Origin of the sequence: Streptomyces sp. NBC_00461, from assembly GCF_036013935.1 — a bacterium.
Taxonomy (GTDB): Bacteria; Actinomycetota; Actinomycetes; order Streptomycetales; family Streptomycetaceae; genus Streptomyces.
On record NZ_CP107902.1, the window covers coordinates 2,498,028 to 2,554,856 of the forward strand.

The window sequence follows — 56,829 nt, forward strand, 5'->3', positions numbered from 1 at the left end:
CTTCACCGCGGCACCCGTGGAATACCCCGCACTGCCCGAAGGCCGCCTGCTGCTGCAGACGCTGCGCTCGCACGACCAGTACAACACCACGATCTACGGCCTCGACGACCGCTACCGCGGCATCAAGAACGGCCGCCGGGTCGTCCTGGTCCACCCCGAGGACGCGCGGGCGCTCAAGGTCGCCGAGGGGTCGTACGTCGACCTGGTCAGCGAGTGGAAGGACGGCGTCGAGCGCAGGGCGGCCGGCTTCCGGGTCGTGCACTACCCCACGGCACGCGGCTGCGCGGCCGCGTACTACCCGGAGACCAACGTGCTGGTCCCGCTGGACTCCACCGCCGACATCAGCAACACCCCGGCCAGCAAGTCCGTCGTCGTACGTCTGGAACAATCACCAACCCACTGAGCGTTTGCTCAGGCAGGTTGGACGAGCGATCAGGACGAACGGAGCCGGGCCCATGGGCGAGCAGCAGTACGTGAAGTTCCCGCAGGAGGTCATCGACGAGTACGCCGCACTCGGCGTCGACCTCCCCGCCCTGTTCTCCGCCGGGCACCTCGGCACACGCATGGGCGTGGAGATCATCGAAGCCTCGGCGGACCGCGTCGTCGGCACCATGCCCGTCGAGGGCAACACCCAGCCCTACGGACTGCTGCACGGCGGCGCCTCGGCGGTCCTCGCCGAAACCCTCGGCTCCGTCGGCTCGATGCTGCACGGCGGCAGCTCCAAGCTCGCGGTGGGCGTCGACCTGAACTGCACCCACCACCGCGGCGCGCGATCCGGCCTCGTGACCGGCGTGGCCACACCGGTCCACCGCGGGCGCACCACGGCGACGTACGAGATCGTGATCAGCGACGAGGAAGGACGGCGCGTGTGCAGTGCACGGCTGACCTGCCTGCTGCGTGACGTACAGCAGCCCGCCGCGGACTGACGACCGGCGACTTCCCCCCACCGGGCACTGTCCGGCCGCGTCCACCGCGCCTACCGTTTCCCCATGAGGCCCCGGACATGAGCGGCATCGGCCCCGTCGAACCCGCCGGCCCCGTCGAGGCACACACCGGCGACGCCCCCGCCACCCCCCAGGACGCACCGCCACCCGACGTCATCGGCACCGACTCCCCCCGCCTGACCGACCGTTGGCACGCACTGCTCCCGCGCACCCGCGCCACCGCACTGGCAGCGGCCGCGGCCACCCTGGCCGCGGCCGTATGGCTCCTGACCGCCCAACTACCGGCCACACCGCCCGAAGAACCGACCGCACCCTGGCCCTCGACCACAACGGCCTTCCACTACAAGGGAGTTGCCGACACTCCCGGCACCACCACCAGGGACTTCCGCTTCGACGTCTCCGTACACGACGGACCCCCCGTCACCATCTCCGACATCACCGCCACCCCCGCCGGCCTGCACACCCGCACCACACCCCCGACAACCTTCACCGTGCGCGCCGGAACCACCCACCGCATCACCGTGCGGATCACCGTGACCGACTGCGGCGGGCTTCCCCTCAACGTCAACCTGCCTTTCCTCGACGTAACGCTGCGTAACACGCAGGCAATACAGCACTACAGTTTCATCTTCGGCGGCAGCTACTCGCGCGACCTCTCCGACCTCCTCCACACGGCCTGCGACGCCACCCGGGCGCTCTCCTCGCCCCGCGTCCAACCGGAAGTGCGGGTTCTCACGATGTGGACCCGACACGTTTCCGCCAAACCGGCCGAGAGCGAACTTCCCCAAGGCTCACCTTCCGGCACGTCATAACAAGAAAGTCACAAGCCAGCCCACAACGATGCCCTCACCTGACAGACAGGCTTAGAGTCACGCCCAGTCACCGCGCCGCCGGGCGCGTCTGCAGAACGGCCCAGCTCCACCCCAGTACGGCCCGGCGAGACACACGGCAGCCCAGCAGGACTGCCGGCGCCAGGGAGAGGATTCATCGTGCGACACCGTTCTTTGGTCATACTCACCTCCGTGCTCACCACAGGCGCCCTCACGCTGACCGCCTGCGGCTCGCGCAACGACGACAAGGGTGGGGACAGCGGCAGCAAGAAGACCGAGGTCATCATTGGCGTCGACGCACCGCTGACCGGCCAGAACTCGGCGACCGGCCTCGGCATCCAGGGCGGCGTCCAGGTCGCCGTCGACGACGCCAACAAAAACAACCTCGTGCCCGGCGTGACGTTCAAGGTCCAGGCCCTCGACGACAAGGCCATCCCCGCCAGCGGTCAGCAGAACGCCACCCAGCTCGTCAACAACGACAAGGTGCTCGGCGTCGTCGGCCCGCTGAACTCCGGCGTCGCCACCCAGATGCAGCAGGTCTTCGCCACCGCCAACCTGGTCGAGATCTCGCCGTCCAACACCGCCCCCGAGCTCACCCAGGGCAAGAACTGGCAGACGAAGAAGGCCCGCCCCTTCAAGACCTACTTCCGTACCGCCACCACCGACGCCCTCCAGGGCGGCTTCGCGGCCGACTACGCGTACAACACGCTGAAGAAGAAGAGCGTCTTCGTCGTCGACGACAAGCAGACCTACGGCGCCGGCCTGGCCAAGCTGTTCACCGCCGGCTTCACCAAGGCGGGCGGCAAGGTCGCCGGCACCGACCACGTCAACACCGGCGACACCGACTTCTCCGCCCTCGTCACCAAGATCAAGAACTCCAAGGCCGACCTGGTCTACTACGGCGGCCAGTACGACGAGTCCGAGAAGCTCACCAAGCAGCTCAAGGACGGCGGCGCCAAGGTCCCGCTCTTCGGCGGCGACGGCATGTTCAGCGACACCTACATCCAGACCGCCGGCAAGACCTCCGAAGGTGACCTCGCCACCTCCGTCGGCCAGCCCGTCGACACCCTCGCCTCCGCCCAGGACTTCATCAAGAAGTACAAGGCAGCCGGCCTCAAGGGCGACTACGGCACCTACGGCGGCTACTCCTACGACGCCGCCACCGCCATCATCAAGGCCATCGCCAACGTCGTGAAGGACGGCAAGGTCCCCTCCGACGCCCGCGCCAAGATCGTCGACGAGGTCAGCAAGACCAAGTTCGACGGCGTCGCCGGCCCCGTCGCCTTCGACCAGTACGGCGACACCACCAACAAGCAGCTGACCGTCTACCAGGTCACCAACGGCAAGTGGAAGGCCGTCAAGAGCGGCACGTTCAACGGCTGACCAAACCAGCCGAACTGCCGCTAGCACCACCCCAGGGCCGCGCGGCCGACCACACGTCACCCGCGCGGCCCGTTCCACGCCCCCTGCTCACTCCCCACCACATGGAGGCCATGCGGTGCACACCCTGCCGCAGCAGCTGGCCAACGGGCTGTTCCTCGGCTCGATGTACGGGCTGATCGCCATCGGATACACGATGGTGTACGGCATCGTCCAGCTCATCAACTTCGCCCATGGCGAGATCTTCATGACCGGCGGCTTCGGCGCGCTCACGGTCTATCTCTACGTCCTGCCCGACGGCACATCCATGTGGATAGCCCTCCCGGCGATGCTCATAGGCGGCGGACTCGTCTCCGTCCTCATCGCCGTCGGGGCGGAACGCTTCGCCTACCGACCACTCCGCGGCGCCCCACGCCTGGCTCCCCTCATCACCGCGATCGGCCTCTCCCTCGCACTCCAGCAGGCCGTCTTCAACTGGTACCCGGACGCCAAGACCGACCGCAACTTCCCGCAGATCGACGCCGGCCCCTGGAACATCGGCTCCATCGGCATCAGCAGCGGCTCCCTCTTCGTCATCATCGCCGCCCCCCTCTGCATGGCGGCCCTCGCCTTCTTCGTCCGCCTCTCCCGCACCGGCCGCGCCATGCAGGCCACCGCGCAGGACCCGGACACCGCACAGCTGATGGGCATCGACACCAACCGCATCATCGTCATCGCCTTCGCCATCGGCGGATTCTTCGCCGCCGTCGCCGCCATCGCCTACGGCCTGCGCTACGGACAGATCAAGTACGACATGGGCTTCCAGATGGGCCTCAAAGCCTTCACCGCAGCCGTACTCGGCGGCATCGGCAACATCTACGGCGCCATGATCGGCGGCCTCGTCCTCGGCCTCGCCGAAACCATGGCCACCTCCTACATCGACGACATCCCCGGCATGCAGCAACTCGGCGGCGGCGGCTGGTCCTCCGTCTGGGCCTTCGTCCTCCTCATCCTCGTCCTGCTGTTCAGGCCACAAGGCCTCGTCGGCGAACGCGTAGCGGACAGGGCGTGACCACCATGACAACCACCAAGACCAGCCCCACCACGCCGGACACCCCGCGCGGCCTCATCCCCCTGCCCCACCCCGCCGCCCGCGTCCTCATCGCCGCAGGCGCCATCGGCACCATCGCCAGCACCTACATGTCCTGGACCTGGACCTCCGACTTCCCCGGGGACCTCACCTACTACGGCTCCCCCGCCGGACTCCAGATCCTCGACCTCGTCGCCGGCGTCCTCACCCTCCTCTTCGCCCTCACCCGCTGGAACATACGCGGCCTCACCTGGCTCAACCCGGCCGGCGCCACCGCCCCCGTGTTCCTCGCCGCCGCGGCCGCCTTCACCGTCAGCTGGTTCAGCGCACTCGCCATCGCCATCGACCTCGGCGGGCTCGTCAACCTCGACCCCGGCGCCTACATAGCCGCGGCCGCCTCCCTGGTCGCCCTCCTCGGCGCCCTCGCCCTGCCCAGCCCCGGCAACACCGCCAAAGCCTGGGTCAGCAAGCCCGACAACATCCCCCCGGCAGGCAAACTCCCCGCCTGGGGCGAACGCCTCGTCATCACCGCCGCCACCGGCATCGGCCTCATCGCCTTCGCCTACGGCATCGGCGTCGACCCCGACGCCAGCGAAACCTTCATCGGCTTCCTGCTGCTCGTCATCTTCGGCTCCTGGGCCGTGATCGCCGCCGGACTCGCCGACCGGTTCTCCGCCATCAACGCCCGGCACAAAGGTTTCGCCACCTCCATGGCCTTCCTCGCCGCCGCGATCTTCCCCTTCGTCGAGAACAACGAACACAACGCCAACCTCGGCGTGAACATCCTCGTCGTCGCCACCGTCGCCCTCGGCCTCAACATCGTCGTCGGCCTCACCGGACTCCTCGACCTCGGATACGTCGCCTTCCTCGGCGTCGGCGCCTACGCCGCAGCCCTCGTCTCCGGCTCCGAGTTCTCCCGCTTCTCCGGCGTCCAATTCCCCTTCTGGGCCGCCATGCTCACCGGCATGGCCGCATCGCTCATCTTCGGCGTCCTCATCGGCGCCCCCACCCTGCGACTGCGCGGCGACTACCTCGCCATCGTCACCCTCGGCTTCGGAGAAATCTTCCGCATCACCGTCAACAACCTCGACGGCTCCTCCGGGCCCAACATCACCAACGGCCCCAACGGCATCTCGATGATCCCCGACCTGGAGATCTTCGGCTTCAACCTCGGCAGCAGCCACACCATCGGCTCCATCACCGTCGGCCGATTCGCCAACTACCTGCTCCTGATGCTCGTCATCACCGCCATCGTCGTCCTCGTCTTCAACCGCGCCGCCGACTCCCGCATCGGCCGCTCCTGGATCGCCATCCGCGAAGACGAAACCGCCGCCACCGCCATGGGCATCAACGGCTTCCGCGTCAAACTCATCGCCTTCGCCCTCGGCGCCTCACTCGCCGGCCTCGCCGGCACCGTCAGCGCCCACGTCGGCTACAGCGTCAACCCCGCCCCCTACCAGTTCGCCGGCTCCGTACCACCCAACTCCGCATTCCTGCTCGCCGCAGTCGTCCTCGGCGGCATGGGCACCGTCGGCGGACCCATCCTCGGCGCCACCCTGCTCTACCTCCTCCCCGAGAAGCTCAGCTTCCTCAAGGAGTACCAACTCTTCGCCTTCGGCCTGGCCCTCGTCATCCTGATGCGCTTCCGCCCCGAAGGCATCATCGCCAACCGACGCCGCCAGCTCGAATTCCACGAAACAGAACAGGCCGACATCCCCGAACAGAGCCTTCCCGACACCACAGTCGGCGTCACCAAGGCAGGGGCGTAACCACCATGACCACCACCACGGCCACCAGCCCCGTCCTCGAAGCCAGCGGCGTCACCATGCGCTTCGGCGGCCTCACCGCCGTACGCAGCGTCGACCTCACCGTCAACTCCGGTGAAATCGTCGGCCTCATCGGACCCAACGGCGCCGGCAAAACCACCTTCTTCAACTGCCTCACCGGCCTGTACATCCCCACCGAGGGCAAAGTCGCCTACAAAGGCACCGTCCTGCCCCCCAAGCCCCACCTCGTCACCAGCGCCGGCATCGCCCGCACCTTCCAGAACATCCGGCTCTTCGCCAACATGACCGTCCTGGAAAACGTCCTCGTCGGCCGCCACACCCGCACCAAAGAAGGCCTCTGGTCGGCCCTCCTGCGCGGCCCCGGCTTCCGCAAAGCCGAAGCCGCCTCCCGCGAACGCGCCATGGAACTCCTCGAGTTCATCGGCCTCGCCCACAAAGCCGACCACCTCTCCCGCAACCTCCCCTACGGCGAACAACGCAAGCTCGAAATCGCCCGAGCCCTCGCCAGCGACCCCGGCCTGCTCCTCCTCGACGAGCCCACCGCCGGCATGAACCCCCAGGAAACCCGCGCCACCGAGGAACTCGTCTTCGCCATCCGCGACAAGGGCGTCGCCGTCCTCGTCATCGAGCACGACATGCGCTTCATCTTCAACCTGTGCGACCGCGTCGCCTGCCTCGTCCAAGGCGAAAAACTCGTCGAAGGCACCTCCGACGTCGTCCAGGGCGACGAACGCGTCGTCGCCGCCTACCTCGGCACCCCCTTCGAAGGCGCCCCCGGCGACGACGAAATCGCCGAAGTCGAAGCGGCCGAGGCCACCGGAGCACAGGGCACCACCAGCACGGAAGGAAGCGCCCAGTGACCGCACTCCTGGAGGTCGAAGACCTCAAGGTCGCCTACGGCAAGATCGAAGCCGTCAAGGGCATCTCCTTCACCGTCGAAGCCGGCCAGATCGTCACCCTCATCGGCACCAACGGCGCCGGCAAAACCACCACCCTGCGCACCCTCTCGGGCCTCCTCAAACCCCGCTCAGGCAAGATCACCTTCGAGGGCCAGCCCCTCAACGGCATCCCCGCCCACAAGATCGTCGCCCTCGGCCTCGCCCACTCCCCCGAAGGCCGACACATCTTCCCCCGCCTCACCATCACCGAGAACCTCCAACTCGGCGCCTTCCTCCGCAAGGACAAAGAAGGCATCGAAAAAGACATCCAACGCGCCTACGACCTCTTCCCCATCCTCGGAGAACGCCGCAAGCAGGCCGCCGGAACCCTCTCCGGCGGCGAGCAGCAAATGCTCGCCATGGGCCGCGCACTGATGTCCCAGCCCAAACTCCTCATGCTCGACGAACCCTCCATGGGCCTCTCCCCGATCATGATGCAGAAGATCATGTCCACCATCGTCGAGCTGAAATCCCAAGGGACCACCATCCTGCTCGTCGAACAGAACGCCCAGGCCGCCCTCTCGCTCGCCGACCAGGGACACGTCATGGAGGTCGGCAACATCGTCCTCTCCGGCACCGGACAGGACCTCCTGCACGACGAATCGGTACGCAAGGCCTACCTCGGCGAGGACTAGCACCCCTCACCGGACACACACGACCGAGGCCCGCACCCCTGAACCAGGGGCGCGGGCCTCGATCGTCCGTCTGCTGCGCGAGGGTCAGCCCTTCGCGGCCTTCTTCTCGTCCGCGTCCTGAATAACCGCCTCCGCGACCTGCTGCATCGACATCCGACGGTCCATCGACGTCTTCTGGATCCACCGGAACGCGGCCGGCTCCGACAGCCCGTACTCCGTCTGCAGGATCGACTTCGCCCGGTCCACCAACTTGCGCGTCTCCAGCCGGAGCGTGAGGTCGGCGACCTCCTTCTCCAGCTCCTTCAGCTCGGTGAACCGCGAGACAGCCATCTCGATGGCCGGTACGACGTCACTCTTGCTGAACGGCTTCACCAGATACGCCATCGCACCGGCGTCCCTGGCGCGCTCCACGAGGTCGCGCTGCGAGAAAGCGGTGAGCATCAGCACCGGGGCGATGCCCTCCTCGGCGATCTTCTCGGCCGCCGAGATGCCGTCCAGCTTGGGCATCTTCACATCGAGGATCACCAGGTCCGGCTTGTGCTCGCGGGCCAGCTCGATGGCCTGCTCACCGTCACCGGCCTCGCCGACGACGCTGTAGCCCTCCTCCTCCAGCATCTCTTTGAGGTCGAGCCGGATCAGGGCCTCGTCCTCGGCGATGACGACACGGGTCGTCAGCGGAGGCACGTGCGACTTGTCGTCGTCGGGCGCGTCTACGGGCTGGGGCGACTCGGGGGCGGTCACGGGGGCTCCTTGTTGCGGGCCGGGCAGGTGCTGCTGCCTCTGCAGCCTACCTAGCTGCAGCATCTCGTGGTGACCCGGTACACTTCCGAACAGTTCCACGGCCTGCCCGGTTGGAGGAATCTGGTCAGACTCGCGGTGCTCAAACCACCGTGCCTTCGGGCATGTGGGTTCGAATCCCACACCGGGCACAACGGAACCAGAAGCGGAGGACCACGTTCGCGTGGTCCTCCGCTTTTTGCTGCACGGAGTAGCGATCAGTAACGCAGAGTTTCCGCATGAACTTTCACGGCACTGAGGTTCGACAGCGTGCGCTCACGCTTCTCAGGGATGGCAACAAGAACGCAGATGTCGCCAGGACGCTCAACATTCCGCTTGGCACAATCGGCTATTGGAAGCATGCGGATCGCGCCAAGCGCGGGGAGTGCCCCGGGGCGCACAATCCGGCTTGTCCACGATGCGACGGACGCCCTCTGGACCTGGCTGCATATTCCTACTTGCTAGGTCAATACCTCGGAGACGGACACATCAGCCACTATGTGCACCACCGCGTGCCCAGCCTGATGATCTCTTGTGCCGACGCGTGGCCAGGCGTGGCGAACGAGACCGAAGCCGCGATGCGAGCCGTCTTCCCCACGAACAACGTGCATCGCGTACAGCGCATCGGTTGTCAGACCATCAAGGCTTACAACAAGCACCTGACATGCCTGTTTCCCCAGCACGGCCCCGGCAGGAAGCACGAGCGCCTCATTGCCCTCGAACCCTGGCAGCAGGACATCGTCGACGCCCACCCCTGGGAATTCATCCGCGGCCTCATCCACTCCGACGGGTGCCGCATCACGAACTGGACGACTCGCCTCGTGGGCGGCGAACGCAAGCGCTACGAATACCCGCGGTACTTCTTCACCAACAAGTCGGACGACATCCGGAAGCTGTTCACCGACACACTCGACAAGGTGGGCGTCAAATGGACCACCCTGGCCCGGGGCAGCGACCCGTTCAACATCTCCATCGCCCGCAAAGCCTCCGTGGCCCTCATGGACACACACGTAGGCCCCAAGTACTAACCTCAGCCCCCTACTTGGGGCTGTCGTCCTCCCCGATGTGATGCACCCGCACCAGGTTCGTCGAGCCCGAGACCCCGGGGGGCGAGCCCGCCGTGATGACCACGACGTCACCCTTCTGGCAGCGGCCGTACTTCAACAGCAGTTCATCCACCTGGTCGACCATCGCGTCTGTGGAGTCGACGTGTGGGCCCAGGAACGTCTCCACGCCCCACGTCAGCGTCAGCTGGGACCGTGTCGCCGGGTCCGGGGTGAAGGCCAGGAGGGGGATCGGGGACCTGTACCGGGACAGGCGCTTGGCCGTGTCGCCGGACTGGGTGAAGGCGACCAGGAACTTGGCGCCGAGGAAGTCGCCCATTTCCGCCGCCGCGCGGGCCACCGCGCCGCCCTGCGTGCGGGGCTTGTTGCGTTCGGTCAGGGGCGGGAGGCCCTTGGCGAGGATGTCTTCCTCCGCCGCCTCGACGATCTTCGCCATGGTCCGGACGGTCTCGATGGGGTACTTGCCGACGCTGGTCTCGCCGGAGAGCATCACCGCGTCCGTGCCGTCGATGACGGCGTTGGCGACGTCGGAGGCTTCCGCGCGGGTCGGGCGGGAGTTGTCGATCATCGAGTCGAGCATCTGTGTCGCGACGATGACCGGCTTGGCGTTGCGCTTGGCCAGTTTGATCGCGCGCTTCTGGACGATCGGGACGTGTTCCAGGGGCATTTCGACGCCGAGGTCGCCGCGGGCGACCATGATGCCGTCGAAGGCGGCGACGATGTCGTCGATGGCTTCGACGGCCTGGGGCTTCTCGACCTTGGCGATCACGGGGAGGCGGCGGCCTTCTTCGTCCATGATGCGGTGGACGTCCTGGATGTCGCGGCCGCTGCGGACGAAGGAGAGTGCGATGACGTCGCAGCCGGTGCGCAGCGCCCAGCGCAGGTCTGTTTCGTCTTTGTCGGAGAGGGCGGGGACGGAGACGGCGGCTCCGGGGAGGTTGAGGCCTTTGTGGTCGGAGACGATGCCGCCTTCGATGACGGTGGTGTGGATGTGGGGGCCGTCGATGTCGGTGACCTGGAGGCAGACTTTGCCGTCGTCGACGAGGATGCGTTCGCCGGGGGTGACGTCGGTGGCGAGGCCGGGGTGGGTGGTTCCGCAGCCTTGTTGGTTTCCTTCGGCTTCGTCTTCTGTGGTGATGGTGAAGGTGTCGCCGCGTTCAAGGAGTGCGGGTCCTTCGGTGAAGTGGCCGAGTCGGATTTTCGGGCCCTGAAGGTCGGCGAGGATTCCGACGCTGCGGCCGGTTTCGTCGGAGGCCTTTCGTACGTGGTGGTAGCGCTCCTCGTGTTCGGCGTGGGTGCCGTGGCTGAGGTTGAGGCGGGCGACGTCCATTCCGGCTTCGACCAGGGCTTTGATCTGGTCGTAGGAGTCGGTGGCGGGCCCCAGTGTGCAGACGATCTTTGCTCGGCGCATGGTGTGAGCCTAGGCCTTACCGGTGGGTAGAGAATTGGTCGCACATGTCTACTCAACAACCTTTGGGTGAAGGGGTGTTGACGGGTATTGAAGTGTGCTTAGGGGTGCTCTGATGAGCATTTTTTACAGCTGTGGGGGTGCCATGGTGAAGCGGGCGTTCACGGCTGCGAAGATTCGCTGGCGTTGGGGTTCGAGGTCGAGTGGTGCGGCTGTGGTGTCTTCGGCGGCGGCTCCGTAGGCCATGGAGCGCATGCGGCCGGGGGTCTGGGGGTAGGGCTGTGCGTCCTCGGCTCCGATGTCGGCGAGTTCCACGAGTGCTGCGAGTGTGGTGCCGAGTGCTTCGGCGTATTCGCGTGCTCGTTGGACGGCTTCTTTCACGGCTTGCTGGCGGGCTTGTCGGTGGGCGGGCGAGTTGGGGCGCAGGGCCCACCAGGGGCCGTCGACGCGGGTGAGGTCCAAGTCGGCGAGGCGGGTGGTGAGTTCGCCGAGGGCGGTGAAGTCGGTGAGTTCGGCGGTGATGTGGACGCGGCCGTGGTAGGCGTGGATGCGTTCGCCGCGGCCTTTGTCCTTGAGTTCGGGGGTGATGGAGAAGGCGCCGGTTTCGAGGCGTTCGACTGCGTCGCCGTATGTCTTGGTGAGGTCGAGGGCGGTGGTGTTGCGGCGGGTGAGGTCGTCGAGTGCGGCTCGGCGGTCTTTGCCGCGGGAGGCGACGGTGATGCCGATGCGGGCGATTTCGGGGTCGACTTCGAGGCGGGCTTCGCCGCGGACGGCGATGCGGGGGGCGTCGGGGGTGCCGTAGGGGACGGTGGGGGGTGGGTCGTCCGTGGGAGGGGTGGTCATACGTCCCACTCTGGCACTTGTTGGCTGTTTGGGGGCCGTGGGTGGTGCGGTTGGGTCATCAGATCGAAACCTGTGGGGCCTGTTGCGTTTTGCCGTGTCCGGGTCAGAATCTACGCGCGTTGTTGACTATTTCGCGAGGAGATCCAGACATGCCCTTGAACCGTAGGAAGTTCCTGCAGAAGTCCGCCGTGACCGGGGCGGGGGTGGCGCTGGCCGGTGCCGTGGCGGCTCCGTCGGCCGAGGCCGCTCAGGGGCGCAGACCTGCCAGGCGGTACTCGCTCACGGTCATGGGCACCACCGACCTGCACGGGCACGTCTTCAACTGGGATTACTTCAAGGACGCGGAGTACTCCGACAAGGCCGGCAACGCGATGGGCCTGGCGCGTATCTCGACGCTGGTGAACCGGGTGCGGGCGGAGAGGGGGCGCTGCAACACGATGCTGCTGGACGCGGGTGACACGCTGCAGGGCACGCCGCTGACGTACTACTACGCGAAGGTGGATCCGATCACCGCCAAGGGCGGTCCGGTGCATCCCATGGCGCAGGCGATGAACGCGATCGGGTACGACGCGGCGGCGCTGGGCAACCACGAGTTCAACTACGGGCTTGAGACGCTGCGGAAGTTCGAGGACCAGTTGCACTTCCCGCTGCTGGGTGCGAACGCGCTGGACGCGAAGACGCAGAAGCCGGCGTTTCCGCCGTACCTCATCAAGAGGTTCCATGTGCCGGGTCTGCCGCCGGTGAAGGTGGCGGTGCTGGGTCTGACGAATCCGGGTATCGCGATCTGGGACAAGGCGTATGTGCAGGGGAAGTTGACGTTCCCGGGGCTGGAGGAGCAGGCGGCGAAGTGGGTGCCGAAGCTGCGGGCGATGGGTGCGGACGTCGTGGTCGTGTCGGCGCACTCCGGTTCGTCCGGGACGTCGTCGTACGGTGACCAGTTGCCGTATGTCGAGAACTCGGCGGCGCTGGTCGCTCAGCGGGTGCCGGGTATCGACGCGATTCTGGTCGGTCACGCGCATGTGGAGATCCCGGAGCTGAAGGTGACCAACGAGCAGACGGGCAGGACGGTCGTGCTGTCCGAACCGCTGTGTTTCGCGGAGCGGTTGACCCTGTTCGACTTCGAGCTGGTGTTCCGTTCGGGCCGGTGGGAGGTCGAGTCGGTGGCGGCGTCGCTGCTGAACTCGAACACGGTCGAGGACGACCCGAAGATCACCAAGTTGCTGTCGGACGAGCATGCGAAGGTCGTCAGTTACGTCAACCAGGTGGTCGGTTCGGCGACCGAGACGCTGACGACGGTCGAGGCGCGGTACAAGGACGCGCCGATCATCGACCTGATCACCAAGGTCCAGGAGGATGTGGTGAAGGCGGCGCTGGCGGGTACGGAGTACGCGGCGCTGCCGGTGATCGCGCAGGCGTCGCCGTTCTCGCGGACGTCGGAGATCCCGGCGGGCGAGGTGACGATCCGGGATCTGTCGTCTCTGTACGTGTACGACAACACGCTGGTCGCGAAGGTGATGACGGGTGCGCAGCTGCGGGCGTACCTGGAGTACTCGGCGGAGTATTTCGTGCGGACGGCGGCCGGTGCTGCGGTCGACGTGGAGGAGCTGACGAACGCGAACGGACGCCCGGACTACAACTACGACTATGTGTCGGGTCTCGGGTATGAGATCGACATCGCCCAGGCGGCCGGGTCGCGGATCAGGAATCTCACGTACGGCGGGGCCGCGCTGGACGACGGGCAGCAGTTCGTGCTGGCGGTGAACAACTACCGTGCCAATGGCGGTGGTGCGTTCCCGCATGTGGCGTCGGCGAAGGAGCTGTGGTCGGAGTCGACGGAGATCCGGACGCGGATCGCCGAGTGGGTGACGGCGAAGGGTGTGCTGGACCCGAAGGACTTCGCGTCGGCGGACTGGAGGCTGACCCGGGAGGGCACGCCGGTGTTCTGACGGCCGTGTTCCAGAGGCGGTTTTCTAGAGGTTCAGCAGGGTTGCGTCGATGGCGTCGGCGATGGCTTTCGCGCCGGCGTCGTTGACGTGGAGTCCGTCGCCGCTGTTGAACTCGTCGCGGATTCTGGTGGGTTGGCCGGGGTCCGCGACGGCGGTGGCGATGTCGGCGACAGCGTCGAAGGGGTGGTCGTCGCCGAGGAGCCAGGTGTTGACCTGGTGGCGTACGGTCTGGCCCTCCTCGGTGTCGTAGCCGGGGTAGATGGTGCCGGCGTAGGGGCCGATGGTGCTGCCGATGACGGTGAGGCCGGCGGAGTGCAGGCGGTCGGCCAGGGTGGTGAGGCCGGTGATCAGGTCGTCGGTGGTGGGGAGTTGGCCGGGTTCGGGGTCCGCGATGGCGCCGGGCAGGCCGAGGTCGTTGAGGCCGACGTGGACGAGGACGTGGCTGACGCCGGGTACGTCGAGGACGTCGTGGTCGATGCGGGACAGCAGGTGGTCGCCGATCTCGTCGGTGAGCAGGCGGTTGCCGGAGATGCCCTGGTTGACGATCCAGCCGTGGTCGAGGCGGCGGCTGAGCTGGGCGGGGAAGCTGTTGTCGGTGCCGGGGGTGGTGGCCGCGCCTTCGATCCAGGAGTCGCCGAAGGCTACGGCGATGCGGGTGGTTTCGGGGGCGAGGACGTCGACGCCTGTGAGGAAGTGGCCGAGGGGCAACTCGTCTGATTCGTCGAGGAGTTCGGCGGAGAGGTGGTTGCCGCTGACGGCGTGTCCGATGTCGTAGGGGACCGCTGTGTAGGTGGTGAGGCCTGTGTCGCCCGGCAGGTAGAGGCTGATGGTGAGTTCTTCCCCTGCGCTCACGGGTAGTTCGACCGGGTCGCTGACGATTTCCTCGCCGACGGGCAGGGTGACGGTTTCGGCGCCCGAGAAGCGCAGGGGTGTGTCGCTGGTGGGGTCGATGCGGCTGCCTCTGGTGCGTACGGCGAGGTGGGCGCCGCCGAGTTCCAGGGGTTCCTTGCCGTAGCGGTTGCTGAGCCGCACTCTGAGCGCTTCACCTCCTCCGGCCAGGCGCAGGGTCTGCCTGATGGTCTGGTCGGTGAAGGAGCGGGGTTCGAAGAGGTGGAAGTTCTCGTGGGGGTTGATGACGGCGGCGCGGTGGGCTGCGATCCAGGTGGTGGTCATGGCGGGGCCAACGCCTCGGCCGTCGGGGTTCTTCCCTGCGGCCTGGTTTTTCACCTTCGGTGTTCCTGCGTTCCGTCGACGAGTGGTGTGAGTACTTGGGCGTGTCGTGCGTGCGGGATGCGTGGCTGAGGCTGTTGGTCGAGTCCGAAGGTGGTGAAGGCGGTTCGGGTGGGGAGGGGGTAAGTCTCTTTGCCGGTGAGGGAGTTGAGGATGGTGGCGCTGCGCCAGGCGGCGAGGCCGAGGTCGGGGGTGCCGACGCCGTGGGTGTGGCGTTCGGCGTTCTGCACGTAGATGTGGCAGTCGGAGCCGCTGATGGAGGGGTCGAGGGCGAGGCGGAAGTGTTGGTCGATGCGGGGGCGTTGGCGGCTGTCGCGGCGCAGGTAGGGGTCGAGGCCGGCGAGGATGCGGTCGAGGGGGCGTTCGCGGTAGCCGGTGGCGAGGATGACGGCGTCGGTGGTGAGCCGGGAGCGGGTGTCCTGTTGCAGGTGTTCCAGGTGGAGTTCGACCTTGGTGGTGGCGAGGCGGCCCGCGGTGCGGACTTGGACGCCGGGGGTGAGGACGACGTCGGGCCAGCCGCCGTGCAGGGTGCGGTCGTAGAGCTCGTCGTGGATGGCGGTGATGGTGTCGGTGTCGATGCCCTTGTGGAGCTGCCACTGGCTGGTGACGAGGCGGTCGCGGACGCGTTCGGGGAGGGCCCGGAAGTAGCGGGTGTAGTCGGGGGTGAAGTGTTCGAGGCCGAGCTTGGAGTACTCCATGGGGGCGAAGGCCTCGGTGCGGCCGAGCCAGTGGAGCTTTTCGCGGCCTGCGGGGCGGGCGCGGAGCAGGTCGAGGAAGATCTCGGCGCCTGACTGTCCCGAGCCGATGACGGTGACGTGGTCGGCGGCGAGGAGGGTGTCGCGGTGGGTGAGGTAGTCGGCCGCGTGGACGACGGGGACGGCAGGTGCTTCGACGAGCGGTTTGAGGGGTTCGGGGACGTAGGGCTCGGTGCCGATGCCGAGGACGATGTTCCTGGTGTAGGTACGGCCGAGCGCTTCGGCTTCTCCGTCGGTGTCGAGCTGGGTGAAGTCGACTTCGAAGAGGTCGCGTTCGGGGTTCCAGCGGACGGCGTCGACCTGGTGGCCGAAGTGGAGTCCGGGGAGGCTGTCGGCTACCCAGCGGCAGTAGGCGTCGTATTCGGCGCGCTGGATGTGGAAGCGCTCGGCGAAGTAGAAGGGGAAGAGGCGGTCGCGGGCCTTGAGGTGGTTGAGGAAGGTCCAGGGGCTGGCGGGGTCGGCGAGTGTCACCAGGTCGGCGAGGAAGGGGACTTGGATGCGGGCTCCGTCGATGAGGAGGCCGGAGTGCCAGTCGAAGGAGGGTCGCTGTTCGTAGAAGGCGGTGTCGAGTTCGGTGAGGGGGTGGGCGAGGGCGGCGAGCGAGAGGTTGAAGGGGCCGATGCCGATGCCGACCAGGTCGCGGGGTGCGTCGGGCTCGTGGTGTGGGGGGTGGGGCTGGGGCTGGGCGTGGGGGGTGGTGCTCATCGGGGGGTGTTTCCTTCCGCGAGTCTTTCGGCGGCCTGTTCGGCGGGTTCTTGGGCGGCCTGTTCGGCGGGGTCTCCGGCAGGGTCTTGGGGGCCTGTTAGGCGGGTTCTCCGGTGGCCTTTTCGACGAGGGTGAGGAGGGTGGCCAGGTCGTCGGGGCGGGTGTGGGGGTTGAGGAGGGTGGCCTTGAGCCAGAGGCGGCCGTCGAGGCGGGCCCGGCCGAGGACGGCGCGGCCCTGGTGGAGGAGTTCTCTGCGTACGGCGGCGATGGCGTCGTCGGTGGTGTGTGCGGGCCGGAACAGGACCGTGCTGATGGTGGGCCGGTCGTGGAGTTCGAAGCCGGGGTGCTCGTGGACGAGGGCGGCGAACTCCTGGGCCCGGTCGCAGACTTGGTCGACGAGGGCGCCGAGGCCGGTGCGGCCGAGGGTCTTGAGGGTGACGGCGATCTTGAGGACGTCGGGGCGGCGGGTGGTGCGCAGGGAGCGGCCGAGGAGGTCGGGGAGACCGGCGGCGGTGTCGTCGTCGGCGTTGAGGTAGTCGGCGTGCTGGGTGAGGGCGGCGAGGTCGCGGGGGTGGCGGACCGCGAGGATGCCCGCGGCGACCGGTTGCCAGCCGAGTTTGTGCAGGTCGAGCGTGATGGTGTGGGCGTGGTCCAGGCCGGCGAGCTTTCCGCGGTGGCGGTCGCTGAAGAGGAGGCCTCCGCCGTAGGCGGCGTCGATGTGCAGGCGGGCGTGGTGGGCGCTGCACAGGGCGGCGATCTCGGGGAGGGGGTCGATGAGTCCGGCGTCGGTGGTGCCCGCGGTGGCCGCTACTACGACGGAGCCGTGGGGGCCGGGGAGGGCGGTGAGGGCCTCGTCGAGGGCGGCGGGGTCGAGGGTGCCGGCGGGGGCGGGGACGATCACGGGGTCGGGCAGGCCGAGGAGCCAGGCGGCGCGGGGCAGCGAGTGGTGGGCGTTGGCGCCGCAGACGAGGCGGACGCCGGCGCCGTGTGCCTCGCGCGCCAGGAGCAGGGCGAGTTGGTTGGATTCGGTGCCGCCGGTGGTGACGAGGGCGTCGCAGGCGCCGGCCTCCCTCGCCAGTGCGCGGGTGACGAGGGCTTCGAGTTCGGAGGCGGCCGGTGCCTGGTCCCAGGAGTCGAGGGAGGGGTTGAGGACACTGGCGGCGAGGTCCGCGGCGGTGGCGACGGCGAGGGGCGGGCAGTGCAGGTGGGCTGCGCACAGGGGGTCGGCCGGGTCGGCGGCGCCCTCGGCGAGGGCGTGCACCAGGGTGCGCAGGGCGTCCGGGTCGCCGTCCTGCGGCAGAACGTCGCCGGCGGCGGCCCGCACCCGCGCGGCCACCGCGTCCGGTCCGCCGGCGGGCAGGGGGCCGCGGCGGGCGCGTGCGCCCTCGGCCAGGGCGTCGAGCACGGTGTCGAGGAGCGGCCGCAGGGCGCGGTGGCCTTCGGGGCCCGAGGCGAGGCTCGGTGTGCTCATGGGTTCCTCCCGGGCGCGCAGGCAGAGGGAGTTCCAGCTTGTACGCGGATGCGTGCGCGTGCCCGAAAAGTTCAACGATCGGAACCCGAAAGGGTGTCCCTGTGGTGTCTGTGCGGGGCTTGGGCGGGGAGGGTGGTGTTGGTGGTGCCGGTGACCGGGGGCTGCGCCCCCGGACTCCCGCTTTCGGCCTGAACGGCCTCGTCCTCAGACGCCGGACGGGCTGGATGGTGCGGACCGGCGCTGACAAGGGTGCCGGTCCGGGCACTCAACTACAGCCGGCGCCCCCGTGTTCGCCCTACGCCTCTCCCCTCACCTCCCTCACCCGCAACGCCCGTCCCAGGTCGTCGAGTTGGTCGGCCAGTTTGCGGCGCAGGGACGGGATCGGGTTGGCGTCGCTCAGGCATGCCTCGCCCAGGCGGAGTGTCTCCGGGTCGACGGCGTGCACCGGGAAGGCCCAGCGGCCGGCGGCGTCGGCGATGGCGGGGCCGCGGCGGGCGGCGACGGTCACGGCGTCGTCGTAGTAGCGCGGCACGTACTGCCGTACCAGGTCGGCCTGTTCGGGCTGCCAGAAGCCCTGGGCGGTGGCGACGAAGAGGTAGTTGGAGAGGTCGTCGCCCCCGAACATGGCCTCCCAGGCCTTGGCCTTGGCCTGCTCGTCGGGCAGGGCGGCGCGGCAGCGGGCGGCGCCCTCCTGGCCGGTGGCGGAGGGGTCGCGGTCCAGTTCGGCGGCGATGGCCGCCTCGTCGGTGGCGCCGAGGACGGCGAGCCGGGCGAGGACCCTCCAGCGCAGTTCGGGGTCCAGCTCCGGGCCGCCGGGGACGGTGCCGTCGGCGAGCCAGGCGGCGATGGCCTCGGGGTGTGCGGCGACGTCGATGATGTGGCGTACGGCGATCAGGCGCAGGCCGGGGTTGTCGCCGTCCTCGGTGCGGCGGATGAGGTCGCGGCAGAGGGAGGAGAGGGTGGCCAGGGCGGCGGGGCGCTGCTCGGGGGTGAGATAGCGGTCGACGATGTGGGTGGCGGCGAAGGCGAGGACGCCCTGGACGAGGGCGAGGTCGGTCTCGTGCGGGAGGTGGGTGCGGGCCGTGTCGAGGTAGGCGGTGGGCGGGAGTTGGCCGTCGCGAACCGCGTCCCGCAGGGCGTTCCAGACGACGGCCCGGGTGAGGGGGTCGGGGAGGCCGGAGAGGCTGGTGCGGACCGCTTCGAAGGACTCGGGGTCGAAGCGGATCTTGGCGTAGGTGAGGTCGCCGTCGTTCAGGAGGAGCAGGGCGGGGCGCTTGCCCAGGGGCTGGGGTTTGGTCTGCGGGACGTCGAGGTCGAGGCGTTCGCGCAGGGTGAGGTGGCGGCCCTCGTCGGCGACGTCCTGGTCGTAGAGGCCGACGGCGATGCGGTGCGGGCGGCTGCCGGTGTGCTCGACGCGCAGGGTGCACGTGCCCTCGTCGCCGGGGGTGACCAGTGCGCCGAGCGTGTCGACGCCGGTGGTGCGCAGCCAGGCGTCGGCCCAGGCGTGCACGTCGCGCTCGGTGGCGGAGGCGAGGGAGTCGATGAAGTCGGCGAGGGTGGCGTTGGCGAACTTGTGGCGGGCGAAGTGGCTGTTGATGCCGGCGAGGAAGTCCTTCTCGCCGAGCCAGGCGACGAGTTGGCGTAGTGCGGAGGCGCCCTTGGCGTAGGAGATGCCGTCGAAGTTGAGGAGGGCGGAGGCCGTGTCGTCTACGTTCTCCGGGGCTACGGGGTGGGTGGACGGGCGCTGGTCGGCGTCGTAGCCCCAGGCCTTGCGGGCGACACCGAAGTCGGTCCAGGTGTCGGTGAAGCGGGTGGCTTCGGTGAGGGTCTGGTAGCCCATGTATTCGGCGAAGGACTCGTTCAGCCAGATGTCGTCCCACCAGCGCAGGGTGACGAGGTCGCCGAACCACATGTGGGCCATCTCGTGGGCGATGACCATGGCGCGGGTCTGGCGCTCGGTGTCGGTGACGGCGGAGCGGTAGACGAACTCGTCGCGGAAGGTGACCAGGCCCGGGTTCTCCATGGCGCCGGCGTTGAACTCGGGTACGAACGCCTGGTCGTAGGAGTCGAAGGGGTAGGGCTCCTCGAACTTCTCGTGGTAGCGGTCGTAGCACTGCCGGGTGATCTCGAAGAGTTCGTCGGCGTCCGCGTCGAGGTAGGGGGCCAGGGAGCGGCGGCAGTGCAGGCCGAAGGGCAGGTCGCGGTGCTCGGTGCGCACGGAGTGCCAGGGGCCTGCGGCGACTGCGACGAGGTAGGTGGAGATCAGGGGGGTGGGGGCGGCCTGCCAGTGGCCGTCGCCGAGGTGTTCGGTGGTGCTGTTGGCGAGGACGGTCCAGGCTTCGGGGGCCTTGACGGTCAGCTCGAAGACCGCCTTGAGGTCAGGCTGGTCGAAGGCGGCGAAGACGCGCTGGACGTCCTCCATGAACAGCTGCGTGTAGAGGTAGGTCTCGCCGTCGGTGGGGTCGGTGAAGCGGTGCATGCCCTCGCCGGTGCGGGAGTAGCGCATGGCGGCCTCGATGCGCAGCTCGTGTTCGCCGGCGGTGAGGTTGTTCAGGGGGAGCCTGTTGCCGTCCAGGGTCTGCGGGTCGAGGGGCTGTCCGTCGAGGGTGACGGAGCGCAGCTGTGCGGGCTTGAGCTCGACGAAGGTGCCGGCGTCCGTGCGCGTGGTGAAGCGGATGACGGTCCGGGAGTCGAAGGTCTCGTCGCCGGTGGTCAGATCGAGGTCGACCGTGTAGCGGTGGACGTCGAGGAGCTTGGCACGGGTCTGCGCTTCGTCGCGCGTCAGTACGGACATGCAGGCAATGCTGCCCGATGGCACTGACGAGGCACAGGGGCGGATCGGTACGCGCGGGTACGCACCCCTGTGTGCGGTGCCCTATGTGCGGTCCCCTTCGAGCTCCCCGCCCAGGGTCTCGCTCGCGCGCTGGGTCGGGACACGGGTGTCCGGGTGGGGCAGGGCGGGGGTGCGGGGGGCGTGCTCCGGGGCCCCGGCGTGGTCCTTGACCAGGGCGCGCAGGTCGCGGACCTCCTGCGCCAGGTCGAGGTAGCGGCGGTGGGCGTCGTACAGGTAGCGGACCTTGGTGCGCAGCGCCCAGGGGTCGATGGGTTTCATGACGAGGTCGGCGACGCCGAGTCCGAAGGCGGCGGTGGTCAGTACGTGGTCGGCGCCGAAGCCGGTGAGCAGGATGACCGGTATGTGCTGGGTCTGTTCCACGCGGCGCATGTAGCGGACCACGTCCAGGCCGCTGACGCCGGGCATGCGGACGTCCAGCAGCAGCAGGCCGACGTGTCCGCGGAGCACCTGCTTGAGGGCCTCGTCGCCGTTCGTGGCGCGGCCCAGCAGATAGCCCAGCGGGGCCAGGGCGCTCTCCAGCGCGTACAGGGTGTCCTCGTGGTCGTCCACGATGAGGATCTTGGCTTCCGGCATGGCCCGTCGTCCCTCCCGCGTGGACAACCAGCTTGTGTCGAGGTGCTGACGTGGCGTGCTCGTCAGCTGACAAGGAGTGCACAGCGCAGCATGCCCCCTGCGGGCCCTCCTGTCACGCCCTTTGTGGTGTCCGACGAGGTCAATTGGCCGCCTGCGCGGAGCCGTTCACCGCGTCGCCCGCGATGCGCTCGTGGTGACGGATCACTTCCGCGATGATGAAGTTCAGGAACTTCTCAGCGAACGCCGGGTCCAGCTTGGCGCTCTCGGCGAGGGAGCGCAGGCGGTCGATCTGGCGGGCCTCGCGGGCCGGGTCGGCGGGCGGCAGCCGGTGTGCGGCCTTGAGGTGGCCGACCTGCTGGGTGGCCTTGAACCGCTCGGCGAGCATGTGGATGACGGCCGCGTCGATGTTGTCGATGCTGTCGCGCAGCCGGGCGAGTTCGGCGCGGACGGCGGGGTCCACGTCACTGGTGCCGGTGTTGCTGGTGGTCATGGGCATCCACCCTACGTGGCGGACGAGGGTTCGATCATCGGGGTGGGGGACCTGGTCGCTCCAGCCGCCGGGGACGGCGTGGTACTGCTGGGCGCGGAAGCGGACGGGGGGCATGCCGACGCGGCGGGTGAACAGCCGGGAGAAATAGGCCGGATCGTCGTAGCCGACGCGGCGGGCGACGGCGGTGACGGGCAGTTCGGTGGCGGCGAGGAGTTCCTTGGCAAGGCCCAGGCGGATGGCGAGGAGGTAGTCCTTGGGGCTGCAGCCGGCGCCGCCGCGGACGGCGGTGCGCAGTTCGGCGGGGGTCATGCCGTGCCGGGCCGCGTGGTCGGCGACCGACAGCGGCAGGCACGCGTCGCGGGCGAGGGCCTTGAGGACGGGGTCGCCGTCGGGGGCGAGGTCGGCACGGGCGCGGGGACGGGGACGGGGAGGGTTTTCCTGCGGACCGCCTGACCGCCTGACCGTCTGACCGCCTGCCCATCCGGTCTGACCGTCGAGAGCTTGTGCGCCGGCGTGTACGGAGCCGGCGCCCAGCTCGTCCGGAGACGGGCCAGGGGAAATCCGCTCGCGTCCCCGTAGAGTGGAATCGGGTTCAGGGCGTCTTGGGGGTTCAGGCGTGGCGAACGGCGGACCGGTCGAGCACGGCTACCCACACCTGGAGACGGTGCGGGCCGCCATCACCGCGCTCTACAAACGGTTGTCGTACGACACCATCCAGACGTTCTCGAGCAGCGTGGCGCCCGCCGACGTGGCGTTCGGCGACACGGACGATCTCTATCTGGGTGCGCAGCGGGTGGCCCGCGAGCTCGTCCGGCACTACCGCCTTCCGGACGCCCGCATGATCGTCGGCTTCCGCGAGATGCAGCATGCGGCGAACGTCGAACTCGCCGCGGGCCCCGAGTACTTCGTCGAACTGAACGACCGCTTCCGCACCCACCGCCGCGACATCGGCGCCGCCCTGGCCCACGAGGTCATGCATGTCTATCTGCACCGCCTGGGCCTGTCCTTCCCGGGCACCCGCGACAACGAGATCCTCACGGACACGGCGACGACATACCTGGGGGCGGGCTGGCTGCTGCTGGACGCCTATCGGGAGGATTCGGCGTCCTCCCAGAAGCTCGGCTATCTGACGCCCGAGGAATTCGGCTACGTCCTGGCGAAGCGGGCGCTGATCTTCGACGAGGACCCGTCCATCTGGTTCACCAGCCCCCAGGCCTACGAGGCCTACACCCGCGGCATGGCACAGGCCCGTCACGACGAACAGCAGCCCCCGCTGACGGCGGCCGGCTGGGCGGGCCGTCGCCGCTACGCCCGCGACCGCCGCCACGCCCAGGACACCCGTGCCCCGGCGTCCGCCCGCCCGGAAGCCCCGTACACCTTCACTCCCGACGGCCGCGGGCCCCTCCGGGTGTCGTTCCCCTGCCCCACCTGTCATCAGCGCATCAGGGTGCCGGTACGGGGGCGCGTCCGCGCGCGGTGTGCGCTGTGCAGGACGGTGCTGGAGTGCGACACCTGAGATCCGGGATCCGGGATCCGGGATGCACTGCCCGCCCCCCTCACACCCCGTACACCGCTCCCGGCGCGTCGGCCTCCGCGAGCAGCTTCAGTGCGGCCTCCCCTGCCTCCCCCGGACTCCACCGCGCCCCCTTGTCGGCGCTGGGCCCCGGCCGCCAGCCCTCCATGACGGTGATCCGGCCGCCCTCGGTTTCGAAGACCCGCCCGCTCACCCCGGTGCTTGCGGCGGAGCCCAGCCAGACGACGAGCGGTGACACGTTCTCGGGGGCCATCGCGTCGAAGCCGGACACGGGCGCCGTCATCGTGTCGGCGAAGGTGCCTTCCGTCATCCGCGTCCGGGCCGCGGGCGCGATCGCGTTGACCTGGACGCCGTAGCGGGCGAGTTCGGCCGCGGCGACCAGCGTGAGCCCGACGATGCCGGCCTTCGCGGCGCTGTAGTTGCCCTGCCCGACCGATCCCAGCAGCCCGGCTCCGCTGCTGGTGTTGACGATTCGGGCCGTCGGCATGCGTCCTGCCTTGGCCTGCGTCCGCCAGTGCGCTGCGGCGTGCTTCAGCGGCAGGAAGTGGCCTCTCAGGTGGACGCGCAGGACGGCGTCCCAGTCGTCCTCGTCGAGGTTGACGAGCATCCGGTCGCGCAGGAAGCCCGCGTTGTTGACGAGGGTGTCGAGCCGGCCGTACGTCGTCAGGGCCGTGGTGATCAGCGAGGACGCGCCGTCGGTGGTGGCGATGTCGCCGCCGTGGGCGATCGCCTCGCCGCCCTCCGCGCGGATCTCGTCCACGACTCGGCCGGCCGGGCTGTCGGGGCCGGGTGTCCCGTCCAGCCCGACGCCCAGGTCGTTGACCACCAGCCGCGCGCCCTGCGCTGCGAACGCGAGCGCGTGTGCGCGCCCGAGCCCACGGCCGGCGCCGGTGACGACCACGACCCGGCCGTCGCAGATTCCGCTCATCTCACGTCTCCTTGTTGGCAGTTGCCGCGTCCAGGAACGCCGGCCGCTCCCCGCCCCCGTGCACCAGCAGGCTCGCCCCGCTGATGTAGGCGGCCGCGCCGGAGGCGAGGAAGACGGCGGCTTCGCCGACGTCGGCGGGTGTCGCGAGGCGGCCGAGCGGCACCGTGCGGGAGACCGCCTCGACGGCGTCCTCGCCGCCGTAGTGGAGGTGGGCCAGCTCGGTGCGGACCATGCCGACGACGAGGGTGTTCACTCGGACCTCGGGCGCCCACTCCACGGCCATCGACCGGGCGAGGTTCTCCAGGCCCGCCTTGGCCGCCCCGTACGCCGCCGAACCGGGCGAGGGGCGGCTGCCGCTGACGCTGCCGATCATCACGACGGCGCCCCCGGCCCGTCTGAGGTGCTCGTACGCGGCGAGGGAGGCCGTCAGCGGAGCGACGAGGTTCAGTTCGAGTACGCGCGCGTGCCGTTCCGCGTCCGCGTCGGCCAGCCGCCGGTAGGGGCCGCCGCCCGCGTTGTTGACGAGGACGTCGAGCCGGGGCAGCGCGTCGAAGAAGGCGCGTACGGCGGGCGGATCGCGCAGGTCCAGCGGGGCGAACTCGACACCCTCGGCGGGCACTTCGGGCGGTCTGCGCGCACAGGCGACGACTCGCGCGCCGGCCTCGACGAAGGCCTTCGCGATCCCGGCCCCGACGCCGCGAGTGCCGCCGGTGACGACGACGGTCCTGCCGCTCAGCTGCGGCCGGCGCAGGTCACCCATGCCCGCCTCGCGACGTCCGCGCCGGCCACCGCTTCTCACCTGCTTTTTCTGCTGGGGGTCCGGGGGCCGCCCCCCGGAATAACGCAGTATCCACAGGCCTTCCCGCTCCGATCCGACGGCTGCTAGCTTCGAAGCCTCACACCTAACAAATGTTTGGTGGAAAGGCGTTGGTTGGAAAGGTAGCTGATGCGCGCATGGGTGTCTCCACCTCGTCACCGGAAAAAGGGCCCGAGAAAGAGCGAATCGCGGTCGTGACGGTCGACTTCCCGCCGGTGAACGCGCTGCCGGTGGACGGCTGGTTCGCCCTGGCCGACGCCGTGCGCACGGCGGGCCGCGACCCGCAGGTGCGGTGCGTCGTGCTGACCGCACCGGGGCGGGGGTTCAACGCGGGCGTGGACATCAAGGAGATACAGGCACAAGGGCCGAGCGCGCTGGTCGGCGCCAACCGCGGCTGCTTCGAGGCGTTCGCGGCGGTGTACGAGTGCGCGGTGCCGGTGGTGGCCGCGGTGCAGGGCTTCTGCCTGGGCGGCGGCATCGGCCTTGTGGGGAACGCGGACGTGATCGTGGCGAGCGAGGACGCCGTCTTCGGCCTGCCGGAGCTGGACCGGGGCGCCCTGGGCGCGGCGACACATCTGGCCCGTCTGGTCCCACAGCACCTGATGCGCGCGCTGTACTACACCTCGCGCACCGCGAGCGCGGCCGAGCTGCACGCACACGGCTCGGTGTGGCGCGTGGTGCCGCGCGAGGAACTGCACACCGCCGCACTGGAGTTGGCGCGCGAGATAGCCGCCAAGGACGGGGAGCTGCTGCGCCTGGCCAAGGCCGCCATCAACGGCATCGACCCGGTCGACGTGCGCCGCAGCTACCGCTTCGAGCAGGGGTTCACCTTCGAGGCGAGCGCGGTCGGGGTGGCCGACCGGGTCAGGGACACGTTCGGGAAGGAGGGCGCGTAAATGAGTGACAAGACGATGACCGCCGAGCAGGTCGTCTCCCGCCTGGAGAGCGGCATGACCCTCGGCATCGGCGGCTGGGGATCGCGGCGCAAGCCGATGGCCCTGGTGAGAGCGCTGCTGCGGTCGGACGTCACCGACCTCACGGTCGTCTCGTACGGCGGCCCGGACGTCGGCATGCTGGCGGCGGCCGGCCGGCTGCGGAAGCTGGTGACGGCCTTCGTCACTCTGGACTCGATCCCGCTGGAACCGCACTACCGCGCGGCCCGCGAGCGCGGCGCCTTCGAACTGACGGAGATCGACGAGGCGATGTTCATGTGGGGGCTGCACGCGGCCGCGAACCGGCTGCCGTTCCTGCCGGTGCGGGCCGGCATCGGCTCGGACGTGATGCGGGTCGCCCCGGGCCTGAGGACGGTCACTTCGCCGTACGAGGACGGGGAGACGTTCGTGGCGATGCCCGCCCTGCGACTGGACGCGGCCCTGGTGCACGTCAACCGCGCCGACCGGCTGGGCAACGGCCAGTATCTGGGCCCGGACCCGTACTTCGACGACCTGTTCTGCGAGGCGGCGGACACGGCCTACCTCTCGTGCGAACGAATCGTCGACACGGCCGAGTTGACGAAGGAGGCCGCACCGCAGACGCTGCTCGTCAAGCGCCATACGGTGACCGGTGTCGTCGAGGCCCCGAACGGCGCGCACTTCACGTCCTGCGCGCCCGACTACGGCCGGGACGAGGCCTTTCAGAAGCGGTACGCGTCCACGCCCTGGCCGGAGTTCGCCGCGCGCTTCCTCTCAGGGGACGAGCAGGCGTACCGGTCGGCGGCCGGGGAGGAGACATGAGCGAGACCACCGGCACCTCTCCTGCCGGCGTCACCCCTCTTCTCGCACCCACCCGTGCCGAGTACTGCGTGATCGCCTGCGCCGAGGCCTGGCGCGACGCGGGCGAGATCCTGGCGAGCCCGATGGGTGTGATCCCGTCGATCGGCGCACGGCTCGCCAAGCGCACCTTCGCGCCTGACCTGCTGCTCACCGACGGCGAGGCACTGCTGGTCGGCCTGGACGGCACCGTCGAGGGCTGGCTCCCCTACCGGCAGCATCTGGCCCTGGTCACCGGCGGCCGGCGGCACGTGATGATGGGTGCGAGCCAGATCGACCGGTTCGGCAACCAGAACATCTCGTGCATCGGCGACTGGGAGAGGCCCGGGCGGCAACTGCTCGGGGTGCGGGGCGCCCCGGTCAACACCCTCAACAATCCGACCAGTTACTGGGTGCCGAGACACTCTCGGCGGGTCTTCGTCGAGAAGGTCGACATGATCTGCGGGGTCGGGTACGACCATGCGGCCGCGCATCCTGACACGGCCCGCTTCCACCGCATCCCGCGTGTCGTCTCCGACCTGGGCGTCTTCGACTTCGACACCGGCGACCACTCGATGCGGCTCGCGTCGCTGCATCCGGGTGTCACGCCGGACCAGGTCAGGGAGGCGACCGCCTTCGAGCTGACGGTCCCGGACGACATACCGCCGACCCGTGAGCCGACCCCCGAGGAACTCCGGCTCATCCGCGAGGTCATCGACCCGGCGGGCATCCGTGGCAGGGAGGTCGACGCGTGATGGAGACGGCGCTCACCCGGCTGGTCGGGGTCCGGTACCCGATCGTGCAGACGGGCATGGGCTGGGTGGCGGGCCCGCGCCTGGTCTCGGCGTCGGCGAACGCGGGGGCGCTGGGCATCCTGGCCTCCGCGACCATGCCCGTCGACCGGCTGCAGGAGGCGATAAGGGAGGTCAAGTCCCGTACGGACGCGCCGTTCGGGGTGAATCTGCGGGCGGACGCCTCGGACGCCGGCGACCGGGTGCGGATCCTGATCGAGGAGGGCGTGCGGGTGGCCTCCTTCGCGCTCGCCCCCTCCGCCGAGCTGATCGCGGAGCTGAAGGAGGCGGGCGTCGTCGTCATCCCCTCCGTCGGTGCCCGCCGGCACGCCGAGAAGGTCGCGGCGTGGGGCGCGGACGCCGTGATCGTGCAGGGCGGTGAGGGTGGCGGGCACACCGGCGAGGTCGCGACGACCGTCCTGCTGCCGCAGGTGGTGGACGCGGTGCGGATACCGGTCGTGGCGGCGGGCGGCTTCTTCGACGGGCGCGGGCTGGTGGCGGCGCTGGCGTACGGGGCGGCGGGGGTCGCGATGGGCACACGGTTCCTGCTGACGTCGGACTCGACGGTGCCGGACGCGGTGAAGGCGAGATATCTGGCAGCGACGGTGAAGGACGTGACGGTGACGACGGCGGTCGACGGGCTGCCGCACCGGATGCTGCGTACGGACCTGGTGTCCTCCCTGGAGAACTCCGGCCGCGCGCGAGCCCTGTTCCACGCCGTTCGCCGGGCGGCTGCCTTCCGGAAACTGTCCGGGCTCACCTGGCCGCAACTGGTCCGCGATGGTCTCGCCCTGAAGCACGGGAAGGACCTGTCCTGGAGCCAGGTCCTGCTCGCCGCGAACACCCCGATGCTGCTGAAGTCGGCGATGGTGGACGGCCGCACGGACCTCGGGGTGATGGCGTCGGGCCAGGTCGCGGGGGTGATCGAGGATCTGCCTTCGTGCGCGGAGCTGGTGGAAGGGGTGATGAACCAGGCCACGAAGACCGCGCAGACGCTGGGCTTCTCCTTCAGCCACTGACTCCACTCGCCCGTCGCCCGTCGCCCGTCGGTGGTCGCCCCGCCGGCTGTCGGCGGCCGGCGGTCACCCGTCACCCCTCACCCGTCGCCGGGCACCGCCCCCCGGCCCCCGCCCCCCGTCCCCCAGTCAGAGCCGTTCAATGATCGTCACATTGGCCTGGCCGCCCCCCTCGCACATGGTCTGCAGGCCGAAGCGGGTGCCGGTGCGTTCCAGTTCGTGCAGCAGGGTTGTCATCAGCCTCGCGCCGGTCGCGCCGAGGGGGTGGCCGAGGGCGATGGCGCCGCCGTTGACGTTGACCTTCTCCGGGTCGGCGCCGGTCTCCTTCAGCCAGGCCAGGACGACCGGCGCGAAGGCCTCGTTGATCTCGACCAGATCGATGTCGTCGATCGTCAGGCCGGTCTTCTTCAGGGCGTGGGCGGTGGCCGGTATCGGTGCGGACAGCATGCGGATGGGGTCCTCGCCGCGCACGGAGAGGTGGTGCACGCGCGCGCGTGGCGTCAGCCCGTGCTCGCGCACCGCCCGCTCGGAGGCGAGCAGCATGGCCGCCGCGCCGTCGGAGACCTGTGAGGAGCAGGCGGCGGTGACGGTGCCGCCGTCGAGGACCGGCTTGAGTCCGGCCATCTTCTCCAGGGAGGTGTCCCGGCGGGGACCCTCGTCGACGGCGACCGAGCCGTGGGCGACGGTCTCCCGCTCGAAGCGGCCCTCGTCGATGGCCCGGAGCGCCCGCTGGTGCGACCGGAGCGCGAACTCCTCCTGGTCCTGGCGGCTGATGCCCCACTTCGCGGCGATCATCTCGGCCCCGGCGAACTGGTTCACCGGCCGGTCCCCGTACCGTGCCCGCCAGCCCTCGCTGCCCGCGAAGGGGCCCTGTGTGAAGCCCAGTGGCTCGGCGGCCTGGCGGGTCGCGAAGGCGATGGGGATCTGCGACATGTTCTGCACGCCGCCCGCTACCACCAGGTCCTGCGTGCCGGACAGCACGGCCTGCGCCGCGAAGTGCACGGCCTGCTGCGAGGAACCGCACTGCCGGTCGACCGTCACGCCCGGCACCTCCTCGGGCAGTCCGGCCGCCAGCCAGCAGGTCCGCGCGATGTCCCCGGCCTGCGGCCCCACCGCGTCCAGACAGCCGAAAACGACGTCCTCGACGGCGGCCGGTTCCACGCCCGAGCGGGCCATCAGCTCCTTCAGCACGTGGGCACCGAGGTCGGCGGGATGGACCCCGCTCAGCCCTCCCCGGCGCCGCCCGACGGGCGTGCGGACCGCTTCGACGATGTAGGCCTCGGCCATGACGACTCCCTCACGGAAAGGGGCACTTGGAAACGTGAAAGGGCTATGTGCGTACGGCGATCCCGTCCAGCACCATCGACAGGTACTGCCGGGCGATCTCCTCCGGGCTGTGCTGTCCGCCGGGCCGGTACCAGGACGCGGCCACCCACACGGTGTCGCGCACGAACCGGTAGGTGAGCCGGACATCGAGGTCGGCCCGGAAGACCCGGGCGGCGACCCCGCGCTCCAGCGTGGACAGCCACGCCTTCTCGAACTTGCGCTGCGACTCGGCGAGGAACACGAACCGCTCCTGCGCGAGAAGCTGCTTGCTCTCCTTCTGGTAGATCGCGACGGCGGCGCGGTGCCGGTCGATCTCCCGGAACGACTCGATGACCAGGGCCTCCAGGGTCTCCCGCGGTCCCAGTTCGGCCTCCAGGACGGTGTCGTAGCCGCTCCAGAGCTCATCGAGGAAGGTACGCAGGATCTCCTCCAGCATCGATTCCTTGGAGTCGAAGTGGTAGTAGAGGCTGCCCGCGAGCATGCCTGCGTGGTCCGCGATCTTGCGTACGGTGGTGGCGTTGTAGCCCTGCTCGGCGAAGACCTCGGCGGCGGTGTCGAGGAGTTCGCGGCGTCGGGCGGGGGCCGCGGTCACCTGGGGCTTCTTCTTGGTCGGCACGGGTCCATTGTCATCCGCTCCGGTCCTCAGGGGTGCCGGCTGCTGACGGAGACGACCTCGCCGGTCATGTACGAGGAGTATCCGGACGCCAGGAACACGATCACGTTGGCCACCTCCCAGGGCTCCGCGTACCGCCCGAAGGCCTCGCGTGCGGTCAACTCCTCCAGCAGTTCGGGAGTGGTCACCTTCACCAGGTGCGGATGCATGGCGAGGCTCGGCGACACGGCGTTGACCCGCACCCCATAGGCCGTCGCCTCCAGCGCCGCGCACCGGGTCAGTGCCATCACCCCGGCCTTGGCGGCGGCGTAGTGCGCCTGTCCGGCCTGGGCGCGCCAGCCGACGACGGAGGCGTTGTTGACGATCACGCCGCCGCTCCCCTCCTCGCGGAAGTGGCGCAGGGCCGCGCGGGTGCACCGGAACGTCCCCGTCAAGGTCACGTCCAGGACCTTCGACCACTGCTCGTCACTCATGTCGACGAGGTCCGACGTGCCGCCCAGGCCCGCGTTGTTGACGACGATGTCCAGCCGCCCGTGTTCTTTCACGGCGGCCTCGAACAGGGCCTCCACCTGCCCCTGGTCGGTGACGTCGCACGGCAGGGCCGCGACCGAGGACGGCCCGAACTCGCCGGCGAGTTCGGCCGCGTGCTCCTTCAGCCGCCGCGGGTGCGCGTCGCTGATGAGCACGCGCGCTCCCTCCTCCAGGAAGCGTCGCGCGCTCGCGCCGCCGATGCCCGCTCCGGCAGCCGCGGTGATGACGGCCGTGCGCCTCTTCAGCAGCCCGTGCCCCGGCTCGTACACAGGGCTCTCGACGACTGTCATGGCGCCACGCTAACCTACCAAACACTTGTTAGGGAAGGATGGCGGCCGATGGATCTCGCGTTCACAGAGGAAGAGAAGGCCTTCCGCGCCGAGGCCCGGGCCTGGCTCACGGCCCATGTGCCGGGCTCCCCCCTGCCGTCCCTGGAGACCGCGGAGGGCTTCGCGGCGCATCGCACGTGGGAGGCCGAACTGGCCGCGGAGCGCTGGTCGGTCGTCAACTGGCCGGCACGGTACGGCGGGAGGGAGACCGGCCTGATCGGCTGGCTGGCCTTCGAGGAGGAGTACTGGGCTGCGGGCGCCCCGGGCCGGGTCGGCCAGAACGGGATCAGTCTGCTCGCCCCCACCCTCTTCGACCACGGCACCGAGGAGCAGCGAGCGCGCGTACTGCCCCCCATGGCGACCGGCGAGGTGGTCTGGGCGCAGGCGTGGTCGGAGCCGGAGGCGGGCTCGGACCTGGCGTCCCTGCGGTCGAGGGCGGTGCGCACGGACGGCGGCTGGCGGGTGAGCGGGCAGAAGACGTGGTCGTCGCGGGCGGCCTTCGCGGACCGCGCCTTCGGGCTGTTCCGCAGCGACCCCGAGGCGTCGAAACCCCATCAGGGGCTGACGTACCTGATGTTCGACCTGCGCGCGCCCGGTGTCACGGTGCGCCCGATCGGCCGGCTCGACGGGAAGCCGGCGTTCGCCGAGCTGTTCCTGGACGAGGTGTTCGTGCCGGACCGCGACGTGATCGGCGAGCCCGGCGAGGGCTGGCGTATCGCGATGTCGGCGGCGGGCAACGAACGGGGCCTGATGCTCCGCTCGCCCGGCCGTTTCCTGGCGGCCGCGGACCGGCTGCGCGGACTCTGGCGGCAGCAGGGAAGTCCGCCGTCCGCCCATGACCGGGTGGCGGACGCCGTGATCGGCGCCCGGGCGTACCAGCTCTTCACGTACGCGGCTGCGTCCCGTTTCCTGGAGGGCGCCTCCCTCGGCCCGGAGTCCAGCCTGAACAAGGTCTTCTGGTCCGAGTACGACATCGCGCTGCACGAGACCGCGCTCGATCTCCTCGGCGACGAGGGCGAGTCGGCGGACTCCGACTGGGCCGAGGGCTATGTCTTCTCCCTCGCCGGCCCGATCTACGCGGGCACGAACGAGATCCAGCGCGACATCGTCGCCGAGCGCCTCCTCGGCCTGCCGAAGGGTCGCCGCTGATGCGCTTCGTCCTCGATGCCGGGCAGCGGGCGTTCGCCGACTCGCTGGACGCGATGCTGACGGCCGCCGGCACTCCCTCGGTCGTACGGGACTGGAGTCGCGGCGAGCACGCGAGCGGCCGCACGCTGTGGTCCCGCATCGCCGACGCGGGCGTGTTCGCGCTGACGGTCCCCGAGGAGTACGGCGGGCTGGGCGCCGGGCCCGTCGAACTCGTCGTCGCCTTCGTCGAGTTGGGGCGGCACGCCGTGCCCGGCCCGTTGGTGGAGACGGTCGCCGCGGCGGCGCTGCTCACCGGACTGGACGACCCGGGCCCGGCCAAACGCCTCCTGCCCGTGCTGGCCTCCGGCGCGTCGACGGCGACGCTGGCACCGGGGCCGTACGCCCTGGACGCGGACATGGCGGACGTACGGCTGACCACGCCGCCGGGGACCAATGACCTGTACCTCGCACCTCCGGCCGGAGCGGCCGAAGTCCGCCGCTCCCTCGATCCCGCCCGTCGGCTGTTCCCCCTCCCGCCCGGCGGGGAGCTCCTCGCATCGGGTCCGCAGGTCGCCGTGGCCGCCGGGCACGCCCTGGCCCGGGGTCGCCTCGCCACCGCCGCTCAGGCCCTCGGCGTCGGGCTGGCGCTGCTGGACCGGACCGTCCGCTACGTCGGGCAGCGCAGCCAGTTCGGCGTGCCCGTAGGTTCGTTCCAGGCGGTCAAGCACCGGCTGGCCGATGCGAAGATCGCGTTGGAGTTCGCGCGCGCCGTGCTGTTCGGCGCCGCCCTCACGACGACGGCGGCCGACGTCGCCGCCGCCAAGGTCACGGCATGCGAGGCGGCGTACACCACCGCCCGCGCGGCCCTGCAGCTGCACGGTGCGATCGGCTACACGGCGGAGTACGACCTGTCCCTGTGGCTGACCAAGGCGCGCGCCCTGCGCACCGCGTGGGGCGGACCCCGGGAGTGCCGGGCCCTGGTCCTCAGTGGTCGTGATCGCCGCTGGTGAGCTCCCGGTACTCCTCCGCGGTCGGTTTCGGGATGTGCGACTCGGACCCGAACATGGCCCTGGCCAGCCGGGCCCGCACCCGCTGGCCGGGCTTGACCGGCCGGCGCACGCCGTTGGCGTCCACGAGCGGGCCGATCTCGTAGGGCACGTTCTGCTCGTGCTGGGTGAGGGTGAACAGCTGGTCCTGTTCGAGGGGTTCGTGCACCTCGACGAACTCGCCGTGCGGCAGCCGTCGGATGGTGCCGCTCTCCCTGCCGTGCAGCACCCGGTCCCGGTCCCGGCGCTGCAGCCCCATGCAGACCCGCTTGGTGACGAGGAACGCGACCACCGGCATCACGAAGAAGGAGATCCGCACGAACCAGGTGATCACGTTGATGGACAGATGCAGATGCGTGGCCACGATGTCGTTGCCGCCGCCGATCAGCAGCACCGCGTACAGGCTCAGCCAGGCGACGCCCAGGGCGGTGCGGACGGGCGCGTTGCGCGGCCGGTCCAGGATGTGGTGCTCGCGCTTGTCACCGGTGACCCAGGCCTCGACGAAGGGGTACAGGCCGAGGGCGAGCAGGATCAGCGGGAACAGGGAGAAGGGGATGAAGACGCCCGGTTCGAGGGTGTGGCCCCAGAAGTTGAGCTCCCATCCCGGCATCACCCGGATCAGGCCCTCGGAGAATCCGAGATACCAGTCGGGCTGGGCGCCCGTGGTCACCAGGTCCGGCCGGTAGGGCCCGAACGCCCACACGGGGTTGATGCTGGCGATGCCGCCCATGACCGCCAGCACACCGAAGACGAGGAAGAAGAAACCGCCCGCCTTCGCCATGTAGACCGGCAGGAAGGGCATGCCGACCACGGTCTTCTGGTCCCGTCCGGGCCCCGGGTACTGCGTGTGCTTGTGGTAGAAGACCAGGATCAGATGGGCGACCACCAGGCCCAGCATGATCCCCGGCAGCAGCAGGACGTGGATCGGGAAGAGCCGCGAGATGATGTCGTGCCCCGGGAACTCCCCGCCGAACAGGAACATCGACAGATACGTCCCGACGATGGGGATCGAGAGGATCGCGCCGTCGGCGAAGCGGATGCCGGTGCCGGACAGCAGGTCGTCGGGGAGCGAGTAGCCGGTCAGGCCGGTGATGATGCCGAGCATCAGCAGGGTCCAGCCGAACAGCCAGTTGATCTCGCGCGGCTTGCGGAACGCGCCGGTGAAGAACACCCGCATCATGTGCACCAGCATGCCGGTGACGAAGACCAGCGCGGCCCAGTGGTGGATCTGCCGGATCAGCAGCCCGCCGCGCACGTCGAAGCTGATGTCGAGTGTGGACTCGTAGGCCCGGGTCATCGAGACGCCGTTGAGCGGGACGTACGAGCCGTGGTAGATCACCTCGACGCCGCTCGGCTCGAAGAACAGGGTGAGATAGATGCCGGTGAGGATCAGGATGAGGAAGCTGTAGAGGCAGACCTCCCCCAGCATGAAGGACCAGTGGTCGGGGAAGACCTTGCGCATGTTGGCCTTGGCCAGGCCGTAGAGCCCCAGCCGCCCGTCGGCCCAGTTCGCGAGCTTCTCGCCCTTGCCCTCCGGCTCCCTGCGCGCGGAAGCCGCCGACTCGTTCCCGGATCGTGCGCCGTCCATACGTTCGTCGCCTCCCCGTCGGATCATCCTCAGGGTGACATGGTGGGGCAGCCAAGCCAACGGTGCCGACAGCCACGCGAGTGACTCCCCCGCCTCAGCCCCGCCCGCCGACCCCGACCACCGCCGCACGGCCTCGTGCCTGCAGCACCGCGTCCTCGCCGGTCAGCAGGACGGCGTCGTACCGCGCGAGGCTCCGCCCGGCCACCTCCGCGGTGCCGTCGAGCACGACGACCAGGGTGTCCCCGGCGAGCGGGAGGCGCCCGCGGACGACGGCCACCGTCGGGGTTCTACGGGCACCGCTTCGGCGCCACATGACGTTGAGGTTCACCACGGGGCCACGCAGCAGGCGGCAGTCGGTCGGGACGTCACCCCGGAAGTCCTGCGGTACGTGACGCGCATCGACGAGCCGTCGCTCGCCGCCGACCGTGAGGTCCATGCCCGCGCCCTCCACGACGGTCAGCGTGCGGTCGACGTCGGGGAAGGCGGAGAAGGGGCCGTCCGCGCCGACCTCGGCCAGGCTCACCCGCCAGTCGAAGTCGTCCATGTCCGCGCCCTCGGGCCGGACGGCGATCTCGCGTGTGATGCCGCCGCCGTTCTTCCAGGGCACGGCGGTCCGTTCCGCGGCTGGGAACAGGTGGTTCACCGGGCGCGCCGTCGAAAGATCACAATCATGGAACCAGGCTCCCACCGTTCATCTGCATTCGCTATTTTGTTCGCCGCCGACCCCACCGGCCCACCCGCCCCTGACCACCGACCACACCTTTCCGCTGGAGCCGTACGTGGAGTCCGAGTCCGCCGTCACCACCTGCTATCGCCATCCCAGGGTGGAGTCCCACGTCCGCTGCACCCGCTGCGACCGGTACATCTGCCCGGACTGCATGCGGGAGGCGGCCGTCGGCCACCAGTGCCCGGAGTGCGTGAAGGAGGGCGCGCGGTCGGTGCGGCAGGCGCGCACGGCGTTCGGCGGCCGGATCACGGGCGCGCCCGTGGTGACGTACGCCCTGATCGGGCTCAACGTGCTGGTGTACCTGGCCGAGTTGGTGCGTCCGGCGGTCGTGGACCGGTTCGAGATGCTGGGCCGGGGGCTGGTCGGACCCGACGGCGGTCACTACGTGTGGCTGGCCAACCACCCCTCGGACTACCACGCCGAAGGCATCGTGGGCGGCGAGTGGTACCGCCTGCTGACCGGCGCGTTCCTGCACCTGCCGGTCGCCGAGGGGACGTTCGGGATCCTGCACATCGTGATGAACATGGTGTCGCTGTGGAACATCGGCCGCGTGGTGGAGTCCCAGCTGGGCCGGGTCCGCTACCTCACGCTCTACCTGCTGTCCGCGCTCGGCGGCTCGGTCCTCGTCCTGCTGATCGCGCCCGACACCCCCACACTCGGCGCGTCCGGCGCGATCTTCGGGCTCGGGGCGGCGTACTACGTCATGGCCCGCCGCCTCGGCGCCGACATGAGCCAGGTCAACCGTTTCATGGCGGGCCTGCTGGTGTGGCTGCTGATCTCCGCGGGCCTCACGTCCTGGCAGGGCCACCTCGGCGGCCTGCTGGCGGGCGCCGTGGTGACGGTGGCGTACGCGTACGCACCCCGGGACCGGCGCCGCACCCTGGTCCAGGCCGGCGCCTGCCTCGCCCTGTTGGCGCTGCTGGTGGTCCTGGCGACGGCGAAGGCCGCCGAACTGACCGTGTGATCGGCCGAAGAAATATGTGCACATAGTGTGTGCACGTACTGTGTGCGCCATGAAGCGTGCCGGTTGTCTCCTGTTCGCGGCTCTCCCCGTCGTCATCACGTCGGGGGTCTACGTCTTCACTCCCGCGCACTCCCCCGACGGCACGTCGAAGACCTCCGCCTCCCCGTCCCGCTCCCCCTCCGCCGCGCCGCACGCTGCAGCGGACGCCAAGCACCGGGCCGAGCGGAAGAAGTCGGAGGACGACCAGGGGAGCGCCGACCTGCCGGCCGGTCTCTCCGCCCCCGCCAAGAAGGAACTGGCCCAGGAACTGGTGGCCAGCGCCGAGAACTCGACCCTCGACTGGCGCAGCGCCTACGGCTACGTGGAGGACATCGGCGACGGCCAGGGCTACACGGCCGGCACGGTCGGTTTCTGCACCGGCACCCACGACCTGCTCACCCTGGTCGAGCGCTACACCAGGGCCCACCCCGGCAACGGCCTCGCCCGCTACCTCCCCGCCCTGCACAAGGTCGACGGCACGGACTCCCACAAGGGCCTGGACCCCGGCTTCACGGCCGCCTGGAAGGCCGAGGCCGAGCTGCCCGCCTTCCGCAAGGCCCAGGACGAGGAACGCGACCGCGTCTACTTCGACCCGGCGGTCCGCCTCGCCAAACTCGACGGCCTCGGCACACTGGGCCAGTTCATCTACTACGACGCCATGGTCTTCCACGGCCCCGGCACGGGCTCGACCAGCTTCTACGGCCTGCGCGAACGCGCGATGCGGGAGGCGGACACCCCGTCGCGGGGCGGCTCGGAGAAGAACTACCTGGACATCTTCCTGGACATCCGCGTCAAGGCCATGAGGACGAAGCGGCCCGACATCGACACCTCCCGCGTCGACACCGCCCAGCGACGGTTCCTGTACGACGGGAACCTCGACCTGAAGACGCCACTGACGTGGCAGGTGTACGGGGAGACGTACAAGGTGCCGTAGGGGCATCCGACAACCCGGCCCCCGGCTCCCGGCCCCGTCCGTCCGCCCGGACATGCGACGGCGCCTGCCCATCGTCCGGTCGGGGACAGGGCAAGCGCCGTGCTGGGGGGCCTTGGGGGGTGACCCCCAGACAGCCCGCCCGTACGCCTTTGTACGGGACGTATATGAGGGACCGTCAGACCATCAGGGAACGGTCCGTCGGGCGGATCGGGGCCGGCAGGTCGCTGACTCCGGTCAGGAAGCGGTCGGTGCCGCGGGCGGCCGAGCGGCCCTCCGCGATCGCCCACACGATGAGGGACTGGCCGCGGCCCGCGTCACCGGCGACGAAGACGCCGGGGACGCTGGTCTGGAAGTCGGCGTCGCGGGCGATGTTGCCACGCTCGTCGAGGTCCAGGCCGAACTGCTCGACCAGGCCGTTGTCGCGGTCGGTGCCCGTGAAGCCCATCGCCAGCGTGACCAGCTGGGCGGGGATCTTGCGCTCCGTGCCCGGCTTCGAGGTCAGCTTGCCGTCGATGAACTCGACCTCGGAGAGGTGCAGCCACTGGACGTTGCCGTCCTCGTCGCCCTCGAAGTGGGTGGTGGAGACGGAGTAGACCCGCTCGCCGCCCTCCTCGTGCGCGGAGGTGACCTTGTAGAGCATCGGGAACGTCGGCCACGGCTGGCCCGGGTTCCGCTCCTCGCCCGGGCGCGGCATGATCTCCAGCTGCGTCACCGAGGCAGCGCCCTGACGGTGGGCGGTGCCCACGCAGTCCGCGCCGGTGTCGCCGCCGCCGATGACCACGACATGCTTGCCCTCGGCCGAGACCGGGGAGGTGACGTAGTCGCCCTCCTGGACCTTGTTGGACAGGGGCAGGTACTCCATCGCCTGGTAGACGCCCTTGAGCTCGCGGCCGGGGACCGGGAGATCACGGGCGGTCGTCGCACCGACGGCGATGACGACGGCGTCGTACCGCTTCTTCAGGTCGGTCGCCTTGAGGTCGCGGCCGATCTCGATGCCCGTACGGAAGCGGGTGCCCTCCGCGCGCATCTGCTCGATACGGCGGTTGATGTGCCGCTTCTCCATCTTGAACTCCGGGATGCCGTACCGGAGAAGGCCTCCGATGCGGTCCGCGCGCTCGTAGACGGCGACGGTGTGGCCGGCCCGGGTCAGCTGCTGGGCGGCGGCCAGGCCCGCCGGGCCCGAGCCGATGACCGCGACCGTCTTGCCGGAGAGGCGCTCGGGGATCTGCGGGGCGACGTCACCGGTCTCCCACGCCTTGTCGATGATCGAGACCTCGACGTTCTTGATGGTGACGGCCGGCTGGTTGATGCCGAGCACACACGCCGACTCGCACGGAGCGGGGCACAGGCGGCCCGTGAACTCCGGGAAGTTGTTCGTCGCGTGCAGGCGCTCGGAGGCGGCGCCCCAGTCCTCGCGGTAGGCGTAGTCGTTCCACTCGGGGATGAGGTTTCCGAGCGGACAGCCGTTGTGGCAGAACGGGATGCCGCAGTCCATGCACCGGCTGGCCTGCTTGCTGATGATCGGCAGCAGCGAGCCGGGGACGTAGACCTCGTTCCAGTCCTTCAGGCGCTCGTCGACGGGGCGGGACTTGGCGACCTCACGGCCGTGGTTCAGAAAGCCCTTCGGGTCAGCCATTGATCGCCGCCTCCATCATCTTCTCGGTGATCTCGGTCTCGGACAGACCGTCTCGCTCGGCGGCGTCCTTGGCGGCGAGCACTGCCTTGTACGTGCTGGGGATGATCTTGCTGAAGCGGTCGACCGCGGTGTCCCACTCGGCGAGCAGCTTCTCGGCGACCGTGGAGGCCGTCTCCTCCTGGTGCCGGCGGACCACGTCGTGCAGCCACTGCTTGTCGGTGTCGTCGAGGGCCTCGACCGCGCCGGCGTTGCCGACGTTGACGTTGTCGGCGTTCAGGTCGATGACGTACGCGATGCCGCCCGACATGCCGGCCGCGAAGTTGCGGCCCGTCTCGCCGAGGACCACCGCGTGACCACCGGTCATGTACTCGCAGCCGTGGTCGCCCACGCCCTCGGAGACGACCGTCGCGCCGGAGTTGCGGACACAGAACCGCTCGCCCGTACGACCGCGCAGGAACAGCTCGCCGCCCGTCGCGCCGTAGGCGATGGTGTTGCCCGCGATCGTCGAGTACTCGGCGAGGTGGTCGGCACCGCGGTCCGGGCGGACGACGACGCGGCCGCCGGAGAGACCCTTGCCGACGTAGTCGTTGGCGTCGCCCTCCAGGCGCAGTGTGACACCGCGCGGAAGGAAGGCACCGAAGGACTGGCCCGCCGAACCCGTGAAGGTGATGTCGATGGTGTCGTCGGGCAGGCCCGCGCCACCGAACTTCTTCGTCACCTCGTGGCCGAGCATGGTGCCGACCGTGCGGTTGATGTTGCGGATCGCGACCTGGGCGCGCACCGGCTGGGCGTCGATCGCGCTGGACGCGGCCAGGGCGTCGGCGGCGAGCTTGATCAGCTCGTTGTCGAGCGCCTTCTCCAGGCCGTGGTCCTGCTCGATGACCCGGTGGCGCACCGCGCCCTCGGCCAGCGCCGGCACGTGGAACAGCGGCTCCAGGTTGAGTCCCTGCGCCTTCCAGTGGTCGACGGCACGCGTGACGTCGAGCGTCTCGGCGTGGCCGACGGCCTCCTCGATGGTGCGGAAGCCCAGCTCGGCGAGGATCTCGCGGACCTCTTCGGCGATGTACTGGAAGAAGTTGACGACGTACTCGGCCTTGCCGGCGAACCGGTCCCGGAGGGTCGGGTTCTGGGTGGCGATGCCGACCGGGCAGGTGTCCAGGTGGCAGACGCGCATCATGACGCAGCCGGAGACGACGAGCGGCGCGGTCGCGAAACCGAACTCCTCGGCGCCCAGCAGCGCGGCGATGACGACGTCACGGCCGGTCTTCAGCTGACCGTCGGTCTGTACGACGATGCGGTCGCGCAGGCCGTTGAGCAGCAGCGTCTGCTGGGTCTCGGCGAGGCCGAGCTCCCAGGGACCGCCCGCGTGCTTCAGCGAGGTCAGCGGGGAGGCACCCGTGCCGCCGTCGTGACCCGAGATGAGGACGACGTCCGCGTGCGCCTTGGACACACCCGCGGCGACCGTGCCGACACCGACCTCGGAGACCAGCTTGACGTGAATCCGCGCCTGCGGGTTCGCGTTCTTGAGGTCGTGGATCAGCTGGGCCAGGTCCTCGATGGAGTAGATGTCGTGGTGCGGCGGCGGGGAGATCAGACCCACGCCAGGGGTGCTGTGCCGGGTCTTGGCGACCCAGGGGTACACCTTGTGGCCGGGCAGCTGACCGCCCTCGCCGGGCTTGGCACCCTGCGCCATCTTGATCTGGATGTCGTCCGCGTTGACCAGGTACTCGGAGGTCACGCCGAAGCGGCCGGAGGCGACCTGCTTGATGGCGGACCGGCGAGCCGGGTCGTAGAGACGGTCCGCGTCCTCGCCGCCCTCACCGGTGTTGGACTTGGCGCCCAGCTGGTTCATGGCGATGGCGAGGGTCTCGTGCGCCTCGCGCGAGATGGAGCCGTACGACATGGCGCCGGTCGAGAAGCGCTTGACGATCTCGGAGACCGGCTCGACCTCGTCGATGGAGATCGGCTGCCTGTCGGACTTGAAGCCGAAGAGCCCGCGGAGCGTCATGAGCCGCTCGGACTGCTCGTTCACACGGTCCGTGTACTGCTTGAAGACGTCGTAGCGTCCGGTGCGCGTGGAGTGCTGCAGGCGGAAGACCGTCTCCGGGTCGAACAGGTGCGGCTCGCCCTCGCGGCGCCACTGGTACTCGCCGCCTATGTCGAGGGCGCGGTGCGCGGGCGCGATGCCCGAGGCCGGGTACGCCTTCGCGTGGCGGGCGGCGACCTCCTTGGCGATGACGTCGAGGCCGACGCCGCCGATCTTGGTGGCGGTGCCGTTGAAGTACTTCTCGACGAAGGCCGTGTCGAGACCGACGGCCTCGAAGACCTGGGCGCCACGGTAGGAGGCGACCGTCGAGATGCCCATCTTGGACATGACCTTCAGGACGCCCTTGCCGAGGGCGTAGATCAGGTTGCGGATGGCCTGCTCGGCTTCTATGCCCGAGAGGAAGGTGCCCGCGCGGACCAGGTCCTCGACCGACTCCATCGCCAGGTACGGGTTCACGGCCGCGGCGCCGAAGCCGATCAGCAGCGCGACGTGGTGGACCTCGCGGACGTCGCCGGCCTCGACCAGCAGACCCACCTGAGTGCGCTGCTTGGTGCGGATGAGGTGGTGGTGGACGGCCGCGGTGAGCAGCAGCGACGGGATCGGCGCGTGCTCGGCGTCCGAGTGGCGGTCCGACAGGACGATCAGCCGGGCGCCGTTCTCGATCGCGGCGTCGGCCTCGGCGCAGATCTCCTCGATGCGCGCGGCGAGGGAGTCGCCGCCGCCGGAGACCCGGTACAGGCCGGAGAGCGTCGCGGCCTTGAAGCCGGGCATGTCGCCGTCGGCGTTGATGTGGATGAGCTTGGCCAGCTCGTCGTTGTCGATGACCGGGAAGGGCAGGGTCACCGAGCGGCACGAGGCGGCGCTGGGCTCAAGGAGGTTGCTCGCGGGGCCGAGCGACGAGCGCAGCGAGGTGACGAGCTCCTCGCGGATCGCGTCCAGCGGCGGGTTGGTGACCTGCGCGAACAGCTGGGTGAAGTAGTCGAAGAGCAGCCGCGGGCGCGAGGACAGCGCGGCGATCGGCGAGTCCGTGCCCATCGAACCGATCGGCTCGGCACCGGCCTTGGCCATCGGCGCCAGGATGACGCGCAGCTCCTCCTCGGTGTAACCGAAGGTCTGCTGACGGCGGGTGACCGAGGCGTGCGTGTGCACGATGTGCTCGCGCTCGGGCAGGTCGGAGAGCTCGATCTCCCCGGCCTCCAGCCACTCGGCGTACGGCTGCTCGGCGGCGAGGCCGGCCTTGATCTCGTCGTCCTCGATGATGCGGTGCTCGACGGTGTCGACGAGGAACATCCGGCCGGGCTGCAGCCGGCCCTTGCGGACGACCTTGGACGGGTCGATGTCGAGGACGCCGACCTCGGAGCCGAGGACGACGAGGCCGTCGTCGGTGACCCAGTAGCGGCCGGGGCGAAGGCCGTTGCGGTCGAGGACCGCGCCGACCTGCTTGCCGTCGGTGAAGGTGACGCAGGCCGGGCCGTCCCAGGGCTCCATCATCGTGGAGTGGAAGTTGTAGAAGGCGCGGCGGGCCGGGTCCATGGAGTCGTGGTTCTCCCACGCCTCCGGGATCATCATCAGCACGGAGTGCGGCAGTGAACGGCCGCCCAGGTGCAGGAGTTCGAGCACCTCGTCGAAGGACGCGGAGTCGGAGGCGTCCGGCGTACAGATCGGGAAGACCCGCTCCAGGCCGTTGTCCCCGAACAGGTCCGAGACCAGCTGCGACTCGCGGGCGACCATCCAGTTGCGGTTGCCCTTGACGGTGTTGATCTCGCCGTTGTGCGCGACGAAGCGGTACGGGTGCGCGAGCGGCCACGACGGGAAGGTGTTCGTGGAGAAGCGCGAGTGGACCAGGGCGACGGCCGAGCCGAAGCGGCGGTCGGACAGGTCCGGGAAGAAGGGCTCCAGCTGACCGGTGGTCAGCATGCCCTTGTAGACGATGGTGCGGGCCGAGAGCGACGGGAAGTAGACACCGGCCTCACGCTCGGCGCGCTTGCGCAGCACGAAGGCCTTGCGGTCGAGTTCGATGTCCTTGCTCAGGCCGTCCGTGACGAAGATCTGCCGGAAGGCGGGCATCGTCGAACGGGCCGTGGCACCGAGCAGTTCCGGGGCGACTGGAACCTCGCGCCAGCCGAGAACCGTGAGGCCCTCCTCGCCGGCGATCGTCTCGATCTGCGAGACGGCGTCCTGGGTGCCGTCCTCGGGCAGGAAGGCGATACCGACGGCGTATCCACCCGCCTCCGGCAGTTCGAATCCGGCCACCTCACGGAAGAAGGCGTCGGGAACCTGGGAGAGGATGCCGGCGCCGTCGCCGGAGTCGGGCTCGGAGCCGGTGGCGCCGCGGTGCTCAAGGTTCCGCAGCACCGTCAGGGCCTGCTCGACCAGGGTGTGGGACGCCTCGCCGGTGAGGGTCGCCACGAAACCGACGCCGCACGCGTCGTGTTCGTTGCGGGGGTCGTACATACCCTGCGCAGCAGGGCGAGCATCCATGAAGGACCAGTTCTGGCCATTCGCGGAATGCTGGGACGGCTGGCGCGGCGTACGCATCGGCTCTCCCGTCGTCGTCTCATATGGCATATGCAGATTGCCGAGGGACGACGTTGGCCCTCTGCTGAGTGCAAAATTTCGTGCAGGTTACATGATGGAGCGGATCTCGGAAACCGGGATATCTCGTTCCAACATGCGGACACCGAGAGATCGCGGTGGGATCCCGCGACCGACGGTGGAAGCTATGGGGGCCGATGCGGACAGATCGATGTCCGACGGCCCGTGAGCGAGGGGGGCGTCTTCGCCACCCCGCAGGCGCGCGGCAGGCCTCATTGCCCGCAGCGCTTACGGCTCATGCCCAGTGGTTAAGCATTCGAAACCAGTGAGTAACGGCTACTTATGCGGCCCAACGCATAACTCGTAGCCGCTCTATCCTACGGCCGTCCCGAACACGATGCCCAGGGCGTACGTCACACCGGCCGCCGCACCACCGAGAGCGAGCTGCCTGAGCCCGCTGAACCACCAGGTCCGCGCGGTCACCTTGGCCACCACCGCACCGCATGCGAACAGCCCGAAGAACGCGAGCAGCAGTGCGGGCCACAGCACGGTGGCACCGAGCAGATACGGCAGCACGGGCAGCAGTGCGCCCAGCGCGAAGGACCCGAAGGAGGAGACGGCGGCGACGAGCGGCGAGGGCAGATCGCCGGGGTCGATGCCGAGTTCCTCGCGGGCGTGTATCTCGAGGGCCTGCTCGGGGTCCGTCGACAACTGGCGGGCGACCTCGCGGGCCAGCTCGGGCTCGACCCCGCGGGCCTCGTAGAGCGCCGCGAGCTCGGCCTCCTCGTCCGCGGGGTGCTTCCTCAGCTCGGCGCGCTCCACGTCCAGCTCGGCCTCGACGAGTTCACGCTGCGAGGCCACGGACGTGTACTCGCCGGCGGCCATCGAGAAGGCGCCGGCGGCGAGGCCCGCGAGCCCGGTCAGCACGATGGTCTGCTGGGCCACGGCCCCGCCCGCGACACCTGTCATCAGGGCGAGATTGGAGACCAGGCCGTCCATCGCACCGAAGACGGCGGGGCGCAGCCAGCCGCCGTTCACATCCCGGTGCGTGTGGTTGTCACGGTGCGCCACATGCAGCGCGGCCTCGGTTTCGATGATCGCCATTGCGGGGGTCCCCCAGGAAGCTAAGCCAAAGCTAACTTTGGACAAGTTCTACTCCTTGACAACAGTGAAGTTACGTCACGGATTCCGCCTCCGCCAGCAAGGAAAGGCTCGGCTAACCTGCGGTTTTACCCTTCAACGCTCATCCGTGTATGAGGCCGCACATATGTCGACCGGGTGATGCTGAGTCCCGTCCGGCTCTGCGAAACCCCTCCGGTGGGACACATCCGCAAAGGGTTCCGCGCCCTGAGAGGCCCGCTAAGGAGCCGCCCGGAACCCTCGGAGGAGAAGCCGCGTATGGCATCGATCGCCTGCATTCCTTCTGTCCCGTCACCCGGGAACGCCGCCGACCTCCGCGAGCGGGCCCGCGGTGCACTGCTCGGCCTGGCCGTCGGGGACGCCCTCGGCGCCCCCGCGGAGAACATGAAGCCGTCCGAGATCCGCGCCCGCTGGGGCCGCATCACGGGCTACGTGACCGACCAGCCGGCCGGCACGGACGACACGGAGTACGCGATCTTCTCCGGTCTGCTGCTGGCCCGGCACGGATCCGCCCTCACCCCGGCCCATGTGGAGGCGGCCTGGCACGAGTGGATCGCGGACCGCGCGGAGGGCCCGTTCCGGGGGGCCGGCTTCAGCGAACGCGGCACCCTGGAGAACCTCCGCCGCGGCCTCGCCGTCCCCATCTCCGCCCAGCACCGCCACGCCTGGAGCGACGGCCTGGCCATGCGCGCGGCCCCCTTCGGCGTCTTCGCCGCGGGCCGCCCCGCCGAGGCGGCCCGGCTCGCGGCCGTCGACGGTTCGGTGAGCCACGACGGCGAGGGCATCTACGGCGGCCAGGCGGTCGCCGCGGGGGTGGCGGCGGCGATGGCGGGGGCGCCGCCGATCGCGGTCGTGGCCTCCGCGCTGGCCGTGATCCCGGACGACTCGTGGACGGCCCGCTCGCTGCGCCGGGCCGTGACGGTGGCCCACCGCGGCGAACGAGCGGTCCGCTCGGCGGTCGTCATCGGCGGCTACCCGTGGACCGACCTCGCTCCGGAGGCGGTCGCGCTGGCCTTCGGGGCGTACGCGGCGGCCGACGGCGACTTCAGGCAGGCCGTCCTCACCGCGGTGAACATGGGCCGGGACGCCGACACGACGGCCGCGGTGGCGGGCGCTCTGGCGGGCGCGACGCAAGGAGTCTCCGCGATCCCGGCGGAGTGGGCGACGGCGATCGGCCCGGCACGGGGCAGCTGCCTGCCGGCGATGGCAGGCCATCACGTACTGGAGGTCGCGGACCTGCTGGTGACGGGCGAGCCCGAGAAACGCGACGCGGAGACGGCCGTACGGGAACTACCGGACCCGACCGCCCTCACCCTCGCCGCGAACGGCGGGGCGGAGGCCCGCCCGTGAGACCGCCGGGTCCGTTGAACGAGGGGACATCGACCGGCACGGCCATGACGAAGCCGAACGACCCCATGACCACCGAGGTCGAGCACGCACCACAGGGGCCACCCGCAGCCGCCGACACCGAGAACCCCCGACAAGGGGAAGCCGCAGCCGCCGACGTCGAGAACCCCCCACAAGAGCCACCCGCAGCCGCCGACGTCGAGAACCCCCCACAGGGGCCACCCGCACCCGACGACGAATGTCGCACGGGTGGTGCGGGTGGGAACGAAAATGCCGAAGGCGCAGCCGAGGCCGTTCGCGCCACGCCGCCGCCGCAGGCCCGCCGCATCGAGGGCCTCCTGCTCGGCCTCGCCGCCGGCGACGCCGCCGGCTGGCCCGCCGCCCGCCACCGAGCCGCCCGTATGCCCGAGTGGACCCGCCGCCTCACCCGCGAACTCGACACCTTCGCCGAGCAGAACGCCACCACCACCCTCCCCGTCCCCATCGCCCTGAACCAGTCCCCCGAGCCGCTCCGGCTCGGCCCCTCGGACGACGCCGAGTGGGCGGCCTTCGCCGCGGAGGCCCTCCTGCGGGCCGGAGACGACACCGTCCTCGGCGACCTGAGCCGGCAACGCCGCGCCCGCGCCGCCATCGACCTCACCTGGAACGCCGTGGCCAGCGAGGTCGCCGCCGCGGCGAACCGCGCACCCGAGGTCGAGTCCGCCGTCCTCCCCCTGCGCGCCCGTATCTCCGTCCGCGCCGGCCTCGGCAACCTCGCCACCGGCCTGCGCCCGCCCGCCACCGGCCACGACAACCCCCACTACTTCGACGACGCGGCCTGCGTACGGGCCTGTGTGCTCGCCGTGGCCCACCCCGGCGCCCCCCGACTCGCCGCCGACCTCGCCGAGTTCGACGCCCGCTACACCCAGGACGGCGACGGAGTGCGCGGCGCCCGGGCGATGGCGGCGGCACTGGCGCTGGCACTGGCCGGCGAGGACGTCGGGACCTGCGTGGCAGCGGCCCTGACCGAACTCCCCGAGGCCACGGAGATCGGCCGCAACGCCCGCCACGCGCTCAAGCTGGCCGCCGACGCCGAGACGGCCTTCACACTGATCCCTCTCCTGGAACACCAGATCGTCGACCACGTCTACAGCTACGGCATCGCCGCCGCCGAAACCGTCCCGGTCGCCCTCGCCCTGGCCACCGCCTCGGGCGGAAGGATCGCGGAAGCGGTACCGGCCGCGGCCTGTCTGTCCCGCGTCGCCGACTCGGCCCCGGCGCTCGCGGGCGCCCTGACCGGCGCGCTGGGCGGCGGCGACTCGATCCCACCGTCCTGGCGGGAGGCCTGCCGTACCCTCTCCGGCTGCGCGCTCCCCCGCCTCACCGGCACCGACCTGGTGGAACTCGCCGAACTCCTGGAAGCCACGCAACCGACCCCACCAGGAGGATGATTCGGACATGACGCCTAAACAGGCAGAAAACAGCCTCGATGACCGGATCACCGGAGCGCTCGTGGGCGCGGCGGTGGGCGACGCGCTCGGCGGCCCCGTCGAGGGCTACTCCCCCGACCAGATCCTGCAGCGCCACGGCGGCCGCGTGCACGGCATCGTCGGCCCCTGGAACGGCGACGACTGGCGCACGGCGCGCCCCATCGCGCCGTACCACAAGGGCGACGGCCACGTCACCGACGACACCTTGCTGACGCATGCGCTGGTCCGGGTGTACGCGCAGGTCCGCGACCACCTGGACGCGTACGCGATCGCGGAGCACCTGGTCCCGGACCTGATGACGAAACCGCGCTGGATCCCGGAGCTGGAGACGGAGACCATCCCCCTGCACCGTGTCTTCCTCGCGGAGAAATGGCTGGTGGCGCGTCTCCACTACGGCCATGTCGACCCGCGCGAGGCGGGTGTCGGCAACATCGTCAACTGCGGTGCGGCGATGTACATGGCCCCGGTCGGCCTGGTGAACGCGGCCGCCCCGACGGCCGCCTACGCCGAGGCGATCGACATCGCGGGCGCCCACCAGTCGTCGTACGGCCGCGAGGCGGCGGGCGTCTTCGCGGCCGCGGTGGCAGCGGCGGCGGCCCCCGGAGCGACACCCGACTCGGTCGTCACCGCCGCACTGTCCCTGGCGAAGGACGGCACCCGCACGGCGATCGAGCGGGTCTGCGAAGTGGCCTTGCGCCACTCGGACTTCGAGTCCGCGCTGATTCCCCTCCGCGAGGCGGTGACCCCGTACGACACGGTGGGCCCGGACTACCGCTCCCCCTCCCTCGGGGCCCGCCGCCCGTCCCGCCTCCATTCGATCGAGGAACTCCCCGTCGCCCTGGGCATGTTGGTGGTGTCTCGCGGCGAGTACCGGCACGCGGTCCTGGGCTCGGTGAACTACGGCCGCGACTGCGACTCGATCGCGACGATGGCGGGCGCGCTCGCCGGGGCTCTGGGTTCCCAGATCCCCGAGGACTGGTCGAAGACGGTGGCGGAGGCGAGCCGTCTGGATCTGTGGGAGCCGGCGACGACGCTTGCACGGGTGACCCGGGAGATCTTCGAACGGGACGTCCAGCGCCGCAGGGCCCACGAGGCGGCGTTCACCGAGATCGGGGGTCCGAGATGCTCCGGCTGACCTGGGTGCAGCCCGAGGACCTGATCGGCCACGAGCTGAGACAGGCGGCCCTGGACGGCCGCGAGCCGTCGGCGATCGCGGCGAGATGGAGAGCCGCGGGCGGCATGCAGGCCCCCCTGCGGGCGGGCGCGTCCCCGGAACCGGCCACGCGCTACCTTCGGCTGCTCGCGAAGGACCTGCTGGACGAACTGGGGGACCTGCCAAGCTCCTTGGAAGAATGTGAGCCTACGGATCTGCGGAAGATCAAGGCCCTGTGCCCCAACTGGCCTACCGCCACCCCCACTTCGACAGCGCCCCCTTCACCGTCCCGCCTCGAAGCCGCCTGGCTCGGCCGCGCCGCGGGATGCCTCCTGGGCAAACCCGTGGAGAAACTCCCCCTGGAGGGCATCCGCGAACTGGCCCGGTCCACCGGCAACTGGCCTTTGCACACCTACTTCACAGCCCGCGGAGTCCCCGAGGACCTCGCCTCCCGATACCCCTGGAACCGCCGCTCCGCGACGACCTCCCTCGCGGAGAACATCGACGGCATGCCCGAGGACGACGACCTCAACTACCCCCTCCTCAACCTGCTGCTGCTCCAGCGTCATGGCAGAGGGTTCACCACGACCGACGTGGCGGAGCTGTGGCTGTCCGAACTCCCGGCGGGCCGCACGTTCACCGCCGAACGCGTCGCCTACCGCAATCTCCTCCTCGGCCTGGAACCGCCGCGCACGGCACGTCACCGCAACCCGTTCCGCGAATGGATCGGCGCCCTCATCCGTGCCGACGTCCACGGCTGGACCAACCCCGGCGACCCGGCGGCCGCGGCACAGCAGGCCCACCGGGACGCCACCCTCACCCACACCGCGAACGGCGTCTACGCGGCGATGTTCACGGCCGCCACCATCGCCGCCGCGGCGACCGGTGACCAGGACGTCCACGGCTGCCTCCGCACCGGCCTGACGGTGATCCCGCCCGGCTCCCGCCTGGCCAGGGCCGTTCGTCACGCCGTCCGCCTCGCCGAGGAACACACCGACTTCGACACCGTCGTCGACGAACTCCACACCGCCCATGCCGCCACCCACCACTGGGTCCACGCCGTCCCCAACACCGCCCTCATCGCCGCCGCCCTCACCCACGCGGACGGCGACTTCCCCGGCTCCATCTGCCGTGCCGTGTCCGGGGGCTGGGACACCGACTCCAACGGCGCCACCGCCGGCGGCATCGCCGCCCTCCTCGCCGGCTCCCCCTCCGCCCTCCCCGACCGCTGGACAACCCCCTTGAAAAACCGGCTGACCACCTCCGTCGGCGACTTCAACGGCATCGGCTTCGACGCCCTGGCCCATCTCACCCACCGGGAGGCATCCCGACCATGACCCACATCGTCGTACTGGGCAGCACGAACATGGACCTCGTCGCCTACGTCGAGAAGGCCCCGCAGCTCGGCGAGACCGTCACGGGACGGGAGTTCCGTACGGTCCCCGGCGGCAAGGGCGCCAACCAGGCGATCGCCGCGGCCCGCGCGGGCGCCACCGTCTCGATGATCGGCGCGGTCGGAAACGACGCCTTCGGCACCCGCCTGCGCTCCACGCTCGACCACTCGGGCGTCGGCACGGACCACCTCCGCACCGTCGAGGCACACTCCGGCACCGCCCACATCGTCGTGGACGACGAAGGCGGCAACGCCATCGTCGTGATCCCCGGCGCCAACGGCACCGTCGACCACCTCGTCCCCGGCGACGAAGGCCTCATCGCCTCCGCCGACGCCCTGCTCCTCCAACTGGAGATCCCCATGGCCGCGGTGGTGGCGGGCGCGCGCACCGCCCGCGCCCACGGCGTCCGTACGATCCTCACCCCGGCCCCCGCCCGGCCGCTGCCGCCCGAACTCATGGCCGCCACCGACCTGTTGGTGCCCAACGAGCACGAGGCAGCGACGCTGACCGGTCTCACCGACCCGCGCGGCGCGGCCGCGTCCCTGCTCGACCAGGTGCCGGAGGTGGTCGTCACCCTCGGCTCGGCGGGCAGCCTCTACGCGGCCCGAGGCAGCGACCCGCTCACCGTCCCGGCGCCCCGGGTCACGGCCGTGGACTCGACAGGTGCGGGCGACACGTTCGTCGGCGCGCTCGCCGTGGCCCTCGGCGAGGGGCGGCCGATGGCCGAGGCACTGGCCTGGGCGGGAGCGGCCGCGGCACTCTCCGTGCAGCGCCCTGGAGCGTCGGCGTCGATGCCGTACCGCCCCGAGATCGAGACGCGGTTCACGTCATGAACCAAGCCCCGCTCACCGGCCTGCGCGTCCTCGACCTCGCCACCCTCTTCGCCGGGCCGCTCGCCGCCACGATGCTCGGCGACTTCGGCGCCGAGGTCATCAAGGTGGAACACCCGGCCAAGCCGGACCCCTCCCGCGGCCACGGCCCGTCGAAGGACGGCGTCGGCCTCTGGTGGAAGCTCCTCGGCCGCAACAAGCAGACCATCACCCTCGACCTCTCCAAGCCGGGCGGCCGCGCCACCCTCCTGCGCCTCGCGGCCACCGCCGACGTCGTCATCGAGAACTTCCGCCCCGGCACGCTGGAGAAGTGGGACCTGAGCTGGGCCGAGCTGTCCGCGGCCAACCCCCGTCTGGTCCTCACCCGGGTCACCGCCTTCGGCCAGTTCGGCCCCTACGCGCACCGCCCCGGCTTCGGCACCCTGGCCGAGGCGATGAGCGGCTTCGCTGCGATCACCGGCGAACCGGACGCACCCCCGACGCTCCCGCCCTTCGGCCTCGCCGACTCCATCGCGGGCCTGGCCACGGCGTACGCCGTCATGACCGCGCTCGCCGCCCGGGACCGCACCGGAGAGGGCCAGGTCGTCGACATGGCGATCATCGAGCCGATCCTGACCGCCCTCGGCCCCCAGCCGATCTGGTACGACCAGCTCGGCCACGTCCAGCCGCGCACGGGCAACCGCTCCCAGAACAACGCCCCGCGCGGCACCTACCTCACCGCCGACGGCGCCTGGGTCGCCGTCTCGACCTCCGCGCAGTCGATCGCGGAACGCGTGATGCACCTGGTGGGCCGCCCGGAGCTGATCGACGAACCGTGGTTCGCGACGGGCGCCGACCGCGCCCGGCACGCCGACGTCCTGGACGAGGCGGTCGGCACCTGGATCGCCGAGCGCACCCGCACCGAAGTCCTGGCCGCCTTCGAGAAGGCGGAGGCGGCGGTGGCCCCGATCCAGGACGTACGGGACGTGATGACGGACCCCCAGTACGCGGCCCTGGACACGATCACGACCGTCGACGACCCCGACCTGGGCCCCCTGCGCATGCAGAACGTCCTCTTCCGGCTCTCCGCCACCCCCGGAGCGATCCGCTGGGCAGGCCGCCCGCACGGTGCGGACACGGACCGGATCCTGACCGCACTCGGCCTGACCCCGGCTGAGCTGACGGCCCTGCGCGAGGAGGGCGCCGTATGACCACGCCCCCGCTCACCTGGCTCTACGCCCCCGGCGACCGCCCGTATGTCGTCGCCAAGGCGCTGGCGGCCGGCGCCGACGTCGTCGTGATCGACCTGGAGGACGCGGTCGCCCCGGACCGCAAGGAGTACGCCCGCGCGGCCACCGCCGAACTCCTCTCCCACCCGCAGCCGGTCCCGGTCCACGTCCGTGTGAACGCCCTGGACGGGCCGCTGGCTCCGTGGGACCTGGAGGCGGTGGCCGCGCTGCCCGGGCTCGCGGGTCTGCGGCTGCCGAAGGTGACGACGCCTGAGCAGATCATCCGCACCGCGGAACGGTCCGCTCCGGCAGCCGGAGGCGCCCCCGCCCTGTACGCGCTCCTGGAATCCGCACTGGCCGTCGAGCACGCCTACGCCATCGCGTCCGCCCACCCCTGCCTCCGCGGCATCGCCCTCGGCGAATCGGACCTACGGGCCGACCTGGGCGTACGCGAGGACGCGGGCCTCGACTGGTCCCGCTCCCGCGTCGTCGGCGCCGCACGGGCGGCGGGCCTGCCCCCGTCCCCCCAGTCGGTCCACCCGGACATCCGCGACCTGGAGGGCCTGGCGTCCTCCTGCGCCCGCGGCCGCGCCCTCGGCTTCCTCGGCCGCGCGGCCATCCATCCGCGCCAGCTCCCCATCATCGAACGGGCCTATCTGCCCACGGCGAGAGAGGTCGAGGAGGCCGAGACGATCGTCAAGGCGGCGACGGCGCAGCAGGGCGCGCAGGCCCTTCCGGACGGACGGTTCATCGACGCGGCGGTGGTGGCGGCAGCGCAACGCACGCTGTCCCTCTCCCGCCGCAACCACAGCTGAGGGCGCCCGCGAAAACCGCGGGCGCCCTCAGCTGTGATGATCGACCAACGGCCAACCGGTCAGCTCTTCTTGGCCGACTCGGCGCCGTCCTTCGTCTCTTCCTCGGCGTCATCGGGTTCTTCGACGTCGTCGGCGGAGTTCTTCACGCCCGTCTTCGGCTCCGAAGAGTCCGCCTCGTCCTTCTCGACGGCCTCACCGTCGGACTCGTCCTCCGCGGCAGCCGGCTCGACCTCGGTCTCCCGGCCCGGCCGCTTCTTCGACGACACCACGATGTACACCACTGCGAGCAGGAACACGATCAGCGCGGTCCAGTCGTTCAGCCGCAGACCCAGGATGTGGTGGGCGTCGTCGACACGCATGTACTCGATCCACGCCCGGCCCACGCAGTACGCGGCGACGTACAGCGCGAAGGCCCGCCCGTGTCCCAGCTTGAAGCGGCGGTCGGCCCAGATGACCAGCAGGGCGACGCCGACGCACCACAGGGACTCGTAGAGGAACGTCGGGTGGTAGTACCCGGGCACTCGGCCGTCCGCCGAGGACGTGATGTGCAGCGCCCAGGGGACGTTCGTCTCCTTGCCGTACAGCTCCTGGTTGAACCAGTTGCCCCAGCGGCCGATCGCCTGGGCGAAGGCGATGCCGGGTGCGACGGCGTCGGCGTAGGCGGGCAGCGGGATGCCCCGGCGGCGGCAGCCGATCCAGGCGCCCAGCGCACCGAGCGCGATCGCGCCCCAGATGCCGAGACCGCCCTGCCACACCTTGAAGGCGTCCACCCAGTCACGGCCCTCGCTGAAGTACAGCTCGTAGTCCGTGATCACGTGGTAGAGCCGGCCACCGACGAGGCCGAACGGCACCGCCCAGACCGCGATGTCGGCCACCGTGCCGGCCCGCCCGCCGCGGGCGATCCAGCGCTTGTTGGCGAGCCAGACCGCGACGAAGACGCCGATGATGATGCAGAACGCGTAGCCGCGCAGCGGAATGGGGCCGAGATACAGCACCCCGTGCGACGGGCTCGGAATGTAGGCAAGTTCTTCCATGGCAGGGTCGACGCTACCGTGCCGGACCGGGCCGACGGCAGGCAGCCCGGCTACGGGTCCATAACGGGCGGGTGTGAAACCGCCTTACCCCTTGTTCGCCTCCTGCACCATCTGCTTCAGCTTGGCCGGTGTCATCGTCTGGTCCTGGTAGATGTTCTTGCCCCCGAGCAGCACGGTCGGCGTCCCGGAGAATCCGCCGGACTTGAAGGCGGCGTTCGACTTGTCGACCCAGCTGTCGTGCTTGCCTTCGTTGACGCACTGGCGGAAGGCGGCCGTGTCGAGGCCCTTGACCTTGCCCGCCAGCTCGATCAGCTTGCCGTTGTTGCCGAAGGTGTCGACGGTCTCCTTGGGCTGGTTGTCGTAGAGCACGTCGTGGTAGGCGGAGAACTTTCCGGCGTCCTGCGCGCAGGCGGCGGCATTGCCCGCGCGGAGGGAGCCGGTGCCGCCGAGGTTGCCGTCGATCAGCCTGACCAGGTGGTACTCGGCTCTGAGCAGGCCGGAGTCGGTCAGCTCGTGGATCGTCGGCCGATACGCCGCCTCGAAGGCCTGGCAGGCAGGGCAGCGGAAGTCCTCCCAGACCGTGAGCGTCGACTTGGCGCCGTCCTTGCCCACCGGAATCGCGAGGCCGTCCTTGCCCTGCGCCCCGGAGGGCGCCACGGCCGGGCCCGACGCCTTGTCGTCCTTGCCCGCGTTCGCGGCGAGCACGCCGATCACCGCGGCGAGTCCCAGCACGCAGACGACGCTCGTACCGATGATCAGCGTCCGCCGTCGCTTGTCCGCGGTCTTCTGCTTCTCACGCTCGACCGCCAGCCGATCCCGGGCGGTGCGCTTTCCCTCACGGTTCTTCTCGCTCACACCCCCAGAACGAACCGGGGAGGCGCATTGCGCCTCCCCGGTTCCAGATCCACCCGTTCGGAGGATCCGGGTGACATCAACTGCCCGGCTACGCCTGCCCGCGCACGCCCTTGGCGAGCTCACCGGCGAGCGCGCGGACGGCCTCGACGCCGGCCGCGTCGTCCGGCGCGTCCAGCATCCGCTTCACGAAGGCCGAGCCGACGATCACGCCGTCGGCGAAGCCCGCGACCTCGGCGGCCTGCCTGGCATCGGAGACACCGAGACCGACGCACACGGGCAGGTCCGCGCCGGCGGCCCTGGTGCGCTCCACCAGGTCCTGCGCCTGCGCGCCCACCGACTCGCGGGTACCGGTGACGCCCATCAGCGAGGCGGCGTACACGAAGCCGCTGCCCGCCGCGGTGATCTGGGCGAGTCGTGCGTCCTGGCTGCTGGGCGCGACCACGAAGACCGTGGCGAGGCCGTGCTTGACGGCGTGCTCCCTCCACAGCGCCGACTCCTGCACCGGCAGGTCGGGCAGGATGCAGCCCGCGCCGCCCGCCTCGGCGAGTTCGGCCGTGAAGCGCTCGACGCCGTAGCGGTCGATGGGGTTCCAGTACGTCATGACGAGGATCGGCTTGCCGGTGGCCTCGTAGGCCTCCTTGACCGTGCGCATGACGTGCGCGATCTTGACGCCGCCGCGCAGCGCGATGTCGTCGGCGGTCTGGATGACCGGGCCGTCGAGGACGGGGTCACTGTGCGGCAGACCGACCTCCACGACGTCCGCCCCGCCGTCGAGGACGGCCTTGATCGCCTCGATGCCGCCGTCCACGGTCGGGAACCCGGCCGGGAGGTAGGCGATGAGGGCGGAGCGCCCCTCGGCCCTGGCACCGGCGAGGGTGTCCGTCAGCAGCTGGATGTTCCCGCTCACTTGGCGTCCCCCTCGATCTCGGCGAGGTCGGCGGCGTCGGCCGCGACCTCGGCGTCGGTGTCGTACAGGCCGAAGTAACGAGCGGCCGTGTCCATGTCCTTGTCGCCGCGGCCGGACAGGTTGACGACGATGAGGCCGTCCTTGCCCAGCTCCCTGCCGACCTCCAGCGCACCCGCCAGGGCGTGTGCGCTCTCGATCGCCGGGATGATGCCCTCGGTGCGCGAGAGCAGGCGCAGGGCCTGCATCGCCGCGTCGTCGGTGACCGCGCGGTACTCGCCGCGGCCGCTGTCCTTGAGGTAGGAGTGCTCCGGGCCGATGCCCGGGTAGTCCAGACCGGCCGAGATCGAGTACGGCTCGGTGATCTGGCCCTCGTCGTCCTGGAGGACGTAGGACCGGGAGCCGTGCAGGATGCCGGGCTCGCCCGCGGTCAGCGTGGCCGCGTGCTCGCCGGTCTCGACGCCGTGACCGGCGGGCTCGCAGCCGATGAGGCGTACGTCGGCGTCCGGGATGAACGCGTGGAAGAGGCCGATGGCGTTCGAACCGCCGCCGACGCAGGCGACCGCGGCGTCCGGGAGGCGGCCGGCGCGCTCCAGGATCTGGCGCCTGGCCTCCACGCCGATGACGCGGTGGAAGTCGCGGACCATGGCCGGGAAGGGGTGCGGGCCGGCGACCGTACCGAAGAGGTAGTGGGTGCGGTCGAC

50 protein-coding genes, 1 tRNA gene and 1 pseudogene (2 of these 52 running past the window's edge) are annotated in these 56,829 nt (G+C 70.2%); 27 read left to right on the top strand and 25 right to left on the bottom strand.

The annotated features are described in order from the left end of the window. From OG870_RS11940 to OG870_RS11960, 5 genes are all read left to right on the top strand, one after another. Positions 1–403: the 3' end of an FdhF/YdeP family oxidoreductase gene (locus OG870_RS11940; protein ID WP_266585433.1), read on the top strand. 1,877 nt of this gene lie to the left of the window's left edge; 403 of the gene's 2,280 nt are visible here — the last part of the coding sequence; its start codon lies off the left edge, out of view; its stop codon occupies positions 401–403. Positions 404–455: 52 nt separating this feature from the next. Next, positions 456–926: a PaaI family thioesterase gene (locus tag OG870_RS11945; RefSeq protein WP_266512460.1), complete on the top strand. Its 471-nt coding sequence runs from the start codon at positions 456–458 to the stop codon at positions 924–926. 77 nt (positions 927–1,003) lie between these two features. Next, entirely contained in the window at positions 1,004–1,756 is a 753-nt protein-coding gene (locus OG870_RS11950) for a hypothetical protein (RefSeq protein ID WP_266585431.1), read from the top strand. A 177-nt stretch (positions 1,757–1,933) separates the two neighbouring features. Then, entirely contained in the window at positions 1,934–3,157 is a 1,224-nt protein-coding gene (locus OG870_RS11955) for a branched-chain amino acid ABC transporter substrate-binding protein (protein WP_266512466.1), read from the top strand. 115 nt (positions 3,158–3,272) lie between these two features. After that, on the top strand, positions 3,273–4,205 hold the full coding sequence (locus tag OG870_RS11960; protein ID WP_266512469.1) for a branched-chain amino acid ABC transporter permease: 933 nt from the start codon (positions 3,273–3,275) through the stop codon (positions 4,203–4,205). On the opposite strand, the gene OG870_RS48140 is transcribed toward OG870_RS11960, so the two are convergent. Continuing rightward, on the bottom strand, positions 4,159–4,320 hold the full coding sequence (locus OG870_RS48140; protein WP_353962165.1) for an archaellin/type IV pilin N-terminal domain-containing protein: 162 nt from the start codon (positions 4,318–4,320) through the stop codon (positions 4,159–4,161). The genes OG870_RS11960 and OG870_RS48140 overlap by 47 nt on opposite strands. On the opposite strand from OG870_RS48140, the gene OG870_RS11965 reads away from it, so the two are divergent. Genes OG870_RS11965 through OG870_RS11975 form a run of 3 tightly spaced genes read left to right on the top strand, consistent with a single transcriptional unit; the run spans position 4,268 to position 7,583 of the window. Continuing rightward, positions 4,268–5,992, top strand: a complete 1,725-nt coding sequence (locus tag OG870_RS11965) for a branched-chain amino acid ABC transporter permease (protein ID WP_353963643.1) — start codon at positions 4,268–4,270, stop codon at positions 5,990–5,992. The two genes, OG870_RS48140 and OG870_RS11965, sit on opposite strands and share 53 nt — an antisense overlap. Positions 5,993–5,997: 5 nt before the next feature. Then, positions 5,998–6,870 (top strand): ABC transporter ATP-binding protein, encoded by an 873-nt coding sequence (locus tag OG870_RS11970; RefSeq protein ID WP_266512470.1) that lies wholly within the window; start codon positions 5,998–6,000, stop codon positions 6,868–6,870. Then, positions 6,867–7,583, top strand: a complete 717-nt coding sequence (locus OG870_RS11975) for an ABC transporter ATP-binding protein (RefSeq protein ID WP_266512473.1) — start codon at positions 6,867–6,869, stop codon at positions 7,581–7,583. The genes OG870_RS11970 and OG870_RS11975 overlap by 4 nt, the downstream gene beginning before the upstream one ends. Before the next feature lie 84 nt (positions 7,584–7,667). On the opposite strand, the gene OG870_RS11980 is transcribed toward OG870_RS11975, so the two are convergent. Further along, on the bottom strand, positions 7,668–8,324 hold the full coding sequence (locus OG870_RS11980) for an ANTAR domain-containing response regulator (RefSeq protein WP_266679040.1): 657 nt from the start codon (positions 8,322–8,324) through the stop codon (positions 7,668–7,670). A gap of 104 nt (positions 8,325–8,428) precedes the next feature. Here OG870_RS11980 and OG870_RS11985 point away from each other — a divergent pair. After that, a tRNA-Leu gene (locus OG870_RS11985) sits at positions 8,429–8,512 on the top strand. An 87-nt stretch (positions 8,513–8,599) separates the two neighbouring features. Further along, a complete protein-coding gene (locus tag OG870_RS11990; RefSeq protein WP_266585429.1) occupies positions 8,600–9,388 on the top strand; it encodes a helix-turn-helix domain-containing protein in 789 nt (262 codons plus the stop codon). A 10-nt stretch (positions 9,389–9,398) separates the two neighbouring features. On the opposite strand, the gene pyk is transcribed toward OG870_RS11990, so the two are convergent. Then, on the bottom strand, positions 9,399–10,835 hold the full coding sequence (pyk, locus tag OG870_RS11995) for a pyruvate kinase (protein ID WP_266796074.1): 1,437 nt from the start codon (positions 10,833–10,835) through the stop codon (positions 9,399–9,401). 123 nt (positions 10,836–10,958) lie between these two features. Next, positions 10,959–11,675: an SIMPL domain-containing protein gene (locus OG870_RS12000; protein ID WP_266841080.1), complete on the bottom strand. Its 717-nt coding sequence runs from the start codon at positions 11,673–11,675 to the stop codon at positions 10,959–10,961. A 149-nt stretch (positions 11,676–11,824) separates the two neighbouring features. Here OG870_RS12000 and OG870_RS12005 point away from each other — a divergent pair, with 149 nt between their 5' ends. Beyond that, the gene (locus OG870_RS12005) at positions 11,825–13,621 is read left to right on the top strand and encodes a bifunctional metallophosphatase/5'-nucleotidase (protein ID WP_327690862.1); all 1,797 of its coding nucleotides are present in this window, start codon (positions 11,825–11,827) and stop codon (positions 13,619–13,621) included. Positions 13,622–13,645: 24 nt separating this feature from the next. Here OG870_RS12005 and OG870_RS12010 read toward each other — a convergent pair whose 3' ends face one another. From OG870_RS12010 to OG870_RS12040, 7 genes and pseudogenes are all read right to left on the bottom strand, one after another. Then, positions 13,646–14,794: a GDSL-type esterase/lipase family protein gene (locus OG870_RS12010; RefSeq protein ID WP_266840990.1), complete on the bottom strand. Its 1,149-nt coding sequence runs from the start codon at positions 14,792–14,794 to the stop codon at positions 13,646–13,648. Positions 14,795–14,844: 50 nt separating this feature from the next. Further along, positions 14,845–16,311: a lysine N(6)-hydroxylase/L-ornithine N(5)-oxygenase family protein gene (locus OG870_RS12015; RefSeq protein WP_266840988.1), complete on the bottom strand. Its 1,467-nt coding sequence runs from the start codon at positions 16,309–16,311 to the stop codon at positions 14,845–14,847. Between the two features lie 97 nt (positions 16,312–16,408). Then, positions 16,409–17,782, bottom strand: a complete 1,374-nt coding sequence (locus OG870_RS12020) for a pyridoxal phosphate-dependent decarboxylase family protein (RefSeq protein WP_266512493.1) — start codon at positions 17,780–17,782, stop codon at positions 16,409–16,411. Positions 17,783–18,077: 295 nt separating this feature from the next. After that, positions 18,078–20,576, bottom strand: coding sequence for an aminopeptidase N (pepN, locus tag OG870_RS12025; protein ID WP_327690863.1), 2,499 nt, complete (start codon positions 20,574–20,576; stop codon positions 18,078–18,080). Positions 20,577–20,657: 81 nt separating this feature from the next. Next, on the bottom strand, positions 20,658–21,209 hold the full coding sequence (locus OG870_RS12030) for a response regulator (protein WP_266512499.1): 552 nt from the start codon (positions 21,207–21,209) through the stop codon (positions 20,658–20,660). 139 nt (positions 21,210–21,348) lie between these two features. Further along, positions 21,349–21,699 (bottom strand): chorismate mutase, encoded by a 351-nt coding sequence (locus OG870_RS12035; protein ID WP_266512501.1) that lies wholly within the window; start codon positions 21,697–21,699, stop codon positions 21,349–21,351. Between the two features lie 21 nt (positions 21,700–21,720). Beyond that, positions 21,721–22,113, bottom strand: a pseudogene (locus OG870_RS12040) (helix-turn-helix transcriptional regulator); the annotation flags it as partial. A 202-nt stretch (positions 22,114–22,315) separates the two neighbouring features. Here OG870_RS12040 and OG870_RS12045 point away from each other — a divergent pair. Next, positions 22,316–23,215, top strand: a complete 900-nt coding sequence (locus OG870_RS12045; protein ID WP_266512504.1) for a hypothetical protein — start codon at positions 22,316–22,318, stop codon at positions 23,213–23,215. Positions 23,216–23,255: 40 nt separating this feature from the next. Here OG870_RS12045 and OG870_RS12050 read toward each other — a convergent pair whose 3' ends face one another. Beyond that, complete coding sequence (locus tag OG870_RS12050) at positions 23,256–24,161, bottom strand: SDR family oxidoreductase (protein ID WP_266585415.1); 906 nt, start codon at positions 24,159–24,161, stop codon at positions 23,256–23,258. A gap of 1 nt (position 24,162) precedes the next feature. Continuing rightward, positions 24,163–24,921, bottom strand: a complete 759-nt coding sequence (locus tag OG870_RS12055) for an SDR family oxidoreductase (protein ID WP_266512520.1) — start codon at positions 24,919–24,921, stop codon at positions 24,163–24,165. A gap of 194 nt (positions 24,922–25,115) precedes the next feature. Here OG870_RS12055 and OG870_RS12060 point away from each other — a divergent pair, with 194 nt between their 5' ends. The 4 genes from OG870_RS12060 to OG870_RS12075 are packed head-to-tail and all read left to right on the top strand — an operon-like array spanning position 25,116 to position 28,536. Continuing rightward, complete coding sequence (locus OG870_RS12060) at positions 25,116–25,874, top strand: enoyl-CoA hydratase family protein (protein WP_266512522.1); 759 nt, start codon at positions 25,116–25,118, stop codon at positions 25,872–25,874. Next, the gene (locus tag OG870_RS12065; RefSeq protein WP_266512523.1) at positions 25,875–26,711 is read left to right on the top strand and encodes a CoA transferase subunit A; all 837 of its coding nucleotides are present in this window, start codon (positions 25,875–25,877) and stop codon (positions 26,709–26,711) included. It abuts the gene before it with no gap. Further along, entirely contained in the window at positions 26,708–27,481 is a 774-nt protein-coding gene (locus OG870_RS12070) for a CoA-transferase subunit beta (protein WP_266585409.1), read from the top strand. Before OG870_RS12065 ends, OG870_RS12070 begins: the two co-directional genes overlap by 4 nt. Beyond that, positions 27,481–28,536, top strand: coding sequence for an NAD(P)H-dependent flavin oxidoreductase (locus tag OG870_RS12075; RefSeq protein WP_266588475.1), 1,056 nt, complete (start codon positions 27,481–27,483; stop codon positions 28,534–28,536). The genes OG870_RS12070 and OG870_RS12075 overlap by 1 nt, the downstream gene beginning before the upstream one ends. A gap of 126 nt (positions 28,537–28,662) precedes the next feature. Here OG870_RS12075 and OG870_RS12080 read toward each other — a convergent pair whose 3' ends face one another. The 3 genes from OG870_RS12080 to OG870_RS12090 are packed head-to-tail and all read right to left on the bottom strand — an operon-like array spanning position 28,663 to position 31,293. Continuing rightward, entirely contained in the window at positions 28,663–29,820 is a 1,158-nt protein-coding gene (locus tag OG870_RS12080) for an acetyl-CoA C-acetyltransferase (RefSeq protein ID WP_266512528.1), read from the bottom strand. Between the two features lie 43 nt (positions 29,821–29,863). Then, a complete protein-coding gene (locus OG870_RS12085; protein WP_266512531.1) occupies positions 29,864–30,475 on the bottom strand; it encodes a TetR/AcrR family transcriptional regulator in 612 nt (203 codons plus the stop codon). Between the two features lie 26 nt (positions 30,476–30,501). Next, positions 30,502–31,293: an SDR family oxidoreductase gene (locus tag OG870_RS12090; RefSeq protein ID WP_266512534.1), complete on the bottom strand. Its 792-nt coding sequence runs from the start codon at positions 31,291–31,293 to the stop codon at positions 30,502–30,504. A gap of 48 nt (positions 31,294–31,341) precedes the next feature. Here OG870_RS12090 and OG870_RS12095 point away from each other — a divergent pair, with 48 nt between their 5' ends. Further along, positions 31,342–32,481, top strand: a complete 1,140-nt coding sequence (locus tag OG870_RS12095; RefSeq protein ID WP_266585407.1) for an acyl-CoA dehydrogenase family protein — start codon at positions 31,342–31,344, stop codon at positions 32,479–32,481. Next, positions 32,481–33,470 carry an acyl-CoA dehydrogenase family protein gene (locus tag OG870_RS12100; protein ID WP_327690864.1) on the top strand — a complete coding sequence of 330 codons (990 nt, stop codon included), beginning with the start codon at positions 32,481–32,483 and terminating at the stop codon, positions 33,468–33,470. The genes OG870_RS12095 and OG870_RS12100 overlap by 1 nt, the downstream gene beginning before the upstream one ends. On the opposite strand, the gene qcrB is transcribed toward OG870_RS12100, so the two are convergent. Both qcrB and OG870_RS12110 read right to left on the bottom strand, forming a co-directional pair. Then, positions 33,445–35,094 carry a cytochrome bc1 complex cytochrome b subunit gene (gene qcrB / locus OG870_RS12105; RefSeq protein ID WP_266585403.1) on the bottom strand — a complete coding sequence of 550 codons (1,650 nt, stop codon included), beginning with the start codon at positions 35,092–35,094 and terminating at the stop codon, positions 33,445–33,447. The two genes, OG870_RS12100 and qcrB, sit on opposite strands and share 26 nt — an antisense overlap. A 94-nt stretch (positions 35,095–35,188) precedes the next feature. Next, positions 35,189–35,737, bottom strand: a complete 549-nt coding sequence (locus tag OG870_RS12110) for a HutD/Ves family protein (protein WP_266585401.1) — start codon at positions 35,735–35,737, stop codon at positions 35,189–35,191. A 136-nt stretch (positions 35,738–35,873) separates the two neighbouring features. Here OG870_RS12110 and OG870_RS12115 point away from each other — a divergent pair, with 136 nt between their 5' ends. Next, complete coding sequence (locus OG870_RS12115; protein ID WP_266585399.1) at positions 35,874–36,785, top strand: rhomboid family intramembrane serine protease; 912 nt, start codon at positions 35,874–35,876, stop codon at positions 36,783–36,785. A gap of 49 nt (positions 36,786–36,834) precedes the next feature. Continuing rightward, positions 36,835–37,758: a chitosanase gene (locus OG870_RS12120; protein ID WP_266585397.1), complete on the top strand. Its 924-nt coding sequence runs from the start codon at positions 36,835–36,837 to the stop codon at positions 37,756–37,758. A gap of 175 nt (positions 37,759–37,933) precedes the next feature. Here OG870_RS12120 and OG870_RS12125 read toward each other — a convergent pair whose 3' ends face one another. The 3 genes from OG870_RS12125 to OG870_RS12135 all read right to left on the bottom strand — a co-directional run bounded on the left by OG870_RS12125 (position 37,934) and on the right by OG870_RS12135 (position 45,080). Then, the gene (locus OG870_RS12125; protein ID WP_266512551.1) at positions 37,934–39,394 is read right to left on the bottom strand and encodes a glutamate synthase subunit beta; all 1,461 of its coding nucleotides are present in this window, start codon (positions 39,392–39,394) and stop codon (positions 37,934–37,936) included. After that, positions 39,387–43,979, bottom strand: a complete 4,593-nt coding sequence (gene gltB, locus OG870_RS12130; protein WP_266512554.1) for a glutamate synthase large subunit — start codon at positions 43,977–43,979, stop codon at positions 39,387–39,389. The genes OG870_RS12125 and gltB overlap by 8 nt, the downstream gene beginning before the upstream one ends. A gap of 369 nt (positions 43,980–44,348) precedes the next feature. After that, positions 44,349–45,080: a VIT1/CCC1 transporter family protein gene (locus OG870_RS12135; protein ID WP_266512557.1), complete on the bottom strand. Its 732-nt coding sequence runs from the start codon at positions 45,078–45,080 to the stop codon at positions 44,349–44,351. Positions 45,081–45,374: 294 nt separating this feature from the next. On the opposite strand from OG870_RS12135, the gene OG870_RS12140 reads away from it, so the two are divergent. The 7 genes from OG870_RS12140 to OG870_RS12170 are packed head-to-tail and all read left to right on the top strand — an operon-like array spanning position 45,375 to position 53,332. Continuing rightward, positions 45,375–46,466, top strand: a complete 1,092-nt coding sequence (locus tag OG870_RS12140) for an ADP-ribosylglycohydrolase family protein (protein WP_266512559.1) — start codon at positions 45,375–45,377, stop codon at positions 46,464–46,466. A gap of 44 nt (positions 46,467–46,510) precedes the next feature. Next, positions 46,511–47,893 (top strand): ADP-ribosylglycohydrolase family protein, encoded by a 1,383-nt coding sequence (locus tag OG870_RS12145; RefSeq protein ID WP_266585395.1) that lies wholly within the window; start codon positions 46,511–46,513, stop codon positions 47,891–47,893. Between the two features lie 7 nt (positions 47,894–47,900). Beyond that, on the top strand, positions 47,901–49,067 hold the full coding sequence (locus OG870_RS12150; protein ID WP_266585393.1) for an ADP-ribosylglycohydrolase family protein: 1,167 nt from the start codon (positions 47,901–47,903) through the stop codon (positions 49,065–49,067). Next, positions 49,055–50,422, top strand: a complete 1,368-nt coding sequence (locus tag OG870_RS12155) for an ADP-ribosylglycohydrolase family protein (protein ID WP_266585391.1) — start codon at positions 49,055–49,057, stop codon at positions 50,420–50,422. The genes OG870_RS12150 and OG870_RS12155 overlap by 13 nt, the downstream gene beginning before the upstream one ends. Then, a complete protein-coding gene (gene rbsK, locus OG870_RS12160) occupies positions 50,419–51,312 on the top strand; it encodes a ribokinase (protein WP_266585389.1) in 894 nt (297 codons plus the stop codon). The genes OG870_RS12155 and rbsK overlap by 4 nt, the downstream gene beginning before the upstream one ends. Then, positions 51,309–52,499, top strand: a complete 1,191-nt coding sequence (locus OG870_RS12165) for a CaiB/BaiF CoA transferase family protein (RefSeq protein ID WP_266512574.1) — start codon at positions 51,309–51,311, stop codon at positions 52,497–52,499. The genes rbsK and OG870_RS12165 overlap by 4 nt, the downstream gene beginning before the upstream one ends. Continuing rightward, positions 52,496–53,332, top strand: a complete 837-nt coding sequence (locus OG870_RS12170; protein ID WP_266585387.1) for an HpcH/HpaI aldolase/citrate lyase family protein — start codon at positions 52,496–52,498, stop codon at positions 53,330–53,332. Before OG870_RS12165 ends, OG870_RS12170 begins: the two co-directional genes overlap by 4 nt. Before the next feature lie 59 nt (positions 53,333–53,391). On the opposite strand, the gene lgt is transcribed toward OG870_RS12170, so the two are convergent. The 4 genes from lgt to trpB form a co-directional block, all read right to left on the bottom strand. Further along, entirely contained in the window at positions 53,392–54,366 is a 975-nt protein-coding gene (gene lgt / locus OG870_RS12175; RefSeq protein WP_266512578.1) for a prolipoprotein diacylglyceryl transferase, read from the bottom strand. A gap of 84 nt (positions 54,367–54,450) precedes the next feature. Further along, positions 54,451–55,221, bottom strand: a complete 771-nt coding sequence (locus OG870_RS12180; protein ID WP_266512581.1) for a DsbA family protein — start codon at positions 55,219–55,221, stop codon at positions 54,451–54,453. Positions 55,222–55,309: 88 nt separating this feature from the next. Beyond that, the gene (gene trpA, locus OG870_RS12185) at positions 55,310–56,128 is read right to left on the bottom strand and encodes a tryptophan synthase subunit alpha (protein WP_266512584.1); all 819 of its coding nucleotides are present in this window, start codon (positions 56,126–56,128) and stop codon (positions 55,310–55,312) included. After that, positions 56,125–56,829, bottom strand: partial view of a tryptophan synthase subunit beta gene (trpB, locus tag OG870_RS12190; protein WP_266512587.1) — the 3' portion only. 579 nt of this gene lie beyond the right edge of the window; 705 of the gene's 1,284 nt are visible here — the last part of the coding sequence; its start codon lies off the right edge, out of view — the gene reads right to left on this strand; the stop codon is at positions 56,125–56,127. Before trpB ends, trpA begins: the two co-directional genes overlap by 4 nt.

Excerpts from the sequence above, each read along its gene's own strand:
- OG870_RS11945 (WP_266512460.1), top strand. The coding sequence starts at position 456 with ATGGGCGAGCAGCAGTACGTGAAGTTCCCGCAGGAGGTCATCGACGAG.
- OG870_RS11950 (WP_266585431.1), top strand. The coding sequence starts at position 1,004 with ATGAGCGGCATCGGCCCCGTCGAACCCGCCGGCCCCGTCGAGGCACAC.
- OG870_RS48140 (WP_353962165.1), bottom strand. The coding sequence starts at position 4,320 with ATGGTGCCGATGGCGCCTGCGGCGATGAGGACGCGGGCGGCGGGGTGG.
- OG870_RS11970 (WP_266512470.1), top strand. The coding sequence starts at position 5,998 with ATGACCACCACCACGGCCACCAGCCCCGTCCTCGAAGCCAGCGGCGTC.
- OG870_RS11990 (WP_266585429.1), top strand. The coding sequence starts at position 8,600 with ATGAACTTTCACGGCACTGAGGTTCGACAGCGTGCGCTCACGCTTCTC.
- pyk (WP_266796074.1), bottom strand. The coding sequence starts at position 10,835 with ATGCGCCGAGCAAAGATCGTCTGCACACTGGGGCCCGCCACCGACTCC.
- OG870_RS12000 (WP_266841080.1), bottom strand. The coding sequence starts at position 11,675 with ATGACCACCCCTCCCACGGACGACCCACCCCCCACCGTCCCCTACGGC.
- OG870_RS12005 (WP_327690862.1), top strand. The coding sequence starts at position 11,825 with ATGCCCTTGAACCGTAGGAAGTTCCTGCAGAAGTCCGCCGTGACCGGG.
- OG870_RS12010 (WP_266840990.1), bottom strand. The coding sequence starts at position 14,794 with ATGACCACCACCTGGATCGCAGCCCACCGCGCCGCCGTCATCAACCCC.
- OG870_RS12015 (WP_266840988.1), bottom strand. The coding sequence starts at position 16,311 with ATGAGCACCACCCCCCACGCCCAGCCCCAGCCCCACCCCCCACACCAC.
- OG870_RS12020 (WP_266512493.1), bottom strand. The coding sequence starts at position 17,782 with ATGAGCACACCGAGCCTCGCCTCGGGCCCCGAAGGCCACCGCGCCCTG.
- pepN (WP_327690863.1), bottom strand. The coding sequence starts at position 20,576 with ATGTCCGTACTGACGCGCGACGAAGCGCAGACCCGTGCCAAGCTCCTC.
- OG870_RS12030 (WP_266512499.1), bottom strand. The coding sequence starts at position 21,209 with ATGCCGGAAGCCAAGATCCTCATCGTGGACGACCACGAGGACACCCTG.
- OG870_RS12035 (WP_266512501.1), bottom strand. The coding sequence starts at position 21,699 with ATGACCACCAGCAACACCGGCACCAGTGACGTGGACCCCGCCGTCCGC.
- OG870_RS12050 (WP_266585415.1), bottom strand. The coding sequence starts at position 24,161 with ATGAGCGGAATCTGCGACGGCCGGGTCGTGGTCGTCACCGGCGCCGGC.
- OG870_RS12055 (WP_266512520.1), bottom strand. The coding sequence starts at position 24,921 with ATGGGTGACCTGCGCCGGCCGCAGCTGAGCGGCAGGACCGTCGTCGTC.
- OG870_RS12060 (WP_266512522.1), top strand. The coding sequence starts at position 25,116 with ATGGGTGTCTCCACCTCGTCACCGGAAAAAGGGCCCGAGAAAGAGCGA.
- OG870_RS12065 (WP_266512523.1), top strand. The coding sequence starts at position 25,875 with ATGAGTGACAAGACGATGACCGCCGAGCAGGTCGTCTCCCGCCTGGAG.
- OG870_RS12070 (WP_266585409.1), top strand. The coding sequence starts at position 26,708 with ATGAGCGAGACCACCGGCACCTCTCCTGCCGGCGTCACCCCTCTTCTC.
- OG870_RS12075 (WP_266588475.1), top strand. The coding sequence starts at position 27,481 with ATGGAGACGGCGCTCACCCGGCTGGTCGGGGTCCGGTACCCGATCGTG.
- OG870_RS12080 (WP_266512528.1), bottom strand. The coding sequence starts at position 29,820 with ATGGCCGAGGCCTACATCGTCGAAGCGGTCCGCACGCCCGTCGGGCGG.
- OG870_RS12090 (WP_266512534.1), bottom strand. The coding sequence starts at position 31,293 with ATGACAGTCGTCGAGAGCCCTGTGTACGAGCCGGGGCACGGGCTGCTG.
- OG870_RS12095 (WP_266585407.1), top strand. The coding sequence starts at position 31,342 with ATGGATCTCGCGTTCACAGAGGAAGAGAAGGCCTTCCGCGCCGAGGCC.
- OG870_RS12100 (WP_327690864.1), top strand. The coding sequence starts at position 32,481 with ATGCGCTTCGTCCTCGATGCCGGGCAGCGGGCGTTCGCCGACTCGCTG.
- qcrB (WP_266585403.1), bottom strand. The coding sequence starts at position 35,094 with ATGGACGGCGCACGATCCGGGAACGAGTCGGCGGCTTCCGCGCGCAGG.
- OG870_RS12120 (WP_266585397.1), top strand. The coding sequence starts at position 36,835 with ATGAAGCGTGCCGGTTGTCTCCTGTTCGCGGCTCTCCCCGTCGTCATC.
- OG870_RS12125 (WP_266512551.1), bottom strand. The coding sequence starts at position 39,394 with ATGGCTGACCCGAAGGGCTTTCTGAACCACGGCCGTGAGGTCGCCAAG.
- gltB (WP_266512554.1), bottom strand. The coding sequence starts at position 43,979 with ATGCGTACGCCGCGCCAGCCGTCCCAGCATTCCGCGAATGGCCAGAAC.
- OG870_RS12135 (WP_266512557.1), bottom strand. The coding sequence starts at position 45,080 with ATGGCGATCATCGAAACCGAGGCCGCGCTGCATGTGGCGCACCGTGAC.
- OG870_RS12140 (WP_266512559.1), top strand. The coding sequence starts at position 45,375 with ATGGCATCGATCGCCTGCATTCCTTCTGTCCCGTCACCCGGGAACGCC.
- OG870_RS12145 (WP_266585395.1), top strand. The coding sequence starts at position 46,511 with ATGACGAAGCCGAACGACCCCATGACCACCGAGGTCGAGCACGCACCA.
- OG870_RS12150 (WP_266585393.1), top strand. The coding sequence starts at position 47,901 with ATGACGCCTAAACAGGCAGAAAACAGCCTCGATGACCGGATCACCGGA.
- OG870_RS12155 (WP_266585391.1), top strand. The coding sequence starts at position 49,055 with ATGCTCCGGCTGACCTGGGTGCAGCCCGAGGACCTGATCGGCCACGAG.
- rbsK (WP_266585389.1), top strand. The coding sequence starts at position 50,419 with ATGACCCACATCGTCGTACTGGGCAGCACGAACATGGACCTCGTCGCC.
- OG870_RS12165 (WP_266512574.1), top strand. The coding sequence starts at position 51,309 with ATGAACCAAGCCCCGCTCACCGGCCTGCGCGTCCTCGACCTCGCCACC.
- OG870_RS12170 (WP_266585387.1), top strand. The coding sequence starts at position 52,496 with ATGACCACGCCCCCGCTCACCTGGCTCTACGCCCCCGGCGACCGCCCG.
- lgt (WP_266512578.1), bottom strand. The coding sequence starts at position 54,366 with ATGGAAGAACTTGCCTACATTCCGAGCCCGTCGCACGGGGTGCTGTAT.